Here is a 57,005-nt window from a genome sequence, read left to right on the forward strand (position 1 = left end):
CCTCCCCCCCCCCCGCCCCCCCCCGCCCCACCCCTCCCCACCCCCCCCTCCCCCCCCCCCCCCCCCCCCCCCCCCCCCCCCCCCCCCCCGCGCCGTTGACCAGGGGGAGGTAGGGGGCGACATGCCCGCACTCGACATCGGCGACGATCGGCACCCCGAGCGGACCGAGCGCGTCGAGCACGGCCTCGTGCTGGGTGAGGGTGGGGCTGTCGGGGGCGTGGGTACGGCCGACGAGGACGGCGGCGGCCCGGTCGAAGAAGCCGGCGAGACGCAGGCCGTGCAGGTGGCGGCAGATGGTGAACGCGTTGTCCTCGCAGGCCTCGACATAGACGAGCAGCGGCTCGTCCCCGGCGAACCGCGAGACGTCGAGGTACGGGGTGCCGGCGAGGTGACCGACGGTCTCGATGCAGCCGCCGATCAGCCGGCCCTCGACCTCCACGTCCCCGTCGCCGTCGAGCCGCGTCCAGGTGCCCTCCGCGTCCAGGGTGAGGTCGCGGATCTCCGGGTGCCCGACCCAGTCGTCCCAGCGGGCGGACCGGTACCGGCCGGGCGGCGTCTGCGCGAACGGCTCCCCCTGCGGTGCCGCCACGATGTCCAGCCAGGACCTGAGACCCTCGGGCGTCCGGTAGGGGGTGTCCATGAGGTTGTTGCCGTGCACGGTCGCGACCCCGGTGAGCAGGGTCAGCGGCGTGATGATCGTGGACATGTCCGAGTAGCCGACGACCCAGGTCGGCTCGGCCCGCCGGATCGCCTCGAAGTCGAGCAGCGGCAGCAGATCGATCGCCGTCTCCCCGCCCCAGGGAGGCACCACGGCCCGGATCGTCGGGTCGGTCAGCATCCCGGTCAGCTCGGCCGCGCGCTCGGCGGCCGGCGCGCTGAGGTGCGTCGAGCCGTCCATGCACCGGCCGACGACCACCTCGTATCCGCGCTCCTCCAGGTCCCGCACCGCGAGGTCGAGGCGCGCTCGCATCTTCCCGGCCACCCCGCTGGACGGGGAGGTCACCCCTATACGGTCACCGGGGCGCAGGGGGCGTGGATATCGAGTCGTCATGCGCCGGATTCTGACAGGGGGTCAGCGGGTTCCGGCAACGGATTTACGGCTCCTACGGCCGGTCCAGCCGCAGCCGCTCCGCCCGCGGCAGCCCGGCGACGACGAGGTCGTACGAGTCCTCGATCAGCTCTTTCACCAGGCGCGCGGGCAGCCCGCCGTCGACCGTCACGGTGTTCCAGTGCCGCTTGTTCATGTGATACCCGGGGACGATCAGCCCCTCGTGCTCGGTGCGCAGCCGGACCGCGTCCTCCGGGTCGCACTTGAGGTTGACCGTCAGGGGCCGCGCGTCCAGCCGCGTCAGGGCGAACAGCTTGCCCCGGACCTTGAAGACGGACGTCTCCGGACTGAACGGGAAGTCCTCCACCGCCGCGTTGAAGGACAGGCAGAAGGCGCGCAGCTCTTGCGGGGTCACTCGGCCTTCTCCTCCTGAGCGGGGGGTGCGGGCACGGGCTCCACCAGCACCGTCACGATCTTGTTCCGGCGACCGGACGCCGCCTCCGCCGTCAGCCGCAGGACGCGCGCGTCGGGCAGTTCGACCTCGGCGGACGCGCCCGCGATGGGCACCCGGCCGAGCGCCTTGGCGAGCAGCCCGCCGACGGTCTCCACGTCCTCGTCGTCGTACTCCTCCAGGCCGTACAGCTCGCCGAGGTCGGTGATGTCCAGGCGGGCCGTGACCCGGAAGCGGTCGTCGCCGAGGTCCTCGACCGGCGGGAGTTCCCGGTCGTACTCGTCGGTGATCTCGCCGACGATCTCCTCCAGGATGTCCTCGATGGTGACGATGCCGGCGGTGCCGCCGTACTCGTCGATGACGACGGCGACGTGGTTGCGTTCCTTCTGCATCTCGCGCAGCAGGTCACCGGCGTTCTTGGTGTCCGGCACGAAGGCGGCGGGCCGCATGGCGGTGGAGACCAGGTCGCCCTCCGCCTCCCGGTTGATGTGGGTCTTGCGGACCAGGTCCTTCAGATACACGATCCCGACGATGTCGTCCTCGCTCTCGCCGGTGACCGGGATCCGGGAGAACCCGGAGCGCAGGGCGAGGGTGAGGGCCTGCCGGATGGTCTTGAAGCGCTCGATGGTGACCAGGTCGGTGCGCGGCACCATGACCTCGCGGACGAGCGTGTCGCCGAGCTCGAAGACCGAGTGCACCATGCGGCGCTCCTCGTCCTCGATCAGCGACTCCTTCTCGGCGAGGTCGACCAGCGCCCGCAGCTCGGCCTCGGAGGCGAACGGCCCGCGCCGGAAGCCCTTGCCCGGGGTGAGGGCGTTGCCGATGAGGATGAGCAGCGACGGGATCGGCCCCATGATCCTGGCCAGCGGCAGCAGCACGTACGCCGCCGCCGTCGCGGTGTTCACGGGGTGCTGGCGGCCGATGGTGCGTGGCGACACCCCCACGGCCACGTACGACACCAGGACCATGACCCCGATGGCGACCAGCAGCGCCTGCCAGGTGGCGCTGAACGCCTCCAGGCAGGCGTAGGTGACCAGGGCCGCCGCCGCCATCTCGCAGGCGACGCGGACCAGCAGGGCCACGTTCAGATAGCGGGTGGGGTCGGCGGCGACCTGGGCGAGTTTCGCGCTGCCGCGGCGGCCGGACTTGACGGCCTCCTCGGCGCGGAAGCTGGAGATCCGGGCGAGGCCGGCCTCCGCGCAGGCGGCGAGCCAGGCGACGACGACCAGCGCGATGGCGCCGATCACGATCTGCGGACTCATGGATGTGCTTATGAGACGGTCGGCGCCGGGGAGGGCCCGGTCAGCCCGTGCTCGGCGCGCCATCCGTCCACGATGGCGGCCTGGAGCCCGAACATCTCGGCCTTCTCGTCCGGCTCCTCGTGGTCGTAGCCGAGCAGATGCAGCACGCCATGGACGGTGAGCAGCTGGAGCTCCTCGTCCATGGAGTGCTGCGTCTCGGCTTCCGCCCCCTGCTTGGCGGCGACCTCCGGGCACAGCACGATGTCGCCGAGCAGCCCCTGCGGCGGCTCTTCGTCGTCCTTGGACGGCGGGCGCAGCTCGTCCATCGGGAACGACATGACATCGGTGGGGCCCGGCAGGTCCATCCACTGGATGTGCAGCTGCTCCATGGCGTCGGCGTCCACGACGATCACCGAGAGCTCGGAGAGCGGGTGGATGCGCATCCGCGCGAGTGCGTAGCGGGCGATGTCGAGGATCGCCTGCTCGTCGACCTCGGTGCCGGACTCGTTGTTGACGTCGATCGACATGGTCGTGCTGGTCTACTTCCCCTTGGTGCCCTTGGCGCCGGGCTTGCCACGGCCGCCCTTGTGGGTGCCGTTCTCGGTGCCGTACTTGCTGTCGTATTGCTCGTACGCGTCGACGATACGGCCCACCAGCTTGTGCCGTACGACATCGTGGGAAGACAGTCGGGAGAAGTGGACGTCCTCGACGCCCTCCAGGATCTCCTGCACCTGCCGCAGACCGCTCTTGGTGCCGTTCGGCAGGTCGACCTGGGTCACGTCACCCGTGATCACGATCTTCGAGTCGAAGCCGAGGCGGGTGAGGAACATCTTCATCTGCTCGGGGCTCGTGTTCTGGGCCTCGTCCAGGATGATGAAGGCGTCGTTGAGGGTCCGGCCGCGCATGTACGCGAGCGGCGCGACCTCGATCGTCCCCGCTGCCATCAACCGCGGAATGGAGTCCGGGTCGATCATGTCGTGCAGCGCGTCGTACAGCGGGCGCAGGTAGGGGTCGATCTTCTCGTAGAGCGTGCCCGGCAGAAACCCGAGCCGCTCTCCCGCCTCCACCGCCGGCCGGGTGAGGATGATCCGGTTGACCTGCTTGGACTGCAGGGCCTGTACGGCCTTGGCCATGGCCAGGTAGGTCTTGCCGGTACCGGCGGGTCCGATGCCGAAGACGATCGTGTGCTTGTCGATCGCGTCGACGTACCGCTTCTGGTTGAGGGTCTTGGGGCGGATGGTGCGGCCCCGCGAGGACAGGATGTTCTGCGTCAGCACCTGAGCCGGGGTCTCGGGGCCGTCGCTCGTCCCGTTCTCGCTCGCCTTGAGCATGGCGATCGAGCGTTCCACTGCGTCCTCCGTCATCGGCTGCCCGGTGCGGAGCACCAGCATCATCTCGTCGAACACGCGCGAAATGAGAGCGACGTCGGCGGGATCGCCGACCGCGCTGATCTCATTGCCCCGGACATGTATGTCGGCCCCCGGGAAGGCCCTCTCGATCACACGCAGGAGGGAGTCGCCGGAACCCAGCACGGTCACCATGGGGTGCTGGGCGGGGACGGTGAACTGTGCTCTCGCCTGCTCCTGCGCGGGGGTGGTGTGAGCTGTGGGTGTCTGTGTCATGGGCCGGCGCTGAAGGCCTGCGCTTCCTCCTCGTCACGGCCGCGTAGCTGAGGGCGGCCTCGCGATTCCAGGGTACGACGGTGCACAGACAAGCCCGTAGGGCTTTTCGAACGGGGGGCCGCCCGGCAGCGGGGGCCGCGCTCAGCCGGACCGGCGGAACCCGATGGTCGGGACGGCGCGGCGCAACGGCCACGGGCGGTCCAGTTCCTCCGGGACGAGCGCGTCAAGGAAGCCGTACCTGCGCAGCGCCGCGGGATCCTGCCCCGGCACCGACTGGACCCGCCGCCACCACGCCCCGACCTCCGACCACCCCGGCGCCGACAGGGACCCCCCGAACTCCTGCACCGACAGGGCCGCCGTGAGCCCGGCGAAGGCCAGCCGGTCCGCCAGCGGCCACCCCGCCAGCGACCCCGTCACGAACCCGGCGACGAAGACGTCCCCCGCCCCGGTCGGATCCAGCGCCTCCACGGCGATCGCCGGCACCTCCGCCGCCTCCCCCGTCCGCCGGTCCACGGCGTAAGCCCCCTCCGACCCCAGCGTCACCACGGCCACCGGCACATACTCGGTCAGGGCGTGCGCGGCGACCCGCGGACAGTCGGAGCCGGTGTACCGCTTCGCCTCCTCCGCGTTCGGCAGGAACGCCTCGCAGTGCGCCAGATCGGCGAGCCCGGCGAGATCCCACGCCCCGGTGTCGTCCCAGCCGACGTCGGCGAAGATCCGGGTCCCCTCCCGCGCGGCCTCGGCGATCCACGGCGCACGCGCACCGGGGGTCAGTGAGGCCACGGCGGCACGCGCGCGGGGCGGGCGGTGCGCGGCACCCTCCTGGAGGAGCACGGCCTCCGGGGGCGGCTGGTGCCCGTGGGACACCATGGTCCGCTCGCCCTCGTACGCCATGGACACCGTCACCGGCGAGTGCCAGCCGGGCACGGTCCGTGACCCCGACAGATCGATGCCCTCGCCCTGTGCGAGCGCGTCCCAGCAGTACTCGCCGTAGTGGTCGTCCCCGAAGGCCGCCGCCAGGGAGGTCTTCAGACCGAGCCGGGCCAGGGCCGTGGCCATGTTGGCGACCCCGCCGGGGCTGGAGCCCATGCCCCGGGCCCAGGACTCGGTGCCGCGCACGGGCGCCGAGTCCAGGCCGGTGAAGATGATGTCGAGGAAGACGGTGCCCGTCAGATAGACGTCCCAGGGCGGATCGCCGGGCCGGCGCAGCGCGGCGAGCGGGTCGACCTGGGCCTGACAGCGCGCGGCTTGGGTGAGGTGTTCCGGTTCCTCTCCGGTGATCGTGTGCGACGGGGTCACGGTGCGCTCCCTGGCGTGGTGCGGATCTGGCCAGTGTGCACCAATCACCCCGCCGCACAGGGGGTTACCAGCGGGGCATCACCGGGTGCCGCCAGCCGGGTTCGGCCACCCGCATCGCGGCCGCGTCGTCGCGGTCGCGCAGCGAGCCGTCGTCCTCGGCCCAGCGCCGGTGCAGCCGGGCCAGCTCGTCCCGGTCGAGCTCGACCCCGAGGCCGGGGGCGTCGGAGACCTCGGCCTTCCCGGCCCGGAACGCCGGACGCTCGGTGAGGACGTCCTCGGACTGCCAGGGATAGTGGGAGTCGCACGCGTGGTGAAGCCCGGGGACCGTGGCCGCGACCTGGGTCATCGCCGCGAGGCTGATGCCGAGATGGGTGTTGGAGTGCATCGACACCCCGACCCCGAAGGCAGCGCAGATCGCGGCGAGCCGCTGGGTGTTGCGCAGCCCGCCCCAGTAGTGGTGGTCGGAGAGGACCACCTGCACGGCATCGCGCGTGAAGGCCTCCCTGATCTCCCCGAAGGTGGTCACGCACATGTTCGTGGCGAGCGGGACATCCGTCCCCGCCGACACCTCGGCCATCGCCGGAGTGCCCAGCGTCGGGTCCTCCAGGTACTCCAGGACGTCCCCGAGTTCCTTCGCCACCTTCAGCGAGGTCCCGACCGACCAGGCGCCGTTGGGGTCGAGGCGCAGCGGATGGCCGGGGAAGGCCTCGGCCAGGGCCCGTACCGCGGCGATCTCCTGGTCGGGCGGGAAGACGCCGCCCTTGAGCTTGAACGAGGTGAAGCCGTGCCGCTCCTCGAACAGCCGCGCCTGGGCCACGACTCCGGCCGGGTCGAGAGCGGCCCCCCAGTCGTCCTGCTCGCAGGACACGCCCTCCGGATGGCCGGCCCACTTGTAGAACAGGTAGGCGCTGTACTCGACGGCGTCCCGCACCTTGCCGCCGAGCAGTGCGTGCACGGGCAGCCCGAGCGCCTTGCCCTGGGCGTCCAGGCAGGCGACCTCGAAGGCGGACAGCACCGACAGCCGGAGCTTGTCGGCGCTCTGCACCCCGCGCAGCCCGCCGGCGTCGACCTGTCCCTCGACCCGGGACTCGTCCACGCCGAGGTCGATCTCGAACAGTCCGTTCACATCCATGACCGAACGGCCGGTGAGTCGCTGAGCCAGGGAGCGGGCCGGTTCCAGGTACTTGGTGTCGCCGTAGGTCTCGCCGAGCCCGGTGATCCCGTCGGCGGTGACGATCTCCACGATCAGCCGCGGGGTGTACGGCTGGTGCACGCCCTGGGTGTTGAGCAGCGGCGGGTCGGCGACCAGGATCGGCGTCAGCCGCACCTCGGCGATGGTCAGGTCACGGGTCACAGGGAGGCTCCTACGAGGTCGAGTCCGGCGGTGAGCAGGGCCTTGAGGTCGGTGAGGTCGGCGGGCGCGGGGTCGGTGAGCGGGGCGCGCACGGGTCCGACGCGCTGTCCGCGCAGCCGTGCCGCCGCCTTCACGAGGGACACGGCGTATCCGGGGGCGCGGTCGCGGAGTTCGACGAACGGCACGTAGAAGTCCCGCAGCAGCTTGTCGGCGGTCCCGTGGTCGGCGTCCCGCAGGGCCGCGAAGAAGGCGCCGGCGATCTCCGGGGCGAAGGCGTGCACGGCGGAGGAGTAGGCGGGGACGCCGACGGTGGCGTAGGCGCGGGCCTGGATCTCGGCGGTGGCGGCGCCGTTGAAGAAGAGGAAGCCGTCGGGGGCGGCGAGGGTGAGGCGCTGGAGCCGGTCTAGGTCGCTGCGACCGTCCTTGAGGCCGATGACGTTCGGGATGCGCGCGATGCGCCGCAAGGAGTCGGCCGTATAGGCGACTTGGCCGCGCTGGTAGGCGATCAGCGGCAGCCGGGTGCGTTCGGCGAGCCGCTCCAGCTGGGCGGCGAGGCCGTGCTGCGGGGCGTCGACCAGGTAGTGCGGCAGCACGAGCAGGGCGTCGGCGCCGGCCTCCTCGGCGATCCGTGCGAACCGGGCGGCCTGCGCCCAGCCGTACCCGGTCCCGGCCACGACCGGAACCCTTCCTGCCGCTTCCTCGACGGCGGTGGCGACGACGGTCCGGTACTCCTCCTCGTCCAGCGAGAAGAACTCCCCCGTGCCGCAGGCCGGGAAGACGGCGCCGGGCCCGGCGGCGAGCCGGTCGGCGACATGGGCGCGGAAGCCACCGGGATCGAGGGAGCCGTCGTCGTGGAACGCGGTGAGCGGGAAGGACAGCACCCCGCGCGCCATCCCCTCTCGCAGTCGCCGCGCCACACCCTCGGGACTCGGATCGCCGCCCACCCGGATCATCTCCCCTTATGAATAGCGTCTACATATGCGAACGCAGCTTAGCGCCTCTTACCCTGACGCCTACCGCACAAACCGAAAAGTGACGCAGATCGCACCCCCGGCCCTTCTTCCGGAAACCGCGTGCTTGGTACAACTTCCTCGGATGTTCCTGTCCGTCGACAGGCGTCGCCCTCCTCCCCCCTGCACGCCCCTCCTTTCGCCTGCCCTGGAACGCCCGTGCCCGCCCCCCGCTCCATGCCCTGGCCCCTCGTCGCCCTTTTCACGGCCGGGTATCTCGCGCCCTATCTGCTGCCGACCATCGTCGGCCGGCTCGATTCCGCGCTTCCGCTCAACCCCACCCAGGCCGGGGCGATCGGCAGTGCGCTGCTGCTGAGTTCGGCGGCGGCGGGCTTCCTGCTGGCCTCCCGGGTCGACCGGATCGGCCCCCGCACGCTCGCCCGGCTCGGCCTCGCGCTCGCCGTCCTCGGCTACGGCGGAGCCGCCCTCACGGCCTTCGTACCGGCCGTGGTCGCGGGCGCGGTCGTCGGCGGCTTCGGCTCCGGCACGGTCACGGCGGTCGCCGCGAGCGGCATCGCCGCGATGGGGGTCCCGCCGCGCGAGGACGTTCGAGCGTGGGGGAGCGATCCGCACCGGGTCACCACGCTCGGCCTGCTCGGCGTCTCCGCCCTCGCCGGCGCCCTGTATCTGACGATCCCCCACCTCGGCCCCGGCCATGGTCTGCCCCTCGCGGCCATCGCGCTCACCGCGCTCGCGGTCCTCCCGCTCACCGGCCGCCTGCCCGGTCGTACCGCACCGGCCCGTGGGACCGCCGGGTACGGCCGGCTCCCCCGCCCCCGCGCCGGGCTGCTGCTGGCCGCCGCCATGCCCTGCTGGTCCCTCGCCCAGAACTCCCTCTGGGGCGTCAGCGGCCGGATCGGGCTCGACCAGGCCCACCTCAGCGAGGTCACCGTCGGCGCGGTGTTCGCGATCGCGCTCGGCGCCGGACTCGTCGGGGTCCTCGGCGCGGGGGCGCTCGGCCCCCGGCTGGGCCGGGCGGTACCCGTCGGCGCCGGTACGGCACTGATCGCGGGCTGCATCGCGCTCAGCGCGTCCGCGACCGACCTCACGGCCTTCGCGGCGGGCGAGATCTCCTGGAACCTGGTCTACCCCGTCGTCCTGTCGTACGTCATCGGCCTCGCCGCCTCCCTCGACCCGCGGGGCCGCTGGGCGGTCCTGGTCGGCTCGGCGGCGTCACTGGGGACGGCGGCGGGACCGCTGGCCGGGAGTGCGCTGGCGGCAGGAGCGGGCTTCCCGGTGATGGGCAAGGTGCTCGGCGCCGGGCTGCTGCTGATCGCCGTACCGATGACGGCGGTGGCGCTGCGGGCGGGCAGGCGGCCCCTGCCGGTGGTGGAAGTGCCGGTGGAGTCGCCCGCCGTGCCCGCCCGGAGCGCCTACGACACGGCGTCGCCGAACTCGTACGCGTCGACCTCGGCGATGTAGCGGGCCCGCCGCTCCTCGTCGTCCTCCAGGAAGGAGGCGAGGAAGGAGTTGCGGGCCAGCTCGCGCAGCCGGCCCTCGGTCAGGCCCAGGGTCTGGTGGACGGCCGCGAAGTTGTCGCCGGCGTATCCGCCGAAGTACGCCGGGTCGTCGGAGTTGACCGTGCACAGCAGGCCGGCGTCGAGCATGGCCGGCAGCGGGTGGCCGGCCAGCGTGTCGACCGTGCGCAGGCGGACGTTGGACAGCGGGCACAGGGTGAGCGGGATCCGCTCCCGCACCAGCCGCTGGACCAGCGCCGGGTCCTCCATGCAGCGCAGCCCGTGGTCGACGCGCTCGACACCGAGCACGTCCAGGGCCTCGGTGATGTACTCCGGCGGCCCCTCCTCACCGGCGTGCGCGACGCGGCGCAGCCCGAGCGCGGCGGCGGCCTCGTACACCTCCCGGAACTTCACCGGCGGATGCCCGACCTCGGCGGAGTCCAGGCCGACACCGGTGATCCGGTCCAGGTACGGCTCGGCCATCTCCAGGGTCAGCAGGGCCGAGTCGGCGGACAGGTCGCGCAGGAAGCACATGATGAGCCTGGTGGAGACGCCGTGGTTCTGCTCAGAGCGGCCCAGCGCCCGCCACAGCCCCTCCACGACCGTGCCCATGGGTACGCCCCGCGCGAGGTGGGCCTGCGGGTCGAAGAAGATCTCCGCGTGCCGCACGCCCTGCGCGGCGGCGCGGGCCAGATAGGCGTCGGCCAGGTCGGCGAAGTCCTGCTCGGTGCGCAGGACGGCCATCAGCTCGTAGTACAGGTTCAGAAAGGACTGGAGGTCCTCGAACTGGTAGGCCTTGCGAAGCTCGTCCGTGTCCGCGTACGGCAGGGTCACGCCGTTGCGGGCGGCCAGCTCGAAGGCCAGCTCCGGCTCCAGGGTGCCTTCGATGTGGAGGTGCAGTTCTGCTTTCGGGAGGGGCATCAAAGCATCGTACGGATCTTCTACCGCCGTTTCGGAACCGCCACCCGCTGCAGGTCGTGCGCCACGGTCAGCTCGCCCTCGAAACCGGCCGCCCGCGCCTGCCGCTCGAACTCCTCCGGTTCCGTGTAGCGCTGGCTGAAGTGGGTGAGGACGAGGTGCCGTACCCCCGCCTGCCGGGCGACGGCGGCGGCCTGCCCGGCGGTCAGGTGACCGTGCTCCACGGCCAGTTCGATGTCCTCGTCCAGGAAGGTCGACTCGATGACGAGCAGGTCGCAGCCCTCCGCGAGCGCGTGCACGCCGTCGCACAGCCGGGTGTCCATGACGAACGCGAACCGCTGCCCGCGCCGCACCTCGCTGACGTCCTCCAGCGTGACCTCCCCCAGCCGGCCCTCGCGCTGCAGCCGGCCGACGTCCGGGCCCTTGATCCCGTGCGCGGCGAGCCGGTCGGGCAGCATACGGCGGCCGTCGGGCTCGATCAGCCGGTAGCCGTAGGACTCGACCGGGTGGGACAGCCTGCGGGCCTCCAGGGTGTACGACGGGGTCACCGCGAGGATGCCGTCGGCGGCGACCGGCGCCTCGGTGATGCCGACCGTCTCCCGGTAGGCCGTGGCGTACCGCAGGCGGTCGAAAAAGCGCTGCCCGGAGCGCGGATAGTGCGCGGTGACCTCGTGCGGCACCTGGTCGAGGTTGATCCGCTGGATGACACCGGCGAGGCCGAGGGAGTGGTCGCCGTGGAAGTGGGTGACGCAGATCCGGTTCAGGTCGTGGGCGGCGACCCCGGCGCGCACCATCTGGCGCTGCGTGCCCTCGCCGGGGTCGAACAGGATGCCCTCGCCGTCCCACCGCAGCAGATAGCCGTTGTGGTTGCGGTGCCGGGTGGGGACCTGGCTGGCGGTGCCGAGGGTCACCAATTCACGTACGGACACGGCTGGTTACCCGGGCGGCCACTGCAGGCCACGGCCGCCGAGGACGTGCGCGTGGGCGTGCCAGACGGTCTGGCCGGCGCCGGAGCCGGTGTTGAAGACGACGCGGTAGCTGTCGAGCTTCTCCTCGTCGGCCACGGCCTGGGTCTCGGCGAGGACGTCGGCGGCGAGTCGCGGTGCCTCGGCGCCGAGGACGGCGGCGTTCTTGTAGTGGGCCTTGGGGATCACCAGGATGTGGGTGGGGGCCTGGGGGTTTATGTCCCGGAAGGCGACGGTGGTGTCCGTCTCGCGGACGATCGTCGCCGGGATGGTGCCCGCGACGATCTTGCAAAACAGGCAGTCGTCCTGCGGTGCTCCGGCCATGCGTGTGCCTCCTCACGCTGGTGATCAATACCGGTGCATCGTAGTCGTATCAGGCCGGCATTCCCGGCGGAGTTTTCGCGGGCCGTTCCTCCAGCGCCGCCAGCGCGAGCCGGATCGCCTCGTCGAGCTGGGTGTCACGGCCCTCCGCCCAGTCCTGCGGCCGCTGTACGACCTCCACGTCCGGGTCCACGCCATGGTTCTCCACGTCCCACCCCACCCCCTCCAGCCACATCGCGTACTTCGGCTGGGTGATCAGGGTGCCGTCGACCAGGTGGTAGCGGCTGTCGATGCCGATGACGCCGCCCCAGGTGCGGGTGCCGACGACCGGGCCGATGCCGAGGGCCTTGATCGCCGCGTTGACGATGTCGCCGTCGGAGCCGGAGAACTCGTTGGCGACGGCGACGACCGGGCCGCGCGGGGCGTCGAGGGGATAGCTGGTGGGGCGCATGCCGCGCGGGAGGTCCCAGCCGATGATGCGGCGGGCCAGTTTCTCCACGACCAGCTGGGAGGTGTGGCCGCCGCGGTTCTCGCGGACGTCGACCACGAGCCCTTCGCGGCCCACCTCCACGCGCAGATCCCGGTGGATCTGGGCCCAGCCGGGTGCCTGCATGTCGGGGACGTGGAGGTAGCCGAGGCGGCCGTCGGAGGCGGCGTGCACGTGGGCGCGGCGGTCGGCGACCCAGGCGTGGTAGCGCAGGGGTTCCTCGTCGGCGATCGGGATGACAACCGTGTGCCGGGGTTCGCCGCCGCCCGCCGGGGAGACGGTCAGCTCCACCGGGTGGCCCGCGGTGCCGACGAGGAGCGGGCCGGGGCCCGTCACCGGGTCGACCGAGTGGCCGGCGACCGCGATGATCGCGTCTCCGGGGCGGACGGCGACGCCGGGCGCGGCGAGCGGGGAGCGGGCGTCCGGGTCGGAGGTCTCCGAGGGGAGGATCCGGTCGATGCGCCAACTGCCGTCCGGGTGGCGGGAGATGTCGGCGCCGAGCAGTCCGTGCCGGGGGCCGCCGCCCCGGCCGCCGGAGGGGATGACGTAGGCGTGCGAGGTGCCGAGTTCGCCGTGCAGCTCCCACAGCAGGTCGACGAGGTCGCTGTGGGTGGCGAGGCGGGCCAGCAAGGGGCGGTAGCGGGCGAGGACGCCGGTCCAGTCGACGCCACCGAGGTCGGGCCGCCAGAAGTGGTCGCGCATCAGCCGGCCGGTCTCGTCGTACATCTGCCGCCACTCGGCGGCCGGGTCGAGGGTCTGCCGGACACGGGCCAGGTCGACGGTGACGCTGGTGTCGCCGTCGTCGTCGGTGCCGGTACGGCGGTCGCTGGGGACCACCCGGAGCCGGTCGTCGGTCCACAGCAGCACACGTTTGCCGTCGCCGCTGACCTCGAAGTGGTCGGCGTCGGAGGCCAGGTGCTCCAGGCGCCGCTGGGCGAGGTCGTAGCGCTGCAGCTCGGTGTGCGGGTCGGGGTCCTCGGGGTGGGCGCGGGCGGTGCCGAGGACGCCCTGCACGGGGTGGCGCAGCCAGAGCACGCCGTCCTTGGCGGCGCGCAGGGTGGAGTAGCGGCCGGCCTCGACCGGGAAGGGGACGATCCGGTCGGCGAGGCCTTCGAGGTCGATGCGGGTGGCGGGGGTGCCCTCGCTGTCGGGGGTCTCGTCCTTGTCCGGGGTCTCGAAGGGGCGGCCGTGGCGCTGCGGGCCGAAGGGCGAGGGGGTGGTGGCGGCGAGGGTGATCAGGTGCGGTCGGGCCCCGACCACGAAGGCGAGGTCGAAGACGTGCTCGTCGTAGACGGGGTCGAAGGCGCGGTTGGAGAGGAAGGCGAGGTGTTTGCCGTCGAGGGTGAAGGCGGGGGCGTAGTCCTGGAAGCGGAGCGGGGTCGCCTCGGTGACCGAGAGGTCGGTGGTGTGGGCGATGCGCAGCTGGGAGAGCGGGCGGGGGCCGGGGTGGGCCCAGGCCAGCCACGCGGAGTCGGGGGAGAAGGCGAGGCCGGAGACCTCGCCGTCGTCGCTGCTGTCGACCTCGCGGACCTCTCCGGTCTCGCGCTCGACGAGCAGCAGCCGGCCGTCGTGCGCGGCCACGGCGGCCCGGCTGCCGTCGGGGGCCATGGCCAGTTCCAGGACCCGGCCGAGTTGTCCGGCGGCGAGCCGGCGCGGGGGCGCGCCGGGCACGGTGCCGGTCGCCGGGGCGAACTCCAGGGCGTCGTCGCCCTCCGCGTCCGTAACCCACACCACCCACTCCTCGCCCTCGGCGCGGAAGGCGCGCGGCATCCGGGCGCGGACCCCGGAGGTGGCGGCGAGGGCGCGGGCGGGCCCGGAGCGGTGGGTGACCCAGTGGATCCCGCCGCGCACGCACACGGCGCTGCCCCGCGCGGTGTGGTCCGGGGCCGCCTCGCCGAACCAGCGGGCGGCGTTCACCGGGCGGGGGCGCAGATCGATCCGGGGCCCGCCGAGGCGCACGTCGAGCCGGCGCGGCTCGGCGCCCTCCAGGTCGTCCAGCAGCCACAGTTCACCGGCGCTGCTGTAGACGACCCGGGTGCCGTCGCCGGAGGCGTGCCGGGCGTAGAAGCCGTCGAGAGGGGTGTGGCGCCGCAGGTCGGAGCCGTCGGCGAGGGAGGAGTAGAGCGCGCCGGTGCCCTCGTGGTCGGACAGGAAGGCGATCCTTTCCCCCACCCACACCGGGCACTCGATGTTCCCGTCGACATCCTCGTGCAGCCGGACGAACTCCCCGTCCCCCGCGCCGTCGATCCACAGCTTGCCCGCCGTACCGCCCCGGTAGCGCTTCCAGTGGGCGGCCTCGCGGCCCATCGGCGCGGACAGCAGCACGGTGGCCGGGCCGAGGGCCACATCGCCGACCGGGCCGTACGGCAGGGTCTCGGCCGGTCCGCCGTCCAGCGGGACGGCATGCGCCCAGCTGTGCCGGAAGCTGTGCCGGCCGTGTGCGCCGAGCGCGAGCACCCGCCCGTCGGCGGTCCAGCCGAGCACCTCGGTACGGCGGTTGCCCCAGTGGGTCAGCCGGTCGGCGGGGCCGCCGTCGACGGGGGCGACATGCACCTCGGGCGCGCCGTCCCGGGTGGAGCTCCAGGCGAGGAAACGTCCGTCGGGTGATATCCGGGGCTTGGTCACCGGCATGTTGTCGGCGCTGACCCGCCAGGCCCTGCCGCCGTCGAGGGGCGCGAGCCATACGTCGTCCTCGGCGACGAAGGTCACCAAGTCGCCGTGTACATGAGGAAATCGGAGATAGGCGGCACCCTGAGTCACCCCGTCACTGTACGCAGCGACGGCTGTGCCTCGCCGGGTATTCCGATCACTTCCCCTCGACGGGCCAGCAGGTGGGGTCGCCCTTGCACCAGATGGTGCGGGTGACGGTGACGGTCACGGTCGGCCTCCCGCCGCCCGGCCGGTAGGTGGGCGGCCGGTACGTCGGTCCGGACGTGGCGGCACAGTCGCCGAGCCCGCTGACGTGGAACACCTGTCTGCCCCCGACCTTGGCGGTCAGATCCCCCCGCACACAGGCGCCGTCGACGGCCTTGGTCACCTTCCCGGTGACCCTGATCTTCCGCCCGTTCTTGGTCTCACCCTGGCAGTCGACGGAGACGACGGTGGTCGCGGACGGCGAGGGCGTCGTCCCGTGCGCCGTCTTGCCGCCGTTGCCGTAGTCGCCGGTGCAGGTGAGCCAACTGACGTCGATGTGCTGCTGCTTGAGCCTGGCCGTCGCGGTGGTGTCGGTGGTGTAGGCGACGGACGCGACACTGAGGTCGTCCGGCTGACACGCCACCATGACCGCGCCGGCCACCACGACGAGCCCGGCCACGGCCACCGCCCTCGTCCCGCGTCTCCCGTACCGAATCCGCCTCAATGCCCGCATGCAGGGCAGAGTGCCACCGGCACGAACGGCACGGAAGGCCACATACGGCCACTCACCCGTTCGGGGAGCGGGTCTCGTAATCTGGCCGGGTGCGCAGTGAACGCAGGCTCAGGCGGCTCGTCCTGCCGGACGGAACCGTTTGCCGGTGGACCGTGCGGCACCGGCATCGGGACGACGGCCCCTGCGCGGAGGTGCTGACGCTGTACCGGGCCGGGCCCCGCACCCGGATCGTGTTCCCGGGTACCGGTGGCGCCTACGGGCACTCCGGCCTGGTCGGCGATGGCCGCGGTCACACCGTCAATCTCCACGAGCCCGGCGTCGTACGAGCCTTCGCGGAGGAGGTAATCCGGCGGCGCCGGGCCTCCGGTGACGTGGACGGGTGGGCCTTGCTGCCCGCGGTCGCCGTCAGCCGCGCAGCAGCAGCCACTCCTGGAGTTCGACCAGGTTGCCCTCCGGGTCCTTGAGGTGGGCGACTCGCATGCGGTCGGTCATGGGGGCCGGGCCGTGGAGGAGGGTGGCGCCGCGGGAGGTGATCTCGGCGCAGTAGGCGTCCAGGTCGTCCACGCGCAGGACGACCAGGGAGCGGTGACCGGTGGCCGTGTCCCCCAGCTCCGCCAGCACCTCGGCCATCATCGCCCGGTCCTGCAACGCGATCCCGGCAGAGCCGGCGTGCGGGCTGAACTTCTCGTACGGCCCCTCGGTCGCCCCGGACTGCGGCTTCAAGCCGAGAACGTCGGCGTAGAAGCGGTAGCAGGCGGCGAAGTCGGTGACCAGGAGCCGGACTTGGGCGCGTTCCACGGTGTCCCCCAGGTGTCAGGACCAGCGGCCGGTGCGGCCCAGCAGCAGGGCCACGGCGGCGGTGCCCGCGGTTGATGTACGCAACACGGTAGGACCGAGGACGTACGCCTTCGCACCCGCCTCCTGAAAGAGCGCCAACTCGTCGCGTGCGACGCCCCCTTCGGGGCCGACGACCAGCACAATCTCGCCCTCGGTGGGCAGTTCGGCGGTCGCCAGCCGCTCACTCGTGTGCTCGAAGTCGGAGTGGAGCACGGCGGCGAAGTCGGCCTTGGCCAGAAGTGCGGCAACCTGCTTGGTGCTTGCCGCGTCCGCGACCTCCGGGAAGCGCAGCCGACGGGACTGCTTGCCTGCCTCACGCGCGGTGGCCCGCCACTTGGCCAGCGCCTTCTGACCCCGGTCGCCCTTCCACTGGGTGATGCACCGGGCGGCCTGCCAGGGCACGATCGCGTCGACCCCGGTCTCCGTCATCGTCTCCACGGCGAGTTCGCCCCGGTCGCCCTTCGGGAGGGCCTGGACCACGGTGATCCGGGGGCTCGGCTCCGGCTCCACCGGGAACTCGAAGGGCTCGACCACCATGTGGTCCTTGCCCGACACGCTGACGACGACCCCGGCCGCGCCCCGCCCCTTGCCGTCCGTCAGCACCACGTTCTCGCCGGGCTGCAGCCGCCGTACCGAGACCGCGTGCCGCCCCTCGGGGCCGTCGACATCGACGACCGAACCGGGGCCCACACCCTCCAGCGAGTCCACGACGAACACCGGCGCGGTCATCGCAGTCCCCCCTTGGCCGACAACGCTGTCCGGGCCGCGTCGAGTTCGGCGGCCAGCACCTCCACCAGCTCCCCGGCGGGCAGCTCGCGGGCCAGCCGGTGCCCCTGCCCCGCCCACAGCGCCATGCCCTGCGCGTCCCCGGCCTTGGCGGCGGCCTTGCGCAGCGGCGAGGTGAGGTGGTGGATCTCCGGGTAGGCGGCGGGGGCGTACGGGCCGTGCTCGCGCAGGAAGCGGTTGACCAGGGCGCGCGCCGGGCGGCCGGAGAAGGCCCGGGTCAACTCGGTGCGCGCGAACAGGGGGTTGGTCAGCGCCTGCTTGTGCACGGCCTGGGCGCCGGACTCGGGGGTGGCGAGGAAGGCGGTGCCCAGCTGGGCCGCGCTCGCGCCGGCCGCGAGGACGGCGGCGATCTGGCTGCCGCGCATGATGCCGCCGGCGGCGACGACCGGGATGCTCACGGCCTCGCGGATCTGCGTGACCAGCGAGAGCAGCCCGATCCCGGCGCCGTCGTTCTCGGGGAGGTCCCGATGGGTGCCCTGGTGGCCGCCCGCCTCCACGCCCTGCGCGATCACCGCGTCCGCCCCGGCCCGCTCGACAGCGCGGGCCTCCTCGGCGGTGGTGGCGGTGACCAGGGTGAAGGTGCCGACGCGGCGCAGGCCGTCGAACACCTCCCGGCTCGGCACTCCGAAGTGGAAGGAGACCACCGGCACCGGGTTGTCGAGGAGTACGGCGAGCTTGGCGTCGTAGCCGTCGTCCCGGCCGCTGTCCGGGTCGCCCAGCTCGGTCTCGTACCAGGCGGCCTCGCCGGCCAACTGATGGGCGTAGACCTCGACGGCGCCGGAAGGGGGCGCGGCGTTGGCCGCTCCGGTGGAGCCGGTGCTCGCACCGGGGTACTCGGACTGGGGCATGAACACGTTCACACCGAAGGGGCGGTTCGTCAGCCCGCGCAGTTGCTTGATGTCCTGGTACATGCCATCGGCGGTCTTGTACCCGGCGGCGAGAAACCCGAGGCCACCGGCCTCGGAGACGGCGGCGGCGAGCTGCGGGACGGAGACACCGCCCGCCATGGGGGCCTGCACGATCGGCTGGGGGAAGAGATCGGTCAGCGCGGAGGACATGACCGCATGTTGTCACGTCCTTTGAACAAGTCCGAATCCGGGCGACCGATGGCATAAACCAATGGCATACGGGGTGCCGAAGCACCCCGTCACACCTCCACCGGCGACGGTTCAGCGCCCGTTGAACGCATCCTTCAGCCGTGAGAACAACCCCTGCTGTCCTGGCTGGAACTGCCCCTGGGGCCGTTCCTCGCCGCGCAGCTTGGCCAGCTCGCGCAGCAGGCGCTCCTGGTCCGGGTCCAGCTTGGTCGGGGTCTGCACCTCGACGTGCACGATCAGGTCACCCCGGCCGCCGCCGCGCAGATGCGTGACGCCCCGGTTGTGCAGCGGGATCGACTGGCCGGACTGGGTGCCGGGCCGGATGTCGACCTCCTCCATGCCGTCCAGCGTCTCCAGCGGCACCTTGGTGCCGAGCGCCGCCGCGGTCATCGGGATGGTGACCGTGCAGTGCAGGTCGTCGCCGCGGCGCTGGAAGGTCTGGTGCGGCAGCTCGTGGATCTCGACGTACAGGTCACCGGCCGGACCGCCGCCCGGCCCGACCTCGCCCTCACCGGCGAGCTGGATCCGCGTGCCGTTGTCGACGCCGGCCGGGATCTTGACGGTGAGCGTGCGGCGGGAGCGGACGCGGCCGTCGCCTGCGCACTCCGGGCACGGGGTCGGCACGACCGTGCCGAAGCCCTGGCACTGCGGGCACGGCCGGGAGGTCATGACCTGGCCCAGGAAGGACCGGGTGACCTGCGAGACCTCACCGCGGCCCCGGCACATGTCACACGTCTGAGCGGTCGTACCGGGCGCAGCGCCCTCACCGTTGCAGGTGTTGCAGACGACCGCGGTGTCGACCTGGATGTCCTTGGTCGTCCCGAAGGCCGCCTCGTGCAGCTCGACCTCGATCCGGATCATCGCGTCCTGGCCGCGCCGGGTGCGCGAGCGCGGGCCGCGCTGCGACGCCGTGCCGAAGAACGCGTCCATGATGTCGGAGAAGTTGCCGAAGCCACCGGCGCCGAAGCCGCCCGCGCCGGCGCCGCCGGACTGCGATAGCGGGTCGCCGCCGAGGTCGTAGACCTGCTTCTTCTGCGGGTCCGACAGCACCTCGTAAGCGGCGTTGATCTCCTTGAACCGCTCCTGCGTCTTCGGATCGGGGTTGACGTCCGGGTGCAGCTCGCGCGCGAGCCGGCGGAACGCCTTCTTGATCTCATCCTGCGACGCGTCGCGGCGCACGCCGAGAACGGCGTAATAGTCCGTGGCCACTTACGACTCCGCCAGGATCTGTCCGACGTACCGTGCCACTGCGCGTACCGCTCCCATCGTTCCCGGATAGTCCATGCGGGTCGGTCCGACCACGCCGAGCTTGGCAACCGCCTCGCCGCCCGAACCGTAGCCGACCGACACCACGGAGGTGGAGTTGAGTCCCTCGTGGGCGTTCTCGTGCCCGATACGCACCGTCACGCCCGGATCCTTCGCCTCGCCGAGGAGCTTGAGGAGCACGACCTGCTCCTCCAGGGCCTCCAGGACGGGCCGGATCGTGAGGGGGAAGTCATGTCCGAAGCGGGTGAGATTGGCGGTACCGCCGATCATCAGCCGCTCCTCGTTCTCCTCGACGAGTGTCTCCAGAAGAGTGGAGAGCACCGTCGAGACCGTACCGCGGTCCTCGGGGTCGAAGGCCTCCGGCAGGTCCTCGACCAGCGTCGGCACATCCGTGAACCGGCGGCCCGCGACCCGGCTGTTCAGCCGCGCGCGCAGATCGGCGAGGGAGGTCTCGCCGAAGGGCGCCGGGCAGTCGACCATCCGCTGCTCGACCCGTCCGGTGTCCGTGATCAGCACGAGCATCACCCGCGCGGGGGCGAGCGAGAGCAGCTCCACGTGCCGCACGGTGGACCGGGTCAGGGACGGGTACTGCACGACGGCGACCTGCCGGGTGAGCTGCGCGAGCAGCCGTACCGTCCGCGCCACGACGTCGTCGAGGTCGACGGCGCCCTCCAGGAAGTTCTGGATCGCCCGCCGCTCGGGCGCGGTCATCGGCTTGACGCCCGCCAGCTTGTCCACGAACAGCCGGTAGCCCTTGTCGGTGGGGATGCGCCCCGCGCTGGTGTGCGGCTGCGCGATGTACCCCTCGTCCTCCAGGGCCGCCATGTCGTTACGGACCGTCGCCGGGGACACGCCGAGGCTGTGCCGCTCGGTCAGGGCCTTCGACCCGACCGGCTCCTCGGTGCCGACGTAGTCCTGGACGATGGCGCGCAGTACCTGCAGCCTGCGTTCACTCAGCACCCGCGCGCACCTCCAGCACGTCGTCCCCTCGGTTCCACTCGGTCCTGCGGTTCGTCCGCCTGGCACTCTTCGCATGCGAGTGCCAGCGTTCCCCGGCCCAGTGTACGGCTGTCGGGTACACCCGGGGCAAGGTCGGTGCGGCGCCGGCGGCTCATGCGGCTAGCGTCACGGTATGACGGTGACTTGGGAAGAGCTGGGGTGGGAACGGCTGGCCGCGGGGGTCGGCCGGTGCCGGCTGCCCGGCTGGGACTGCACGGCCGGGCTGGTCCTCGGGGAGGGAACGGCGCTGATGGTGGACGCCGGCTCCGGCCTGGCCGAGGGCGCGCGGCTGCGGACACAGGCCGAGGAACTGGCCGGCGGCCGTGTGACCCATCTCGCGCTGACCCATCCCCACTTCGACCACGTCCTCGGGGCGGCGGCCTTCGCGGGGGCGGAGGTGTACGGGGCGGTGGGCGTCGACGCGGTGTTCGCCCACGAGCGCGAGGAGCTGCGCCTGGACGCCGTGCGCAACGGACTGCCGGTCGCCGACGCCGACGCGGCGGTGGACGCGCTGGTGTCGCCCCGGCATCCGGTCTCCGGCGAGTGGACGCTGGACCTCGGGGGCGGCCGGCAGGTCCTGCTGGCGAACGTGGGGCCGGGTCACACGGCGCACGATCTGGCCGTACTGATCCCCGGTTCACCGGAGGTCGTCTTCTGCGGCGACCTGGTCGAGGAGTCCGACGAGCCCCAGGCTGGCCCGGACGCGATCCCGTCCCGCTGGCCGGACGCCCTGGACCGGCTCCTGTCCCTGGGCGGCGAGGACGCGCTGTACGTGCCCGGTCACGGAGCGGTGGTGGACGCGGCGTTCGTACGCCGGCAACGCGAGGAGCTGGCGGCGCGTTTCGGCGTGTCGTGAGCGCGGGTCCGCGGCTTCTCCTATCGTCACTCGAATGCGCCAGTACTCCGCCGACCTGACCCCTCCGTGGAAGAAGCAGCAGCCGGTGCCGGAGGTACCGGCGGAGCCGGGCCTGGTGGTGGAGGAGCCCGGCACCGGGTTCTGCGGGGCGGTGATCCGCTGCGAGGCGGGCACGGTGACGCTGGAGGACCGCTTCGGCAAGCACCGGGTGTTCCCGCTGGAGCCGCGGGGCTTTCTGCTGGAGGGGCGTGTGGTGACGCTCGTACGGCCGTCCTCGGCCCCGGCTCCGGTACGGCCCACCCGTACGGCCTCCGGTTCGGTCGCCGTCCCCGGCGCCCGCGCCCGCGTGGCCCGCGCCGGCCGTATCTACGTCGAGGGCCGGCACGACGCCGAGCTGGTCGAGAAGGTGTGGGGCGACGACCTGCGCATCGAGGGCGTGGTCGTGGAGTACCTGGAGGGTGTGAACGACCTGCCGTCGATCGTGTCGTCCTTCGCCCCGGGCCCGGACGCCCGCCTGGGTGTCCTGGTGGACCACTTGGTGCCGGGCACGAAGGAGTGGCGGATCGCGGAGTCGGTGACGAGTGAACACGCGCTGGTGGTCGGCCACCCGTACATCGACATCTGGGAGGCCGTGAAGCCGTCGTCGCTGGGGATCGAGGCGTGGCCGACGGTGCCGAAGGGGCAGGACTGGAAGACGGGGGTGTGCCGGGCGCTGGGCTGGCCGTCGGAGAACACCGGCGCGGTGTGGCAGGCGATCCTGAAGCGGGTGGGGTCCTACAAGGACCTGGAGCCGGAGCTGCTGGGGCGGGTGGAGGAGCTGATCGACTTCGTCACGGGTAGCGGTGGGGCCTGACGTCGGGGTAGGTGCCGAACTCGCTGGTGTCCAGTTCGAGCTCCAGATCCTCCAGCGGCAGCGGCGTCCCGAACTTGGTGATCTGCTGCCTCTGGTAGTCGGCGTGCTCCCCCTTCCCGACGGGCCTCGTCAGCAGGACGCACTGCGCCATGATCGGGTCCAGGATGAGGTAGGCAGGCACCTCGCCGGCGGCGTAGATGGACCGCTTGACTTCGTAGTCCCGCTGGACGCTGGCCTTGGAGACCACCTCGACCACCATCGTGACCAACTGAGACGGCAGCAGACGGCCTGAGTCCGGCGCAACACCACGTTCCACCACCACTAGATCCGGAATGGGCTCGCTGGTCTCATCGGTGATGTCCACGTCCGTCACCTGAAGCCGTTCCCAACGCTTACGCGGGATCTGGTCCACCACGTCCGCCACGATCCGGTTGTGCACCAGATCAGACGTGGCCATCATCACGATTTCCCCCCGGAGAAGTTCGGCCTTGATGCCCTCGGGAGGTTCGAACTCCTCGAAGAACTTGGCAATCCCGCGCTCGTCCACAGCGGTCATCTCCGTGGCCTCCACATCCGCCGCGTCCTTTTGGCGGCAGCCTACGAACCAGGTTAGGGACCGAACCGGCGTTCCGGGGGGATTCACTCGCCAGGGTGATCAGTCCACCAGATCCCGCACCACCGCGTCCGCCAGCAACCGCCCCCGCAGCGTCAGCACGGCCCGCCCCTCCTCGTACGGCCCTTCCTGGAGGAGCCCCTCCGCCAGCGCGCGCCGGGACGCCGCGAGCCCCTCCGCCTTCAGCAAGGACAGCGGCACCCCTTCCCGCAGCCGCAGCTCCAGCAGGATCCGCTCCACGCGCCGGTCCTCGTCGGACAGCAGCTCCCGACCCGCCCCCGGGGAGCGGCCGGAGGCGAGCGCCGCCGCGTACGCCCCCGGATGCTTGACGTTCCACCAGCGCACCCCGCCCACGTGCGAGTGCGCCCCGGGACCCGCGCCCCACCAGTCGGCGCCGCGCCAGTACAACTCGTTGTGCAGGCAGCGGCCCGCCTCCGAGGTGGCCCAGTTGGAGACCTCGTACCAGTCGAAGCCCGCCTTGCTCAGGGTCTCCTCCGCGATCAGGTACCGGTCCGCGTGCACGTCGTCGTCCGTCATCGGGACCTCGCCCCGGCGGATCCGGCGGGCCAGCTGCGTGCCCTCCTCCACGATGAGCGCGTACGCGCTGATGTGGTCCGGTCCGGCCCCGATCGCCGCGTCCAGCGAGGCCCGCCAGTCGTCGTCGCTCTCGCCGGGGGTGCCGTAGATCAGGTCGAGGTTGACGTGCTCGAAGCCCGCCGCCCGGGCCTCCGCGACGCAGGCCTCGGGGCGGCCCGGCGTGTGCGTCCGGTCGAGCACGCGCAGTACGTGCTGCCTCGCGCTCTGCATGCCGAAGGAGATCCGGTTGAAGCCGCCATCCCGGAGCGTGGTCAGGTACGCCGGATCGACCGACTCCGGGTTCGCCTCCGTCGTGATCTCCGCGTCCGGCGCCAGGCCGAACTCGTCGCGGATGGCCCCCAGCATCCGTACGAGGTCGTCCGCGGCCAGCAGCGTGGGCGTACCGCCGCCGACGAACACCGTGCGGACCTGGCGCGGGTCGTCGCCGAGCACCTTCCGGGCGAGCCGGATCTCTTCCGTCAGGGTGTCCGCGTAGTTGTCGCGGGACGCCAGCACGCCTCCCGTGCCGCGCAGCTCGGTGGCGGTGTACGTGTTGAAGTCGCAGTAGCCGCAGCGGGTCGCGCAGTACGGGACGTGCAAGTAGAAGCCGAGCGGGCGGTCGGCCGCCCCGGCGAGCGCCCGCGCGGGCAGCGCGCCGTCGGCGGGGACGGGCTCGCCGTCGGGGAGTGCGGAAGGCATGTACTCCATTGTCCCGTACGGCGGCGGTCACTCCGCCTGGAGCACCAGCAGGGCGAGGTCGTCCTCGAGCGGGCCCCCGCCGAAGTCGTCCACCAGGCGGCGGATCCTTTCCGCGATCAGCTCGGCGCTGAGCCCGGCGCAGCCGGACAGGGCGCGGGCGAGGCCGTCGCCGTCGTCGAACTGGCGCGAGCCCGAGCGCCGCTCGGTCACCCCGTCGGTGACGCACAGCAGGCTGTCGCCGGGCCGCAGATCGAGGGTCTCGCTGGTGTACGTCTCGTCCTCGACCACGCCGAGCAGCGTCTGCGGGCCGGCGGCGGTGCGCACGGTGCCGTCGGGACTCAGGACGAGCGGGAGCGGGTGGCCGGCGGAGGCGAGGGTGCAGCGGACCCCGCCGTCGTAGGGGGTCAGCTCGCCGTAGAGCAGGGACAGGAAGCGGGTCTGCGGGCCGTCCCCGGTGGCCAGCCGGCCGCCGGCGGCGACGAGGGCACGGGCGGCGGCGTCGGCGGCCTCGGTGGCGTCGTCCAGGAGGAGCTGGTTGAGGCGGTCGAGGACGTCGGCGACCCGGTAGCCCTCGCGGGCGAGGAGGCGCAGCCAGGGGCGGGCGAGGCCGATCACGACCGCCGCCTCGGGCCCCTTGCCCTGGACGTCGCCGACGGCGAAGCACCACCGGCCGTCGCCGGCCGGGAACAGGTCGTAGAAGTCGCCGCTGGGGCCGCCCTTGTCGCACGGCTCGTGGACGAGCGCGCTGCTCACGCCGGGGATCTGGGCGACCGCGCCGGGCAGCAGGCCGCGCTGCAGGACGGCGCTGATGGTGGCTTGGCGGGCGTACTGGCGGGCGGCGCCGATCGCGAGGGCGACGCGGCGGCCGAGGTCCTCCACGAGCCCGGTGACCTCGTCGGGGAAGCGCGCGAGCCCTGTGCGGCCGATGACCAGCGTGCCGACCGGCCGGCCGCCCGCGATCAGCCGGTACGCCAGCGCCGTGCCGTCGGCGCCCTGCGGTCCGAGCGCATGGCCGGGCCACGGGTACGGCTCGGGACCGGAGCGCAGCCCCTCGCGCGGGCAGGGCGGCTCCTTCTCCAGGGCGCACCGCAGGTCCTCGATGCGGTTCTCGCTGGCGTGCCAGACCCGGTCGGGGCCGTCGGCGGCGCCGCCGCGCAGGGTCGCCTCGTCCTCCAGCCACACCGCGCACCAGTCGGCGAGCCGGGGCACGATGAGCTGGCCGGCGAGGGCGGTGACCAGGTTCTCGTCGAGCTGTCCGGCGAGCAGGTCGGAGGCCTCGGCGAGGAACGACAGCGCGCCCCGGCCCAGCCAGTCCCGGTCGCCGTGGGCGCGGTGCGGTTGCGGGGCCAGGTCCTCCGCGACCTCCAGGGGGGCGTCCGGGGCGGGGGCGTCCGGGTCCTCGACGCCGCCCGGGGGCAGCCGCGCCCAGACGGTCTTGGCGCCGGCGCGGTAGGTGACGCCCCAGGACTCGGCGAGCGTGGTGACCAGGCGCAGGCCGCGCCCGCACTCGGGGGTGTCGTACGGCGCCTCGCCGCCGAGCGGGTCGCGCGGGGCGCGGGAGGGATGCCGGTCGCCCACCTCCACCACGAACGCGCCGGTCTCCTCCAGCAGCCAGTCGACCTCCACGTCCGTGCCGGCGTGCACGACGGCGTTGGTGACCAGTTCGCTGACGACGGCCATGGCGTCGTCGACGAGCCGCGCCGGTATCCGGGACACCTCGGACGCCTCGGCCAGCGCGGCCCGCACCAGCGCACGGGCCGCCCCGGGCGCGAGAGGGCTTCCGGGCAGCGTGGCCCGCCCCCGCACCTCCCAGGCCCGGGGCTCGCCCTCCCGCTGCGTCGGTATGGCCGCCATGTCCATGCGGCCAGGGTGACAGACCGGGGGCGGCTATAAGCGCTGAGTCACCGAAGTGGACAGAAGACGGCCACTTTCGAACGCCCGCGGGCGCAACTTACCGAGGGGCGCGGGAACCGCGCGCGCGACCCCGGACAATCCGCAGCCGCCGGCAGTCCCCGGCCACCCCTGTGGGACCGACCTACTTCTCCCTGGTCCCGGCGTACATCTCATCGATGAGGTGCTTGTACTCCCGCTCGACAACGGGCCGCTTCAGCTTCAGGCTCGGCGTGATCTCCCCGTGCTCCACGTCGAGATCCCGCGGCAGCAGCCGGAACTTCTTGATCGTCTGCCACTTCTGCAGCCCGGCGTTGAGCTGCTGCACATAGCCGTCGACCATCTCCACGGTCTGCGGCGCGGCCACCACGTCGGCGTACGGCCTGCCGTCCAGCCCGTTCCCCTTCGCCCAGTCCAGGATGGCGATCTCGTCCAGGGCGATCAGGGCGGTGCAGTAGTTCCGGTCGGCGCCGTGCACCAGGATGTTGGAGACGTACGGGCACACCGCCTTGAACTGGCCCTCGACCTCGGCCGGGGCGACGTACTTGCCGCCGGAGGTCTTGATGAGGTCCTTCTTGCGGTCGGTGATGCGCAGATAGCCGTCGGGTGAGAGCTCGCCGATGTCACCGGTGTGGAACCAGCCGTCGGACTCCAGCACCTCTGCGGTCTTCTCGGGCAGCCCGTGGTAGCCCTCCATGATGCCGGGGCCGCGCAGCAGGATCTCGCCGTCGTCGGCGATGCGCACCTCCGTGCCGGGCAGCGGCTTGCCGACCGTGCCGGTGCGGTAGGCCTCGCCGGGGTTGACGAAGGAGGCCGCGGAGGACTCGGTGAGGCCGTAGCCCTCCAGGATGTGGATGCCGGCGCCGGCGAAGAAGTAGCCGATCTCGGGCGCGAGCGCGGAGGCGCCGGAGACACAGGCGCGCAGCCGGCCGCCGAAGGCCTCGCGGAGCTTGCCGTAGACGAGGGTGTCGGCGACCTTGTGCTTGGCGGCGAGACCGAAGGGCACGGCGTGGGTGCCGGTGCGCCGGAAGTTGTCCTGGCTGACCTTGGCGTACTCGCGGGCGACCTCTGCGGCCCACTGGAAGATCTTGTACTTGGCCGGGCCGCCCTCGCGGGCCTTGGCGGCGACGCCGTTGTAGACCTTCTCGAAGATGCGCGGCACGGCCGCCATGTACGTCGGCTGCACCACCGGAAGATTCTCGATGATCTTGTCGACGCGGCCGTCGACCGCGGTGACGTGCCCGACCTCGATCTGCCCGGAGGTGAGCACCTTGCCGAAGACGTGCGCGAGCGGCAGCCACAGGTACTGCACGTCCTCGCCGCTGATCAGGCCGGTCGCGGCGATCGCCTTCGCCATGTACGCCCAGTTGTCGTGCGGGAGCCTGACTCCCTTGGGGCGGCCGGTGGTGCCGGAGGTGTAGATGAGGGTGGCGAGCTGGTCCCGGGTGATCGCGCCGACCCGCTCCTTGATCAGCTCCGGGTGCTGGTCCAGGTAGGCGGCGCCGCGTCGCTCCAGCTCGGCGAGGGTGATGACCCAGTCGTCCGTCTCGACGTCGGCCGCATCGATGACGACGACCTTGGTCAGGTCGGGCAGTTCGGCGCGCTTCTCGACCGCCTTGGCGACCTGGGCCGCGTCCTCGGCGATCAGCACCCGGCTCTCGGAGTCGGAGAGGATGAAGGCCGACTCGTCGGCGTTGGTCTGCGGGTAGACCGTGGTCGTGGCGCCGCCGGCACACAGGATGCCGAGGTCGGCGAGGATCCACTCGACCCGGGTGGAGGAGGCGAGCGCCACCCGCTGCTCGGGCTGCACGCCCAGCTCGATGAGGCCGGCCGCGATCGCGAACACCCGCTCGGCCGCCTGCGCCCAGCTGAGCGACTTCCAGTCGTCGGGGCCCTGGCCGGACGCGGCGGCCACCGGGTAGCGGTAGGCCTCGGCGTCCGGTGTGGCCGCCACGCGCTCCAGGAAGAGGGCCGCCACGGACGGCGGACGGTTCTCGATCAGGGTCTGTGTGTCGCTCACGACATCCTCCGGGCCCGCGACGGTGCGGCTGTACTCGGTGCGGCTGGGTTAACTCACGGTGGGGGTTCGAGCTGTTGTATCGCTGTTGTTTAACTCGCGAGTAACTATTCGAGCAGGGATCAGAGTAAGGCGCGACCGCCCGCTGCGTAAGGGGCATCGGCCTGTCACTTTCCACGGAGAGCGACGCAACGCACGCGTAGGGGCCCGCCACGCTTTCGCATGACAGGCCCCTGTGTGTCCGGTTTACGGACGCAGCCCGATGTTACCGATGGTTACTTCTTGCTCTTGGCCGAACTCGCGCTGTCATCGCTGGACAGGACGGCGATGAAGGCTTCCTGCGGAACCTCCACGGAACCCACCATCTTCATCCGCTTCTTGCCTTCCTTCTGCTTCTCCAGCAGCTTCCGCTTACGGGAGATGTCACCGCCGTAGCACTTGGCGAGGACGTCCTTGCGGATGGCGCGGATGGTCTCGCGGGCGATGACCCGGGAGCCGATGGCGGCCTGCACCGGCACCTCGAAGTTCTGCCGCGGGATCAGCTCCCTGAGCTTGGCGACGAGCCGCACGCCGTACGCGTACGCCTGGTCCTTGTGGGTGATCGCCGAGAAGGCGTCGACCTTGTCGCCGTGCAGCAGGATGTCGACCTTGACCAGGGAGCTGCTCTGCTCGCCCGTGGGCTCGTAGTCGAGGGAGGCGTAACCGCGCGTCTTGGACTTCAGCTGGTCGAAGAAGTCGAAGACGATCTCCGCGAGCGGAAGGGTGTAGCGGATCTCGACGCGGTCCTCGGAGAGGTAGTCCATGCCGAGCAGGGTGCCGCGCCGGGTTTGGCACAGCTCCATGATCGCGCCGATGAACTCGGTCGGCGCGAGGATCGTCGCCCGTACGACCGGTTCGAAGACCTCGTCGATCTTGCCCTCGGGGAACTCGCTCGGGTTGGTGACCGTGACCTCGCTGCCGTCCTCCATGATCACGCGGTAGACCACGTTGGGGGCGGTGGCGATCAGGTCGAGACCGAACTCGCGCTCCAGCCGCTCCCGGATCACATCCAGGTGCAGCAGGCCGAGGAAGCCGACGCGGAAGCCGAAGCCGAGGGCGGCGGAGGTCTCCGGCTCGTAGACCAGGGCGGCGTCGTTGAGCTGAAGCTTGTCCAGGGCCTCGCGCAGCTCGGGGTAGTCGGAGCCGTCCAGCGGATACAGCCCCGAGAAGACCATCGGCTTCGGGTCCTTGTAGCCGCCGAGCGCCTCCGTCGCCCCCTTGCTCTGGCTGGTGACGGTGTCACCGACCTTGGACTGCCGGACGTCCTTCACACCGGTGATGAGATAGCCCACCTCACCGACACCGAGGCCGTCGGCCGGCAGCATCTCGGGCGAGTTGACGCCGATCTCCAGCAGCTCGTGCGTGGCACCGGTCGACATCATCCTGATGCGCTCACGCTTGTTGAGCTGGCCGTCGATGACACGGACGTACGTCACGACACCGCGGTAGGAGTCGTAGACCGAGTCGAAGATCATCGCGCGGGCGGGCGCGTCCGCGACCCCGACCGGCGCCGGGATCTCCTTGACGACCTTGTTCAGCAGCGCGTCGACGCCGAGACCGGTCTTGGCGGAGACCTTGAGGACGTCCTCCGGGTCGCAGCCGACCAGGTTCGCGAGCTCCTCGGCGAACTTCTCCGGCTGGGCGGCCGGCAGGTCGATCTTGTTCAGTACGGGGATGATCGTGAGGTCGTTCTCCATCGCCAGGTAGAGGTTGGCGAGGGTCTGCGCCTCGATGCCCTGGGCGGCGTCGACGAGGAGGACGGTCCCCTCACAGGCGGCGAGCGACCGCGAGACCTCGTAGGTGAAGTCGACGTGCCCCGGGGTGTCGATCATGTTGAGGATGTGAGTCGTGCCCTGATCGGGGCCCTCGGTGGGGGCCCAGGGCAGACGCACCGCCTGGGACTTGATCGTGATTCCGCGCTCACGCTCGATGTCCATCCGGTCGAGGTACTGAGCACGCATCTGCCGCTGCTCGACCACACCGGTCAGCTGGAGCATCCGGTCGGCGAGCGTGGACTTGCCGTGGTCGATGTGCGCGATGATGCAGAAATTGCGGATCAGAGCCGGGTCGGTACGGCTCGGCTCGGGCACATGGTTAGGGGTCGCGGGCACGCAGGGTCCTGTCTCTTGAGGCGCCTTATGCCTCGGGTCGGATCGATACGTAGTCTCCATGGTCCCACGCGGAGGGACCGGGCACCGTTTTGGGCCGCTCGCAGGGCCACTGGTACTGTAGATGGCTGTGCCTCGTGCCCTCTCAGCACGAGGCGCGTCAGAGAAATTTTGGATCACCGGTACGGGACCCGCGCGGCCCCGCACCAGAACCTGAAAAGGCTCCTTCGTGGCGAACATCAAGTCCCAGATCAAGCGGATCAAGACCAACGAGAAGGCTCGGCTGCGCAACAAGGCCGTCAAGTCCTCCCTGAAGACCGCGATCCGCAAGGCCCGCGAGGCCGCTGCCGCGGGTGACGTCGAGAAGGCCACCGAGCTGCAGCGCGCTGCCGCGCGTGCGCTCGACAAGGCCGTCTCGAAGGGCGTCATCCACAAGAACCAGGCCGCCAACAAGAAGTCGGCGCTTGCTTCCAAGGTCACGTCCCTCAAGGGCTGAACCTCCTTTTTGATCTGACCGCCGGAAGGACCCAGAGCGGGCCCTCTCTCATCCGCTCCCGCCCGGCACTCCCGGATTCGCACGCGGCCTGCGTTCGCCACGCGGGTGCGAGTCCACCAGCTTGATCCGAAGGCCCCGGCGCCCTCCCTTCCCCAGGGCGGACACCGGGGCCTTCGTCATGAACACCCACGATTAGCCATGGCTGTCGCTCGGGGACGATTGGATTTGCCCCGGTCGGTGCGGGGACGGCCCGAGTTGGTGCTGCGGCCGTTGGGCCGCCGCCCGATCCGGGTCGGCGCCCGATCCGGGTCGGCGCCCGATCCGGGTCGGCGCCCGATCCGGGTCGGCGCCCGATCCGGGTCGGCGCCCGATCCGGGTCGGCGCCCGATCAGCCCCAGGTCGCGGCTCGATCCGGCCCGGGTCGGCGCCAGGGGCGCCCGGATTGTCGGCGGGTCCGCCCGGGTCGGCAGTAGGTCAGCCCCAGGTCCGCGCCGGGGCGCGCCTTGGCGGGCGGCGGATCAGGCCCGGCCTCTCGATCGTGCCGCTCGGGCGATGGTCACGACCGCCTTCTCCAGGGCGTACTCGGGGTCGTCGCCCCCGCCCTTCACCCCGGCGTCGGCCTCGGCAACGGCGCGCATCGCCACCGCCACCCCGTCCGGTGTCCACCCCCGCATCTGCTGCCGCACCCGATCGATCTTCCACGGCGGCATCCCCAGCTCCCGCGCCAGATCGGCCGGCCGTCCCCCGCGCGCCGAGGACAGCTTCCCGATCGCCCGCACGCCCTGGGCCAGCGCACTGGTGATCAGCACCGGCGCCACGCCCGTCGCCAGCGACCATCTGAGCGCCTCCAGCGCCTCCGCTGTACGCCCCTCCACGGCCCGGTCGGCGACCGTGAAGCTGGAGGCCTCGGCCCGGCCGGTGTAGTACCGCCCGACGACCGCCTCGTCGATCGTCCCCTCGACGTCGGCGACCAGCTGGGAGACCGCCGAGGCCAGCTCCCGCAGATCGCTGCCGATGGCGTCGCAGAGCGCCTGGCATGCCTCGGGCGTGGCCGACCGCCCGAAGGAGCGGAACTCCCCCCGCACGAAGGCCAGCCGGTCCGCGGGCTTGGTCATCTTCGGGCAGGCCACCTCGCGCGCTCCCGCCTTGCGCGCGGCATCGAGCAGCCCCTTGCCCTTGACCCCGCCCGCGTGCAGCAGCACCAGCGTGATCTCCTCGGCGGGCGCCCCGAGATATGCCTTCACGTCCTTGACCGTGTCGGCGGACAGGTCCTGCGCATTGCGTACGACCACGACTTTCCGCTCGGCGAAGAGCGAAGGACTGGTGAGCTCGGCGAGCGTGCCGGGCTGCAACTGGTCCGGGGTGAGGTCGCGTACGTCCGTGTCGGCGTCGGCGGCCTTGGCGGCGGCCACCACCTCCCGCACGGCACGGTCGAGCAGGAGGTCCTCCTGGCCCACGGCGAGCGTCACCGGGGCGAGAGGGGCGTCATTTGCAGTCTTCCTGGCCATCACTGACAGCATCCCACGCGGCACTGACAACGAACCGGCCCCGGCACCCTGACCGGTCCCGGAGCGGACCCGGAGTCCGCCTCGGGGTCACGGCTCCTCGCGCCAGCCGTCCCACTCCGCGGCGAACTCGTCCAGCTCCGCCGGGTCCAGCCGCTCGTTCTCGTCCCGCAGGACCACCAGCCACTGTGCGTCCTCGGCGTCGTCCTCGCCGGCCAGCGCCTCCCGGACGAGCCGAGGCTCCTCGTCCAGCCCGAACCGCTGCCCGAGCACCTCGGCCACCTCCTCGGCGGCATCCCGGTCGGGCAGCACCAGCACATGTCTCACATCGCTCACGGGCCCATTCTCCGGCACCGTGCGGAGGCCCCGGGGCGGCACCCGTACGCCCAGGTCAGGCCTCCGGCGCGGCAGGCACGCATCGCGGGAATCCGACACAAGCGCCGAAACCGGCCCGGATCACGGTTTCTGGTTCCCGTTCCGGTTTCGCACCGTCGGCACACGGCCCAGCTCGATCCCGAACCGCTCCCGGTACGCGGTCAACACCTCCTCGTCCGTCTCCAACTCCCGTGTCCCACGCGTCCCGTCGCCCGCGGTCGTCTTCAGTTCCCGCCCGCTGAGCGTGACCCTCCCCCCGTCCTCGGTGACCCGTGAGCAGACGAGTGACCGGGTGAAGTGCGACAGCGGCGAGGTGCTGTGCCACCAGACCCCGGCCGCGAAGTCCCCGAGCACACGGGGCCGCGTCTCGAGCCGGTACTGCGGCCTGCCGTCCCGTATGACGTCCAGGTCCCCGGGACCGGCCGAGCCGCCGCCGCTCACCCCGGCCGCGTCCGGCCCGGCCGCCACCACCCGGAACACGCCGCCCGGGTCCACCTGCTCCTCGCGTTCCGCGTAACTCAGCGGGTAGTGACTGTGTGCGCCGAACCCGACGTCCGCGAGCCAGGTGTCCCCCTCCACCGTCCGCACCCGCAGGGCGAGATGGTCGTACGGGATGCCGAGCCGTCCCTCGTCGCCGTACACGCGTGCCGCGAGCAGTTCGACCTCGTAGCCGAGCGCGGCGAGCAATGCACCGAACGCGCCGTTCAATTCGTAGCAGAAGCCACCCCGCCCGCGTCCGATCACTTTGTCCAGCAGCCTCTCCTCCTCCAGCACGATCTCCTCGCCGAGGTGGATCGACAGGTTCTCGAAGGGGACGGTCAGCAGATGGCGCAGTTGCAGCTCGCGCAGCGCCCGGCCGGTGGGCTCCTGCGGGTGCTCGGCCCGGATCCGGCGGAGATAGGCCTCGACCTGGCTTGAGTTCATGGCCCCAGTCTGGGCGAACACCCGGTCCTCAGTCTCTGGCCACCCTCAGCTCCCCACCCTTCCCTCCCGTCCCGCCGACCGCGAGCTCCCCGTCCCGGTCGGTGCGCAGCACCAGCGCCCCGCCCTCCCGCAGCGCTGCCACGGTCGCCGGTGCCGGATGGCCATAGGGGTTGTCGGCGCCGCATGAAATGAGCGCCACCCGGGGAGCCGCGAGCCGTATCAGCTCCGGGTCCTGATAGGCCGAGCCATGATGGGCCACCTTCAGGACGTCCACACCGGCCAGCTCGGCCGCCGCCGGTGACCGCACCAACGCCTGTTGGGCCGGTGGTTCGAGGTCGCCCAGCAACAGCAGCCGCAGACCGCCCGAGCGCACCAGCATCGCCACGCTGGCGTCGTTCGGACCGTCCGGCTCGGGCACCGGGCCCGGCCAGGCCGGGGTCCGGGTGTCCCCGGGCGGCCGGGTGCTCGGTGGGGGCCACAGGACCCGCCAGGACAGCGCTCCGGCACGCCGTTCCTCTCCCGCTACGGCCCGTGTGACCGGGATGTGCCGCGCCGCCGCCTCCCTTCTGACGAACTCCGCCTCGTCGGCGGGCTCCTCGAAACCAGTGGTCTCGACAGCGGCCACCGAACGGCCCCGCAGCACCCCGGGCAGTCCCGCCACATGGTCGGCATGGAAGTGGGTCAGTACGAGAAGCGGGATGCGCGTGATGCCCAGGTGCCGCAGACAGCGGTCGACCAGCGCCGGATCGGGGCCGGCGTCCACGACCACCCCGGCGCCCTCGCCCGCCGCCAGTACGGTCGCGTCGCCCTGACCTACATCGCACATCGCGAACCGCCAGCCCGGCGGCGGCCAGCCCGTGATCACCCGGGTCAGCGGCGCCGGCCGGACCACCGCCAGCAGGAGCAGCACCCCGAGCAGCCCGCACCACCACGGATGCCGCGTGAGCCGCCGCCCGGCCAGGACGACGCCGACAGTGACCGCCGCGAGCAGCAGCGCTCCCGCCCAGCTCCCCGGCCAGTCCACTCCCGCGCCGGGCAGCGCCGCCCCCGTCCGGGCCACATGGGCGATCCACTCGGCGGGCCAACGCGCGCACCAAGCGAGCGCCTTGGCCGGTGCCATCGCCACCGGCGCCGTCATGAGCGCCGTGAAGCCCAGCACGGTGGCGGGTGCCACCGCCACCTCGGCCAGCAGGTTGCACGGCACCGCCACCAGGCTGACCCGCGCCGACAGCACCGCCGTGACCGGAGCACACACCGCCTGTGCCGCCGCGGCCGCCGCCAGCGCCTCCGCGAGCCTCGGCGGCACCCGGCGCCGCCGCAGCGCCTCGCACCAGCCCGGTGCCAGGACGAGCAGCGCGCCGGTGGCCAGCACGGAGAGCAGGAAGCCATAGCTTCGGGCCAGCCACGGGTCGTAGAGCACCAACAGCAGAACCGCCGTGGCCAGTGCCGGGATCAGGGATCTGCGGCGCCCGGTGGCCAGGGCGAGCAGCGCGACCGCGCCACAGGCGGCGGCCCGCAGCACACTGGGGTCGGGCCGGCACACGACCACGAATCCCGATGTGAGCGCTCCGGCGAGCAGTGCGGTCGCCCGCAGCGAGAGCCCGAGGCGCGGAGCGAGGCCACGGCGTTCGATCAGCCGGGCCATTCCGGGCGGCCCGATGAGCAGCGCGAGCAGGACGGTGAGGTTGCTGCCGGACACGGCGAGCGTGTGCGCCAGGTCCGTCTCCTTGAACGCCTCGTCCAGCTCGGGCGTGATCCGTGAGGTGTCCCCGACGACCAGCCCTGGAAGGAGCGCCCGCGCGTCCCCCGGCAGCGTGTCGGTCGCCTCCCGCAGTCCGGCCCGGAGCCGTCCCGCGAGTCGTTGCGCCCCGCTGGGCCCCGCTACGATCCGTGGCCCCGGCCGGCCACGCACCCGCAGCACGGCCGCGGTCCGCTCCCCACCGGTCAGCGCGGGCGCCAGCCCCCCGCTCACCCGCACCCGCGTGGACGGCAACAACCCGAGCCAGGCCTCACGAGCACCCTGCCCGCGCCGCACACCCCGCGCACCCTGAGCGCCTTGTACGCGGGCAGCTGTCCCTTGCGGTGCCGGAACGTGCGCATCGATGACCAGCAGCACCGGAGTCCGCGTCAGTACGCTCGTCCCGTCGCTCCGTTCGACGCGCCGCACCTCCGCCTGGGCCAGTACCGCCTGGGGCGCGGCGTGATCACCGCGCACCCTTGGTCGGCTCAGCCAGGGGTCGCCGGCCACCTCGACGTCGGCGGTCACGGTCGCGTACCGCCGGGCCAGCTCGGGCACCGGCCCGCACCGCAGGTCGGCCCCGTGCAGTCCGGCCGAGGCCGCCGCCGCGGCGACGCACAGCAGCACGGCGGCGATCGGGGCACGGGCCCACGCGAATCCGCCGATCGGCCTCTCGACCTGCCCTCTCCGCGTGACCCGCCCGTCCGCTACGGACTGTGCGGGCTGTGAGGACCTCCGCGTCGCCAGCAGAGCGATCCCGCCCACCAGGCAGGTGAGCGCGATCCCGGCCGTCCAGGCCGCCGGGGTGTCCAGCGTCAGGGCCGCCGTGCCCCAGGCCGCGAGCGCGGGCGGCACCAGACGCAGGTCCATGGGCCCCGCTCGGTCGCCGCGAGCAGCGGTCCCGTTCTCCGCGGTGTCGCGGACCACCGCGCCGTCGGGCCCCGGGTCTCCTGACCGCTCGCCTCTGCGCCGGGCGTGCGCGAATGCGCCGGTCCTCACACGGCCCTGCGACCCGTCGACGATCGCGCGGCTCATGGCCGCACCATGTGCCGCAGATCGCTGAAGCGACGGTCGCCGATGCCGTTGACCTCACGCAGTTCGTCCACCGAGCGAAAGCCGCCGTGCTGGGTGCGGTAGTCGATGATGTGCTGGGCGAGGACCGGGCCGACTCCCGGCAGCGCGTCGAGCTGGTCCGCCGTGGCCGTGTTGAGGGAGACGGGCGCCGCGGGGCCCGTGCCGGCCGGTCCGGGGGCGGCCCCGGCCGACGGGCCGGGTGGAGGCACCGCCCCGGCGGGCGCGCCGACGACGACCTGTTCGCCGTCGACGAGAAAGCGGGCCCGGTTGAGGCCCTCGGTGCTCACCCCCGGACGGACACCGCCGGCCGCCCGCAGCGCGTCGGCCACCCGGGAACCGGCCGGCAAGCGCTGGATCCCCGGGTGACGGACCTTGCCGCTGACATCCACGACGATCTGTCCGCCCGGCGTCGCCGAGGCGCTCGCACCCGCACCGGCCTTCGCGTCGTCTCCCTTCTTGGCGTAGGGCGTGTCCGCCTTGGCGTGAGGTACCTCCGCACGCACCGCTTGAGGAGCGCTCACGGATTCGGTCCGCCCGGCCCAGAAGTGCTGTAAGGCGAACACTGCGGCGGCCACGAGCACCACGGTGAGCGCCACGACTCCCCGCCGCTCCACCCCGCACCGCGCCTGCAACCACACCGGCAGCCGCTCCCGCAACGCCGGCCCGAACCGCTCCCGCCAGCCGGGGCCGACGGGTCCTGGCAAGTCCAACGGGTGCACGTACACAGCTGTTTCGGGGTCTCGGGGTGTGCTCAGTGCCGATGTGGTCGTCGGGGTGGGCGTCGGCCCGTCAGCCGGTGCGGCGTGCGGTGGCTCGGTGAAAACAGGCGCGACCGTGGTCGTCACCGCCTTCGCCGGGCTCAGCCCGGGCGCCCGGCCCGTGACCGATGCCGTAGCAGCCTCGGCCGCCACCCCGGTGGCCACCTCGGTTGCCATCGCGGTTGCCGGATTCACGGCACCCGCCCCGTCCGGCGGTCCGTTCCCCGACTCCCGCCATCGCACGGCTCGTTCGCCGAAGAGGAGTTCCGCTCGGCGGCGCAGTTCCTCGGCCGGTGCCGGCGGGCGGTGGCGGGCACGGCCGCCATCGATTCCACGGCGGTGACGGATGCGGCCGTCGGAGGTGGGGCCACGGCCGGGGCCGCTGGTCGGGGTGGCCGTGCGTGAACGTGATCGAAGTGCCATGCGACGAGGATGGGACATCCCGTCGATTCGCGATGATCTTGGTCAATTCCCGGGGATGACAGCCCAGTTGTGGATAACTCTGCCACCCGTACGAGTGACTGGGTCAGCGGGGCGAAACCACCACTCCGAGCAGCCCGGGGCCGGTGTGTGCGCCGATCACCGCCCCGACCTCGCTGACATGGAGGTCGGCCAGGCCCGGCAGCCGTTCCCGCAGCCGGTCGGCGAGTGCGGCGGCGCGGTCGGGGGCGGCGAGGTGATGGACGGCGATGTCGACCTCGGCATCGCCCGCCCGCTCGGCGGCGATCTCCTCCAGACGCGCGATGGCCTTGGACGCCGTACGGACCTTCTCGAGCAGTTCGATGCGTCCGCCGTCCAGCTGGAGCAGGGGTTTGACGGCTAGTGCGGAACCGAGCAGGGCCTGGGCGGCTCCGATGCGGCCGCCACGGCGCAGATAGTCGAGGGTGTCGACGTAGAAGTAGGCGGACGTGCCCGCGGCCCGCTTCTCGGCGGCCGTGACGGCCTCGTCCACCGTGCCGCCGGCTCCGGCCGCCTCAGCCGCGGCGAGCGCGCAGAAGCCGAGCGCCATCGCCACCATCCCGGTGTCCACCACCCGTACCGGCACCGGCGCCCCGCGGGCGGCGAGGACCGCCGCGTCGTAGGTGCCGGACAACTCGGCGGACAGATGCAGGGAGACGATGCCGCTCGCGCCGGACTCGGCGACCCTGCGGTAGGTTTCCGCGAACACCTCGGGGCTCGGGCGCGAGGTGGTGACGGGGCGCCGCTTCTGCAGCGCCTGGGCCAGGGAGCGGGTGGAGATCTCGGTGCCCTCTTCGAGTGCCTGGTCGCCGAGAACCACGGTCAGGGGCACCGCGGTGATGCCGTGACGCTCCATCGTCCGCGGCGGCAGGTAGGCCGTTGAATCGGTGACGATCGCGACATGGCGGGACATGAGCTGGAGGTTACCTGCCGTAGTGCTCGCGTGGCAGCCCGGCCCCCATGGTGCGGGTCCAAAGCGGCCAGGTCAGGTGGTGCTCTCGGGGCGCGGCTTCTTCTGCCAAGGGTGGGTGAGGCGTGGCGACGGCGGGGTGATCGCCTGGCGCGCCTGCTCCTCGTCGGGGTGGGAGGGCCGCGAGCGAGCGTGCTGGGCCGCCGGGCCGTCGGGGGTGGACGCGGCGGATGTGCCGGGCCGCTGTCCCTGCGCCGGTGGGGAACCGGCCGGGGTCCAGTGACGCAGGGCGTCGGCCTCGATGTCTATCTGGTCGCTGAGCGCGCCCAGATCGTCCTCGAAGAAGCGGCGCGCCCGGTCGCGGACCGCCCAGCGCAGCGAGTCCGCGGACTTGGTGATGCGCTCGGTGCGGCTGCGCAGCTCGGGCAGCCGCGCGGCGAGTTCGGCCCGGTCCGGCTCCGACTCCAGCCGCCTGAGGTCGGTGTCCAGCTCTTGCCCGTGTGCGCTGAGCCGTTCGAAGAGGCCGAGGGACTCCTTCAGCGACTCGTCCTCGGCCGCGCCCGCGCGCAGGGCGTCCTGGGTGGCGCGCATCGAGGTGCGCAGCGCGAGCCTCAGCTGCGCGATCTCCGCGGCCGGGCCGACCTGGACGAAGGACTTGGCGCGCAGGGTGTGGTCCTCGACGGTGCGGCGGGCCTGCTCGATCGTCCGGTCCACCCCGCGCTTGGCGGCGCCGACCGCCTTGACCGTGGCGTACGCGCCCAGGCCGATGAAGAGCAGGAAGAGCAGGGCGAACACGGCGATCACTGTTTCCATGACGCTCCTCCTCCGGCCGGTGCGGCACACGCCGCTGCGCTTTCCACGGTAAACGCAGCGGGCAGGCCCGGAGTTCCAGAAAAACCCCGAACCTGCCCGTAGGGGACTACCCCGATGCCGGCCGTGGCCGGTGTCCGGTCATCACGCCGGAACGATGTTCACCAGCTTCGGCGCCCGGACGATCACCTTGCGGATGCCCGCGCCGGCCAGCGCCGCCACGACCTTGTCATCGGCCAGCGCCACCTTCTCCAGCTCCTCCTCGGAGATGGCCGGCGGCACCTCCAGGCGGGCCTTGACCTTGCCCTTGATCTGCACGACGCAGGTCACGGTCTCGTCCACGACGTAGTCCGGGTCGGCGACCGGGAAGTCCTGGTGGACGACCGAGTCGGTGCGGCCCAGCTTGCGCCACAGCTCCTCGGCGATGTGCGGGGCCAGCGGGGCGACCATCAGCACCAGGGGCTCGGCCACCGAACGCGGCACCGCGGTGCCGGTCTTGGTCAGGTGGTTGTTCAGCTCGGTGACCTTGGCGATGGCGGTGTTGAAGCGCAGGCCCTCCAGGTCCTGGCGGACGCCGTCGATCGCCTTGTGCAGGGCGCGGAGGGTCTCCTCGTCGGGCTCGGCGTCGGTGACGGTGACCTCACCGGTCGCCTCGTCGACGATGTTGCGCCACAGTCGCTGCAGCAGCCGGAACTGGCCGACCACCGCGCGCGTGTCCCACGGCCGGGAGACGTCCAGCGGGCCCATGGCCATCTCGTACAGGCGCAGGGTGTCGGCGCCGTACTCGGCGCAGATCTCGTCCGGGGTCACCGCGTTCTTCAGGGACTTGCCCATCTTGCCCAGCAGGCGGGTGACCTTCTCGCCCTGGTAGTAGTAGGCGCCGTCGCGCTCCTCCACCTCGGCGGCCGGCACCGCGATGCCACGGCTGTCGCGGTAGACGTAGGCCTGGATCATGCCCTGGTTGAACAGCTTGTGGAACGGCTCGGCCGACGACACGTGGCCCAGGTCGTACAGCACCTTGGACCAGAAGCGCGCGTACAGCAGGTGCAGCACCGCGTGCTCGGCGCCGCCGACGTACAGGTCGACACCGCCGTGCGGCCGGCCCTCGCGCGGGCCCATCCAGTACTGCTCGATCTCGGGGTCGACCAGCTGCCGCTCGTTGTGCGGGTCCAGGTAACGGAACTCGTACCAGCAGGAACCCGCCCAGTTGGGCATGGTGTTGGTCTCGCGGCGGTACTTCTTCGGCCCGTCGCCCAGGTCCAGGGTGACGTTGACCCACTCCTCGTTGCGCGACAGCGGGGTCTCGGGCTGGGTGTCGGCGTCGTCCGGGTCGAAGGTGCGCGGGCTGTAGTCCTCGACCTCGGGCAGCTCCAGCGGCAGCATCGACTCGGGCAGCGAGTGGGCGACGCCGTCCTCGTCGTAGACGATCGGGAAGGGCTCGCCCCAGTAGCGCTGGCGGCTGAACAGCCAGTCGCGCAGACGGAAGTTGACGGTGCCCTCGCCGATGCCCTTGTCCTGCAGCCATTCGGTGATGCGGGCCTTGGCCTCGACGACGCCCAGGCCGTCCAGGGAGACCTCGTCGCTGGCGGAGTTGACCAGCGTCGCGTCGTACGACACGAAGGCGTCGTCCCAGGTCGCGGTGTCGGTGCCGCGCCCGTCGGTCGGCTCGACCACGCAGCGGATCGGCAGCTCGAAGGCGCGCGCGAAGGCAAAGTCACGGGTGTCGTGCGCCGGGACGGCCATGATCGCGCCGGTGCCGTAGCCCATCAGGACGTAGTCGGCGATGAAGACGGGGACCTGCTCGCCGTTGACCGGGTTGGTCGCGAACGCGCCGGTGAAGACGCCGGTCTTGTCCTTGGCCTCGGCCTGGCGCTCGACGTCGGACTTCGAGGCGGCCTGCGCGCGGTAGGCGGCGACGGCCTCGGCCGGGGTGGCGTGTCCGCCGGTCCACACCTCGTGCGTGCCCTCGGGCCAGGCCTCGGGGGTGAACTTCTCGACCAGCGGGTGCTCGGGCGCCAGCACCATGTAGGTCGCGCCGAACAGGGTGTCCTGGCGGGTGGTGAAGATCGTGATGTGCTCGCCGTCGATCGGGAAGTCGACGCGGGCGCCCTCGCTGCGGCCGATCCAGTTGCGCTGCTGCAGCTTGATGGCCTCGGGCCAGTCCAGCTCCTCCAGGTCCTCCAGCAGCCGGTCGGCGTAGGCGGTGATGCGCATGTTCCACTGCCGCAGCTTGGCCTTGAAGACCGGGTAGTTGCCGCGCTCGGAGCGGCCGTCGGCGGTGACCTCCTCGTTGGCCAGTACGGTGCCCAGGCCCGGGCACCAGTTGACGGGCGCGTGGGAGGCGTAGGCCAGGCGGTACTCGCCCAGGATGTCGGCGCGCTCGCGGGCGTTCAGCTCGCTCCACGCGCGCGTGGTGCCCGGAATCGGGCGCTCACCGGACTCGAACCGGGCGATCAGCTCGGAGATCGGGCGGGCCTTCTTCGCCTCGTCGTCGTACCACGAGTTGAAGATCTGCAGGAAGATCCACTGGGTCCACTTGTAGTAGTCCGGGTCGATCGTGGCGAAGGACCGGCGCTTGTCGTGGCCCAGGCCCAGCCGGCGCAGCTGGGTCTTCATGTTCTCGATGTTGGCCTCGGTGGACACGCGCGGGTGCGTGCCGGTCTGCACGGCGTACTGCTCTGCGGGCAGGCCGAAGGCGTCGAAGCCCAGGGTGTGCAGGACGTTGTGGCCGGTCATGCGCTGGAACCGGGCGAAGACGTCGGTGGCGATGTAGCCCAGCGGGTGGCCGACGTGCAGGCCCGCACCCGAGGGGTACGGGAACATGTCCATGATGAACTTCTTGGGCTTGGCGACCAGCTCGGGGTCGCCCGCCAGGTCGCCCTCGGGGTTCGGCGCCGCGTACGTGCCGTCCGCGTCCCAGAAGTCCTGCCAGCGTGCCTCGATCTCGGCCGCCATGGCGGCCGTGTAGCGGTGCGGCGCGGCCTCCGCCGACGTGGCGGCGGCAGCGGGGTTCGTCTCGCTCATGATCCTCAAAGCTCCATCGATCGTCTCTGCCTGCGGAAATGAAAAAACCCCTCGCACAGGAGGGGACGCCGCGCCGATGCCGACCTCACGGTTCGACCCGGGGTCGGTACTGATCAGCGCGGCCCGCTAAGCAGAAGGCGTACGGCACGCATGGCGCTAGGGTACCGCAGGCCTTCAGCGCGCGGGGACGGCCTTCGACGCGCCGCGACACGCTTGAGCAAGCGGCGGCACTCTTCCGTATCCCTTGTGGACATGCCAGAACCCTCGAGGAGGCTCAACCAAGGTCGACAATTACCCCGCGCACCGTCCGCCAAGGGACAACAGCCCAGTCGCATGGTCCGCTGATAACAACGCAATAACTCAAACCCCGTACTGATCGGTATGGCGCCATTTAGAGTTCGGCAGCGGGACCGCTTTCCCGAAACTGCTCGGAGTTGCCCCCATGAACCCTCGTCGTAGTACCAGCTCCCTCCCCAAGCCTGGCCGCTCGGCCTCCGGGGTGGCATCGGCTGTCGTCCTGCTGCTCATACCCGTGGTCGTGCTGGCCGGAGGCAACCAGTTCCGCGACTTCCTCAACTTCGGCGCGGGCGTGTTGTCCCTGGTCTCGCTCAGCTGCTCGGTGATCTGGGGCCTGTTCGCGCAGGACCGGATCTTCCTGAACATCCGGCAGCGGATCGTCGGCCAGGCGGTGCACCGCACGCTCGGGGTCGCCTCGATCGCGTTCCTCCTGCTGCACATCACCACGAAGGTCGCGCTCGGCCACACGAAGGCGATCGCCGCGATCATTCCTTTCGCGCTCGGTGTCACCGGAATCGGCGGCCTGATCGGCCTGGGTTCGCTGGCGGGCCTGCTGATGATCTTCGTGGGCGTCACCGGCGCCCTGCGCAGCAATTTCGCCACCCCGGCCCCGGTCGCCGCCCGCTGGCGCGCCATGCACATGCTCGCCTACCCGGCCTGGTGCGCCGCGCTGATCCACGGCCTGTACGCGGGTCGCGCGGCCAAGCCGTTCTTCGTGATCTCCTACGGCCTGTCGCTGCTGGGCGTGATGGCCGCCCTCGCCCTGCGCGCCGCCCCGCGCCCGGTCAAGCGCCGGGTCGCCGACCGGCTGGTGGCGCTGTTCGGCAGCTCGGAGCGGCCCGGACTCGAGGAGCTGGACGCGAGCCGTTCCCGGGCGGCCGAGCCGGCTCCGGCGGGCTTCGAGAGCCGGCGCGAGCCGAGGGGAGCCGCCGCTCCGTCGGCGCCGCTGTACCAGTCCCCCGCCGCCCCCGCCGCGGAACCCGCGTCGGGCTTCGCGGCCGCCTACCGCGCGGTCTCCACACCGGGCCGCTCCCGGCAGTCGTACCCGGCCGGTCAGACCTCCCGTATGGACCTGCCTCTGGACATGCAGGCCACGGAGGCCATGCCGCGCGTGGACGGCCTGTCCAGCACCTCGGGCAGCTGGCCGATCCCGTCCCCGCCGCCGGTCGGCGAGGCCCCGCCGTCCGCGTACGACCCGTTCCAGGACACCGGGCAGACCATTCCGGTCTACGGCAATTCGGGCACCGTCGGTTACGGCGGAAGTGACATGTACGACACCGGTGAGACAAACGGCCTCTACGGCACGTACAACGCCAGTGACACGTACAACAGCGGTCCCGCTACCGAAACGCTGCCCGGCGCGTCCTACGACACTCCGGGTTCGGGCGAATCTTGGAACACGCCGTCCGGAGGCTTTTAAGTGAACGAGGCCCTGCCCGACGTACCCGAAGTCCGCGTGGTCGGTCTTCCGCAGCTCACGTCGGGCTTCGACCTTGTGGAACGGCTCGATCTGCCCATGCACCTGAAGGTGCACGGACCGCTCGACCCGCTCGGCGGCGAGCAGCTCGCTCAGCTCGCCGAACGCATCAACCTCAGGGGCCGTGGCGGCGCGGGCTTCCCCTTCCACAAGAAGCTGCGCTCGGTCGCCGAATCGGCGATCAAGCGCGGGGTGCGGCCGGTCGTCGTGGTCAACGGCAGCGAGGACGAGCCTGCCTGCCGCAAGGACACGGTGCTGATCAACCGCGCCCCGCACCTGATCCTGGACGGCGCGCTGTTGTGCGCCGAGGCGCTCGGCGCGCGGACGCTGGTGATCGGTGTCACCCGCGAGTCGACGCAGCGCTCCATGGAGGCCGCGCTCGCCGAACGCGGGCTGAGCAACAGCCGTAGATCGGCGCTACGCGCGTGGGTGCAGCGCAATCCGGTGCGGATGGTCACCGGCGCCGCCGCCTCGCTGATCCGCTCGGTCGACGGCGGCCCGGCGATCCCGCCCGGCCGCAAGATCAGCGCCTCGCAGAGCGGCGTCGGCGGCGCGCCCACGCTGCTGTCCAACGCGGAGACGTTCGCGCAGCTGGCCATCGCCGCCCGCATCGGCCCCGAGCGCTACGGCAACACCGGCCTGTACGACGAGCCGGGCACCGTCATGCTCACCGTGTCCGGCGCGGTCGCCCGCCCGATGGTGATCGAGGTGCCCACGGGCGTGCCGCTGCGCTACGTGCTGCAGCTGGCGGGTGCCCCGCCGGTGCCGCAGGGCGTGCTGACCGGCGGCTATCACGGCAAGTGGATCGACGCGGCGACCGTCAACGAGGCGATCGTCTCGCGCAACTCGCTGGACGCGGTGGGCGGTTCGCTGGGCGCGGGCGCGATTCTGCCGATCAGCCAGGAGACCTGCCCGCTGGGCGAGTCGCTGCGGGTGGCGCAGTGGCTGGCCGAGGAAAGCGCGGGCCAGTGCGGGCCCTGCTACCTCGGGCTGCCGGCCGCCGCGCGCGGCATGGAGGACATCCTGAGCGGCGGCGGTCCGGCCGCGCTGGAAGCGCTGAAGCAGGTCGCGAAGAACGTCAAGCGCCGCGGCGCGTGTTCGCATCCGGACGGCTCGGCGATGTTCCTGGAGTCGACCATCAAGGCGTTCACCGACGACCTGGCCGCGCATGTCCTCGGAAACGGCTGTGGACGGCCCGTGGAGGGCGTTCTGCCGCTCTTCGAGGGCGGCAGGGCCCCTACGGGCATCCCGGGCGGCGGAGAGCCCGAGGAAACCGGCGCCAGCCGCCAGAAGATCTACGTCGACTGGACGCTGTGCCGGGGCCACGGGCTGTGCGCCGACATCCTCCCGGAGGTCTTCGAACTCGGCGCCGACGGTTTCCCGACCGTCGCCCAGGCGCAGGTGCCGCGGTACGCGGAGGCGAAGGCCCTGCGTGCGGTGCGCCGCTGCCCGGCGCTCGCCCTGCGCATCGAGGAGGACACCCGCGGGCAGGCACCGTCCCGCAACCTTCCGGTCGTCTCCCAGGGCCGCGGCCGGCGCGCTCTCGGCCGCTGAGCACACGAAGGGGCGGTCACCCGGTCCGGGTGACCGCCCCTTGGCTCGACCGCCGTCGTTCGGCTGCGGCTCGCGGTGACGCAACACGCCGAAGGCGGACCATCCGTCGGGATGATCCGCCTTCGACTTCTGTGGAGCTAAGGAGAATTGAACTCCTGACCTCTTGCATGCCATGCAAGCGCTCTACCAACTGAGCTATAGCCCCTTGTTTTGTTGTTTCGCCCGGTTCCCCTGGCGACGACGTAAACATTACAGGCCCGGGGGCGCAGCGCAAAATCGGTTTCGGCTTCACATCGATACGTCGCTAATGTCCGCTTTTGTGGCCCGGATCGAACTGACGCCCGCGCTGTTCCCGGTGTTCCTGATCGTGACGGGTGTGATGACCCACCTGCGAGGCGGGGGCGCGACGCCATGGCTGCGGCACGCGCGCGGGGCGGCCGTCGCGTTCGAGGATGCCCTTTGGGCTGCCTCGGCGGCTGTCATGGCCGCTGTGGGCCTCGCGGCCGCCGTGGCTGGGTGGGTCCGCTCGTACCGTTGCTGCGGGCCCACGGACCCCCGGTGGGGGCCGCACGGAACCGGGCGGCCCGAACCGCACCAGGAAGCCGGGGAATTGACGCATCCGGCGCTCTACGCGGCAGCCGGTGCGCCATTCCTCGTGCTGACCCGAACCTCGGCGCCGGAACACGACGACGGCACGAGGGGGATCAGGCGGTCACGAAGGAGTAGAACCGCTTGAGTGTGCAGTGCTCTTCGAGAAGGCGCCCGTAGATCGGCTCGCCCTCCAATTCCCGGTACGTCTCGATCGGGTCGCCTTTTATGATCAGCGCCCGCGCGCATTCCTCGCACCAGTACTGGTAGTCGGGATTGATCGGCTCCATGTCACGGACGATCGGCGTACCGCTCCCACACCAGTCGCACTTTCGCCTGTGTGCACCCATCGATCAGCTCCAGATGTGGCCGCAGGCCGTGCACACGTAGGAGATTCCGCCGTTGTCGCCGAGCACTTGAGCGACATGCGCGGAACCACAGGAAGGGCAGCTCAGCCGGGTGGTCGTGTCCCGTATCAACGCCGCACCGAGGAGGTGGCCGACCTCCTCAAGGATGCTCGCAGGCATCGCTACTCCCTCCCGTCGGGCCGTGCCCCCTTCCGGCCGTTTGATTCTGCCACGGCCGGAGCAATACGGTCAGCGACGCCTCAGTACCAGTCCGGACACGACGCCCACCACGGCCGCTGAGGCCAGCGCCCAGGCACACACCGAGAACGCCTCCGCAGAGGTATACGAGCGCAGAACCCCCGGTGACTCAACCCGGTTCAGGAACAGTGTGCCGAAAGACGCCACGCCGATCAGCTGACCGAGCTGGGTGACCGTCGCCAGCAGGCCACTGGCGTCCGCCGCGTCCTCGGGCCGCACAGTGGCGAGCGCACGGGTGAGGGTCGGGCTGAAGGCTAGCGCGAGCCCGGCGCCCACGCCCACGTACCCGGCGTACAGCACCGCTCCCCCGCCGCCGCCCCCGTGGAAGGCCAGCCCCACGACGGCCACGGAGACCGCGGTCAGCGCGAACCCGGCCGGGGTCAGCACCCGCTGCAGCCCGGCGGGCCACCTCCGCCACGTCAGGCTGACGGCGCCGAAGACGCCGGCGGTCGGGGCGAAGCTCAGGCCGGCCCGCAGCGCGCTGTAGCCGAGGCCGCCCTGGACATGCAGGGTCAGCGCGAAGAGGAAGCCCGCGTTGACCGACATCACGACGAGGATGCGGAAGACGGCCAGGCCGATGCCGGGGTGGCGCAGCACCCGGGGCGCGATCAGCGGGGCGCCGCCGCGCCGGGCCAGCCAGGTCTCGAACCCGCAGAACAGCGCGAACAGCACCACCGCACCGGCCAGTGACAGCCAGGACCACAGCGGCCAGTCCTCCTCCTGCCCGAGCGGCACCGTCAGCAGCGACACGGCCGCGCCCAGCAGCACCAGTCCGGGCAGGTCGAGCGCACGGGACCGCTCCCTGCCTCCCGCGCCGCCCAGCGGCAGGACCCGGCGGCCGATGACGAGCAGCACGACGCCGACCGGCACGTTGACAAGGAACACCGGCCGCCAGCCGGTCCCGAACAGATCGGCGCTGACCAGCACACCGCCCGCTGTCTGCCCGGCCGCCGCACCGACGGCGAGGACCGCCGAATAGGCGCCGAGTGCCCGAGCCCGGGCCGCGCCGGTGAAGGTTCGCTGGATCAGGCTGAGCACCTGCGGGATGGCCAGCGCCGCACCGGCGCCCTGCACCATCCGCAGGACGATCAGCTCGGTCGCCCCCTGCGCCAGCCCGCAGGCGAGTGAGGCCGTGGTGAACAGGGCGACCCCGGCGAGGTGGACCCGGGCATGGCCGAGCCGGTCGCCCAGCCGGGCGCCGGTGATCAGCAACACGGAGTAGGAGATGGCGTAGCCGGCGATGACCAGCTGCAGGTCGGCGCCCGAGGCATGGAGTCCGGAACCGATGGTGGGAGCGGCGACATTCACGATGAAGACGTCGAGGGCCGCCATGAACAGGGCGGCGAGCAGGACGGCGAGCAGCAGCCGCGGCCGGTTGTCAGTGCGGGGTGCTTCACTGTCCGTGACGGGTGATGCCGGGCCGCCGGCGGCGACTGCGGCGGTCGAGGAGTGACTGTCAGTGGCAGGTGCTTCACTGGTCGCAAGGTTCGCAGCGGGGCCGTTGCCCGGCCCGCTTCGGGATGTCGTCGTCATGGCGCCGAGCCTGACGGCGCTCCGGTACGGGTGCCGAGAGCCCGGCGATGCTGGTACTGCCAACACCTGGCAGGGCCGGGTCGGGGCGCCGACGATGAGGACGGGGACGACGGGGGACGCAGGGGGATGAGGGGGGGACGACGTGGGATGCAGGGGATGGCGAGGATGACGGGGACGCCGGGGGTCGCGCGATGACGCCGAGCACGACGAACACGACGCCGACGACACAGACAGCGCAAACAAGGCAGACGACACAGGCGACGCAGACGACAAGGACAGCGAACCGGGCGGGGACGGCGAAGACGGTTCGGCCGGCGAGCGCTCAGCGCCGCAGGCCGGAGCTGGCCGCCTTCCTGCGCAGCAGGCGGGCGCGGGTGACACCGGCCGACGTGGGGATGCCACCGGGCCTGCGGCGGCGCACACCCGGCCTGCGACGGGAGGAGGTCGCCCAGCTCTCCGGCGTGGGTGTGACCTGGTGCACATGGCTGGAGCAGGGTCGGCCGATCAACGCCTCGCCGCAGGTGCTGGACGCGGTCGCCCGCACGCTGCGGCTGGACGCGCCGGAGCGGGAGCATCTGTACCGGCTGGCGGAGGTGCCGTTCGAGGCAGAGCCGGGTGCCCTGCCCCGCCGGGTCGCCCCTGAGGTGCAGGGCATCATCGACACCCTCGATCCCCTGCTGGCGGTGGTGTACAACTCGCGTTACGACATCCTGGCCGCCAACCCGGCCTACCGTGACCTGTTCGCGGCTCGGAAGGCTCGCGGGATCGGCGTGCCGAACGCGCTGTGGACGCTGTTCACCGCGACGGACGAGGACTGCCCGGTGGTGGACCGGGAGCGCGAGCTGCCGGTGATGGTGGCGACGCTGCGTTCGGCGTACGGCAGACACGTGGGTGAGTCGGCCTGGGAGGAGTACATACGCGCGCTGTCGGCGGCGAGCCCCTGGTTCGCGCGGCTGTGGGCGGGTGGTGAGGTGATACCGCCGGGCCCTCGGGTCAAGACGTTCCGTCACGCGGCGGTGGGCGACATGCGGATGACCTCGCAGTCGCTGTCCATCGACGGGATGCCCGAGTGCCGGATCGTCGTCTACACCCCGGAGGACGAGGAGTCACGAGAGAAGATCGCGTTGCTGAGGGAGCGAAGGGAGCGGCTGTGGCCGCTGGCATACACAACAGAAAATCCCGCCCTCTGAGAGGACGGGACCTTCATCACCGATCTTTGACAACTCAACAGAGTGTCGATCAGTGGAGCTAAGGAGAATTGAACTCCTGACCTCCTGCATGCCATGCAGGCGCTCTACCAACTGAGCTATAGCCCCTGGCGCCACGCGGCGGAGCCGCATGGTGTCTCGCCCCGCTCGGCGGGGCGAACAAGAAGAACTTTAGCCTGTGACCTGCCAGAAAGTGAAATCCGGGGTCGCGAGCCCCCTGAGGCTCAGTCGTCGTCGCCGAGGACCGGCTCCGGGAGGGTGCCGGCGTTGTGCTCCAGCAGGCGCCAGCCGCGGGCGCCCTGACCGAGCACGGACCAGCAGCAGTTGGAGAGGCCGCCGAGGCTCTCCCAGTGCCTGGCTTCCAGGCCGAGCAGCCGGCCGATGGTGGTGCGGATGGTGCCACCGTGGCTGACGACGACGAGAGTGCCGTCCTCCGGCAGCTTCTCGAGGTGCCGCAGTACGACGGGAGCCGCACGGTCGGCGACCTCGGTCTCCAGTTCGCCGCCGCCGCGGCGGACCGCCTCGCCGCGCTTCCAGGCGGCGTACTCCTCGCCGTAGCGGGTGATGATCTCCTCGTGCGTCAGCCCCTGCCAGACGCCCGCGTAGGTCTCGCGCAGGCCTTCCTCGCGGGTGACGTCGAGGCCGGTCAGGGCGGCGAGCTCGGCAGCGGTGTTCGCCGCCCGCTGCAGGTCCGAGGAGACGATCGCGTCCGGTCCCAGGGAGGCGAGCAGCCGGGCGGCACGGCGGGCCTGGCCGATGCCGGTCTCGGTCAGCGCGACGTCCGTGCTGCCCTGGAAGCGGCGCTCGACGTTCCAGGCGGTCTGGCCGTGCCGCCACAGGATGATGCGGCGGCCGCCATTCTTGCGGTCGGTGACCTCGCCGGTGGCGCTCATCACCAGTCCCCGCCCGGCTGCTGCTCCGCCTCGGCGGCCTGCAGCTTCGCGTGCTCCTCCGCCTTGCCGCGGGTGGCCTTGGCGTCGGCGGGCAGCTCCAGCTCGGGGCAGTCCTTCCACAGCCGCTCCAGGGCGTAGAAGACGCGCTCCTCGCTGTGCTGGACATGCACGACGATGTCGACGTAGTCGAGCAGGATCCAGCGGGACTCGCGGTCGCCCTCGCGGCGGACCGGCTTGGCGCCGAGTTCCTTCAGCAGGCGCTCCTCGATCTCGTCGACGATGGCCCTGACCTGGCGGTCGTTCGGCGCGGAGGCCAGCAGGAAGGCGTCCGTGATCGACAGTACGTCGCTGACGTCGTAGGCGATGACGTCGTGGGCGAGCTTGTCGGCCGCCGCCTGGGCGGCGGTGTTGATGAGCTCAAGAGAACGGTCGGTGGCGGTCACTACGAAGCTTTCGGTCGGCGGTCACTGGACCTCAAGGGTCTCACGGACCGCCGGGCGCACCCCACGTGATTACGGTGGCACGTGGGGTGCGTGGGACCACCCGTCAGGAGCTGGTGGGCTTGTAGTCCTGGCCGAGGACGACCGAGACGTCGGCGCCGGAGGAGACGGTGCCCTTGGCCACGGAGCCGGCGGGCAGGCCGAGGGTCTTGGCGACCTCCGTGGCGTCCGACTTGTGGGAGGCGTCCGAGTAGACCACCTTCGAGGTGGCCTGCGCACCGGGGGCGGTGCCGCCCTCAAGGAAGGTGAAGCCGCCGTTGAGCAGCACCACACGGGCCCTCTCCGCGTCGTCCTTCACACCGGTGGCGTTCTGCACGGAGACCCGGACCGCGGAGCCGGCGTCGGGGCTCTTGGCGGTACCGCCGAGGATGTCCTTCACCACGCTGTCGCTGGTCCTCGCGCTCAGGGTGCCGTCGGCCTGGACCGGCAGCAGGGCGGTCTTGTAGGCGCCGCTCTTGGCGAGGTCGGCGAGCTTGGCGAGGAAGGTGCCGAGGTCCTTGTCGGTGAGCGGCGGGTCGAGGATCTGCGCGAGGGTCTGCACGGTGGTCGTGGCCGACGACGGGTCGGAGGACATCTTGCGCAGCACGCCCTGCATGACCTGGCCGAACCGCTCCAGCTGGGCGTTCTGGGACTCTCCGGCGGCGCGGTAGGTGGCGTAGGCGACGGCCATCTTGCCGCTGAGGGTCTGGTCGCTGCCTTTGTGGACGAGGGGTTCCGCGCCCTTCTTCTTGGTGTCCGGGTCGGGCACGTCGGTGTTGGTGTCGATGTCGATGTTGCCGACCAGGTCGACGAGGTTCTGCAGGTAGGGCGTGTCCAGGCGCCAGGTGCCCTGGATGTCGGTGCCGAGGACCGTGTCCAGCTGGTCGCGGGTGCCGGAGGCGCCGTCGTCGTCCACCGACTTGGCGAGAGTGGTGGTGGAGCCGTCGTCGGCGCTCAGGGCGAGGGAGTTGGGCAGTAGCACGGTGCTGCCCTGCTTGGTGGTCGTGTTGTCGACCAGCAGCGCCGTGGAGGTGCCGCCCTTGCCGGTGTTGTGCAGGTGGACGACGATCACGTCGCGTTTCTGGGCGGCGACCGGCGTCGCCGCGCCGGGCTTGGAGCCGGAGGAGGACAGACCGGGCAGTTTTCCGGCGTACCAGAGGTAGCCGACGCCGCCGACCGCGACCAGGGCGAGGACGACGAGGAGGGCGATGATCCGGCTGCGGGCGCGGCGGCGGGCCTCCTCGCGGCGCTCGGTGCGGTTCTCGGTGAACTTCAGCCAGTCGATGACGTCCTCGGAGTTGCCGTCCGGCTCCTCGACGAATGCGAACTGCTCGGTGTGGTAATCCCGTTCGCCCGCGTCCTGCGGCCCCTGGGACGGCGCCGGGGCTTGCGGGCGCTGCGCCGGGCCGGCCTGCTGCGGGATGTGGGCGGTCTGCTCGGCAACCCGGGGCTGCTGTCCGCTGTTCGCGGACTGCCCGTAGGGGTCGTGGCCGACGAGGTGCTGGGTGCCGGTGCCGTAGGGGTCGTACGGGGCCTGGGAGCCGTAGGCGTCGTACCCGGGTGCGGGCGCGCCGCGCTCGTAGGAGGTCACCGGTGGCTGCTGGCCGGTGGCGTAGGGGTCGTAGCCGTAGCCCTGCTGCTGGGCGTACGGGTCGTAGGTCGCCTGCGGTGCCTGCTGTGCCGGGACCTGCCGGTACATGGGCCGGCCGTACTCGTCATAGCCGACGATTTCGTACGGGCCGGCGCCATGGCCAACGTCACCCGCGTCGTATCGGTCGTTCACCGGTGCCCCTCTCGGCTCACTCGCCGCGGTACAGCTCGCGCTTGTCGATGTAGCGCACGACTCCGTCCGGCACCATGTACCAGATGGGTTCTCCCTTGGCGACTCTCGCACGGCAGTCCGTGGAGGAGATGGCCAGCGCCGGCACCTCGACGAGCGAGACGCCGCCTTCCGGCAGGCCGGGATCGGTCAGATGGTGGCCGGGCCGGGTGACGCCGATGAAGTGCGCGAGGGAGAACAGCTCCTCGCTGTCTCGCCAGGTCAGCAGCTGCGCGAGGGCGTCGGCGCCGGTGATGAAGAAGAGGTCCGTGTCGGGGTTGAGGGCGCGCAGGTCGCGCAGGGTGTCCACGGTGTAGGTGGGGCCGCCGCGGTCGATGTCGATGCGGCTGACGGAGAACTGCGGGTTCTCGGCGGTGGCGATGACCGTCATGAGATAGCGGTCCTCGGCCGGCGATACCCTGCGGTGGGACTTCTGCCACGGCTCGCCGGTGGGCACGAACACCACCTCGTCCAGCTGGAACTGCACGGCGACCTCGCTGGCCGCCACCAGGTGCCCGTGGTGGATCGGGTCGAAGGTCCCGCCCATGACGCCCAGGCGCCGCTTGCCCGTGTGGGCAGGGCCGTGGCCCGGCCGGTGCTGCCGGTACTGCGGGTGCTTGACCGTGTCGTCGGCGGTCTCGTCCACCGGACCGGTAGGCATGTCCTGCTCTCCCATGCGTGCAGACCCTACCGGCCCGGCCTTGGGCGTCCGGCCGGGGACGGGGGCCCCGCTCAGCGGTCGCGGTTGAAGCGGGTGGTGATCCACAGCAGGAGCAGCAGGATGGCGAGGGCGCTGCCTCCGGTGACCGCGGGGTTGAGGCTGTTGTGGTGGCCGCCCCCGGCTTCGGCGAGAGTGACCAAGTGGGCTGCGGTGCTGGGAAGGCTCATCTTCGGCAGGACCTAACGCGTGTGGGCGGGATAAAGATGTCGGCTCATCGTATGCGGGCCTCCTGGCGGCGATCACGCCGACTCCGCCGTTGGGCCCGCGGGGAACTTTCGCGAGCTGTCAGTCGTCTTTCCGCTTGTAGCCGCTCAGCAGGAACCAGGCGGTCAGTGCACAGCCCAGGACCATCACGATCAGGACGATTCGGAGCAGATTGCCCGACCCGTGCTGTTGGACGGCGCTTGCGGCGGCATCGGTCAGCCAGGCGGCTGTGGAGTGGTGCTCCATGAGTGGACTCCTTCGGCTGTACTGCCCGTCCACGGTATCTCCGCCTAGGCTGGGCTCCGCTTCGGGGGCACAGTGGGCACTCACACGCACATGGGGGAAGACATGTCCGACGACGGCCAGCAGGAGACCGGGCACGAGCGTGTGCCGAGCAGGCAGCGCAGGCGCTTCCCGGGGATCTCCTCGCGTGCCTACGAGCATCCGGCCGACCGCTCGGCCCTGGTCGCGCTGCGCAAGCTGAGCGGATTCGACACCGTTTTCAAGGCGCTCAGCGGGCTGCTGCCCGAGCGGAGCCTGAGACTGCTGTTCCTGTCTGACTCGGTGCGCGTCTCCGAGCGGCAGTTCCAGCATCTGCACGACATGCTGCTGGACGCCTGTTACATCCTGGACCTGGAGAAGGTCCCGCCGATGTACGTCAACCAGGACCCGCAGCCGAACGCGATGTGCATCGGCCTGGACGAGCCGATCATCGTGGTCACCACGGGGCTCGTGGAACTCCTCGACGAGGAGGAGATGCGGGCGGTCGTCGGGCACGAGGTGGGACACGCGCTGTCCGGTCACTCGGTGTACCGCACGATCCTGTTGTTCCTGACCAGCCTCGCGCTGAAGGTCGCCTGGATCCCGTTGGGCAACTTCGCGATCATGGCCATCATCACGGCGCTCAGGGAGTGGTTCCGCAAGTCGGAGCTGTCCGCGGACCGGGCGGGGCTGCTGGTGGGGCAGGATGTCCGGGCCTCGATGCGCGGCCTGATGAAGATCGCGGGCGGCAACCATCTGCACGAGATGAACGTGGACGCGTTCCTGGAGCAGGCGGAGGAGTACGACTCCGGGGGCGATCTGCGCGACTCCGTGCTGAAGATCCTGAACGTGCTGCCCCGCTCGCACCCCTTCGCCACGATCCGAGCGGCCGAGCTGAAGAAGTGGGCCGAGTCCCGGGACTTCCAGCGGATCATGGACGGCCACTACCCGCGGCGTGACGAGGACAAGGACACCTCGGTCAGCGACTCCTTCCGCGAGTCGGCGGCCAGCTACGCGAGCGACGTGAAGACCTCCAAGGACCCGCTGATGAAGCTGGTCACGGACCTCGCGGACGGCGCGGGCGACCTGAGCGGCCGGGTGCGCCGCGGCTTCGACGGCTTCCGCAGCCCGCCCCCGGCCAAGGGAGGCCCCGCGGACGCCCCTCAGGAGGGGTGACACCAGCCCGCCACACGGGCGCCGGCTCCCCTCGCCGCCGCAACGGCACTGGCTCCCCGCTGAGCCACAGCGGCACCGGCTCCCCGCTGAGCCACAGCGGCACCGGCTCCGCTGCGGACACCGGCTCCCCTCGCCCGCCGCAACGCACCGGCTCCCCGCTGAGCCACAGCGGCACCGGCTCCGCTCTGAGCCACAGCGGCACCGGCGGTCCGCTGAGCCGCAGCGGCCGGGTCCGGCGGTGCCGACCCCCCTCGGCCCGAAGTTGCCGAACCCGGCCGCCCTCGAAGACTCCCCCGCTCACACCTTCGGCTCAGCCCCGGCGGCCAGCGTCCCGCACAGGGCCGCGGGGCTGTCCGTCTCGTAGGGGTCGGTGCCCGCGGGGCCGCCGGTGTGGGCCGTCTGGCCGGCCAGGAGGGGGCGGAGGTAGGCCGTGGAGTCCTCGGCGCAGGCGAGCGGGCCCGCCTGGACGTAGGACGTGACCAGCTGGATCTGGTGGGTGCGCAGATCGTCGCGGGTGAAGCGGAAGGTCACCTCGCGGCGGACGGTGAACAGGGACGCGGGGGCGCCGGCCGCGGCACCGGTGGGGCGCAGGGCGTAGACGAAGGTGTGGTCGGCGGTGACCTCCAGCGTGCTCGCGTCGCTCTCGACGGCCTGGAGGTTGCCCTGGACGCGGGCCGGTCCGTCGGCGGCGAGCTGGACGCGGGAGGGGTCGAGACGGACCAGCCAGCCGGTGGGGGCGTGCCGGCCGTCCGCCGCCGGGTGATCGAAGCTCTGGTCGAACTGATCGAGCTGGTCGGCGTCGATGAGGGACCGGACAGGGCCGACCTGGCGGCCGGTCAGCACCTCGGGGTCGAGCGAGGAGCGGACTACGTAGTCCTTGGCGGTGGTGAGCGCGGTCACCACCTGGCTGTCGGAGAAGTGGGCGGTGCTGCGGGCGGCCGGCAGCGGTATGCCCTCGGCGCCGACGTCGTACGACGCGGCGGGGCTGTGCGCGTACAGGCTCTCGGCGTCGGCGGTGCCCGGCACCTTGCCCGTGGGGGCGAGCGGGATCACCGTCATCCGCAGGGGTTCGACGGGGCGCCGGGTCTCCGGGGTGCCGTAGGGGTGGCGGACGCCCATGTAGATCGCGGTGCCGAAGGCGACGGCGATCAGCAGGACGAGGATCAGGGCCTGCCGGGTGAGTCCGCGGTGCAGGGGCGGGCGGCGGCGTACGGCGGGCGCGTGGTCGGCCATCCGCTCCTCGGCGGAGTACTCCTGAAGGCGCGCAGCACGGACGAACGACTCGTCGAACACGACGGATCGGTATTCGTCCTCGCCACCTCCGAGCCCACCCTCGGGTGTGCCCTCCGGTGGGTCTCCAGGCCCGCTCATACTTTCAGAGTAGGTCGCGTAGGCCTCAGGTAAACGCCCTGCTACACGACAACTTCTGACAGGTGCTCACCAAGAACGGGGGCGGGCGTTCAGGGGGAGCGCGGGATGGCCGAGGCCGGCGGCTGGGCGGTGTCGGCGGAGACGGAGGGCGCGGCGGCGCTGCCCTGTTCCAGGCCGGTCGGGGCGGGCGCGGGAATCCCGTCACGGGTGCCCGCGGAGCCGCCGCGGTAGACGGCGGCGAAGGCCAGGGCAACCATGCCGATGCCCATCACGACGGCCAGCACCCAGGCCACGGGGCGGTGCCAGCGGACCTGCTTGCCGTATCCGCCGAAGCGGCGGTCGCCGAGGACGTAGGTGTCCTCCAGCTCGTCGTCCTCCGGATCTTGGCCGAATTCGGTCCCCTCGGGGCCGTAGGCGTCGTCGTAGCGCTCGCCTCGGGCGTGGGCGCGGCGGGCCTCCGCGTCGGAGGCCTCGGCTCTGGCCTGTGCGGCGGCAAGGAGGCGCTCGACGGCGGTCGGCTCATGGACCGTGGCCGCCTGTACGAAGGCCTCGTCGAAGACCACGGAGGCG

50 protein-coding genes and 2 tRNA genes (1 of these 52 running past the window's edge) are annotated in these 57,005 nt (G+C 71.7%); 8 read left to right on the plus strand and 44 right to left on the minus strand.

Features of this window, described 5'->3' with window-relative positions; all coding sequences use genetic code 11:
* From ACZ5NH_RS10255 to ACZ5NH_RS10290, 8 genes are all read right to left on the minus strand, one after another.
* Positions 1 to 1,051 (minus strand): S66 family peptidase (locus ACZ5NH_RS10255; protein WP_468774102.1); only part of this gene is annotated, 1,051 nt, incomplete at its 3' end.
* A 52-nt stretch (positions 1,052 to 1,103) separates the two neighbouring features.
* Positions 1,104 to 1,463 carry an MmcQ/YjbR family DNA-binding protein gene (locus ACZ5NH_RS10260; RefSeq protein WP_468774104.1) on the minus strand — a complete coding sequence of 120 codons (360 nt, stop codon included), beginning with the start codon at positions 1,461 to 1,463 and terminating at the stop codon, positions 1,104 to 1,106.
* Positions 1,460 to 2,761: a hemolysin family protein gene (locus tag ACZ5NH_RS10265; protein ID WP_468774106.1), complete on the minus strand. Its 1,302-nt coding sequence runs from the start codon at positions 2,759 to 2,761 to the stop codon at positions 1,460 to 1,462. Before ACZ5NH_RS10265 ends, ACZ5NH_RS10260 begins: the two co-directional genes overlap by 4 nt.
* Before the next feature lie 8 nt (positions 2,762 to 2,769).
* On the minus strand, positions 2,770 to 3,267 hold the full coding sequence (ybeY, locus tag ACZ5NH_RS10270) for an rRNA maturation RNase YbeY (protein ID WP_450984459.1): 498 nt from the start codon (positions 3,265 to 3,267) through the stop codon (positions 2,770 to 2,772).
* A 12-nt stretch (positions 3,268 to 3,279) separates the two neighbouring features.
* The gene (locus ACZ5NH_RS10275) at positions 3,280 to 4,362 is read right to left on the minus strand and encodes a PhoH family protein (RefSeq protein WP_388622194.1); all 1,083 of its coding nucleotides are present in this window, start codon (positions 4,360 to 4,362) and stop codon (positions 3,280 to 3,282) included.
* Positions 4,363 to 4,503: 141 nt separating this feature from the next.
* Positions 4,504 to 5,661, minus strand: a complete 1,158-nt coding sequence (locus ACZ5NH_RS10280) for a carbohydrate kinase family protein (RefSeq protein WP_468774109.1) — start codon at positions 5,659 to 5,661, stop codon at positions 4,504 to 4,506.
* Positions 5,662 to 5,725: 64 nt separating this feature from the next.
* On the minus strand, positions 5,726 to 7,015 hold the full coding sequence (locus tag ACZ5NH_RS10285) for a glucarate dehydratase family protein (RefSeq protein ID WP_468774111.1): 1,290 nt from the start codon (positions 7,013 to 7,015) through the stop codon (positions 5,726 to 5,728).
* A complete protein-coding gene (locus ACZ5NH_RS10290; RefSeq protein WP_468774112.1) occupies positions 7,012 to 7,968 on the minus strand; it encodes a 5-dehydro-4-deoxyglucarate dehydratase in 957 nt (318 codons plus the stop codon). Before ACZ5NH_RS10290 ends, ACZ5NH_RS10285 begins: the two co-directional genes overlap by 4 nt.
* 216 nt (positions 7,969 to 8,184) lie before the next feature.
* Between ACZ5NH_RS10290 and ACZ5NH_RS10295 the strand changes: the two genes are divergently transcribed.
* Positions 8,185 to 9,447, plus strand: a complete 1,263-nt coding sequence (locus ACZ5NH_RS10295; protein ID WP_468774114.1) for an MFS transporter — start codon at positions 8,185 to 8,187, stop codon at positions 9,445 to 9,447.
* Here the strand turns inward: ACZ5NH_RS10295 and ACZ5NH_RS10300 are convergent.
* From ACZ5NH_RS10300 to hrcA, 10 genes are all read right to left on the minus strand, one after another.
* Positions 9,399 to 10,403: an adenosine deaminase gene (locus tag ACZ5NH_RS10300; protein WP_468774116.1), complete on the minus strand. Its 1,005-nt coding sequence runs from the start codon at positions 10,401 to 10,403 to the stop codon at positions 9,399 to 9,401. The genes ACZ5NH_RS10295 and ACZ5NH_RS10300 overlap by 49 nt on opposite strands.
* Before the next feature lie 20 nt (positions 10,404 to 10,423).
* Entirely contained in the window at positions 10,424 to 11,329 is a 906-nt protein-coding gene (locus ACZ5NH_RS10305) for a ribonuclease Z (RefSeq protein ID WP_468774118.1), read from the minus strand.
* A 6-nt stretch (positions 11,330 to 11,335) separates the two neighbouring features.
* Complete coding sequence (locus tag ACZ5NH_RS10310; RefSeq protein WP_388622208.1) at positions 11,336 to 11,689, minus strand: histidine triad nucleotide-binding protein; 354 nt, start codon at positions 11,687 to 11,689, stop codon at positions 11,336 to 11,338.
* A gap of 49 nt (positions 11,690 to 11,738) precedes the next feature.
* Positions 11,739 to 14,933, minus strand: coding sequence for a S41 family peptidase (locus ACZ5NH_RS10315; RefSeq protein WP_468774121.1), 3,195 nt, complete (start codon positions 14,931 to 14,933; stop codon positions 11,739 to 11,741).
* Positions 14,934 to 14,979: 46 nt separating this feature from the next.
* Positions 14,980 to 15,486 carry a hypothetical protein gene (locus tag ACZ5NH_RS10320; protein ID WP_468774123.1) on the minus strand — a complete coding sequence of 169 codons (507 nt, stop codon included), beginning with the start codon at positions 15,484 to 15,486 and terminating at the stop codon, positions 14,980 to 14,982.
* 459 nt (positions 15,487 to 15,945) lie between these two features.
* Positions 15,946 to 16,338: a VOC family protein gene (locus ACZ5NH_RS10325; RefSeq protein WP_468774125.1), complete on the minus strand. Its 393-nt coding sequence runs from the start codon at positions 16,336 to 16,338 to the stop codon at positions 15,946 to 15,948.
* A gap of 15 nt (positions 16,339 to 16,353) precedes the next feature.
* A complete protein-coding gene (locus tag ACZ5NH_RS10330; protein ID WP_468774127.1) occupies positions 16,354 to 17,106 on the minus strand; it encodes a 16S rRNA (uracil(1498)-N(3))-methyltransferase in 753 nt (250 codons plus the stop codon).
* Entirely contained in the window at positions 17,103 to 18,221 is a 1,119-nt protein-coding gene (locus ACZ5NH_RS10335) for a nitronate monooxygenase (protein ID WP_468774129.1), read from the minus strand. The genes ACZ5NH_RS10330 and ACZ5NH_RS10335 overlap by 4 nt, the downstream gene beginning before the upstream one ends.
* 111 nt (positions 18,222 to 18,332) lie before the next feature.
* Positions 18,333 to 19,469 carry a molecular chaperone DnaJ gene (dnaJ, locus tag ACZ5NH_RS10340; protein ID WP_388622220.1) on the minus strand — a complete coding sequence of 379 codons (1,137 nt, stop codon included), beginning with the start codon at positions 19,467 to 19,469 and terminating at the stop codon, positions 18,333 to 18,335.
* Positions 19,470 to 20,486, minus strand: a complete 1,017-nt coding sequence (gene hrcA / locus ACZ5NH_RS10345) for a heat-inducible transcriptional repressor HrcA (RefSeq protein ID WP_450984474.1) — start codon at positions 20,484 to 20,486, stop codon at positions 19,470 to 19,472. It abuts the gene before it with no gap.
* Positions 20,487 to 20,658: 172 nt separating this feature from the next.
* Here hrcA and ACZ5NH_RS10350 point away from each other — a divergent pair, with 172 nt between their 5' ends.
* Positions 20,659 to 21,381: an MBL fold metallo-hydrolase gene (locus ACZ5NH_RS10350; protein WP_468774131.1), complete on the plus strand. Its 723-nt coding sequence runs from the start codon at positions 20,659 to 20,661 to the stop codon at positions 21,379 to 21,381.
* 34 nt (positions 21,382 to 21,415) lie between these two features.
* Positions 21,416 to 22,234, plus strand: coding sequence for a DUF3097 domain-containing protein (locus ACZ5NH_RS10355; RefSeq protein ID WP_451551282.1), 819 nt, complete (start codon positions 21,416 to 21,418; stop codon positions 22,232 to 22,234).
* Here the strand turns inward: ACZ5NH_RS10355 and ACZ5NH_RS10360 are convergent.
* The 5 genes from ACZ5NH_RS10360 to lepA form a co-directional block, all read right to left on the minus strand.
* Entirely contained in the window at positions 22,212 to 22,790 is a 579-nt protein-coding gene (locus tag ACZ5NH_RS10360) for a Uma2 family endonuclease (protein WP_468774237.1), read from the minus strand. The genes ACZ5NH_RS10355 and ACZ5NH_RS10360 overlap by 23 nt on opposite strands.
* Before the next feature lie 99 nt (positions 22,791 to 22,889).
* Complete coding sequence (gene hemW, locus ACZ5NH_RS10365) at positions 22,890 to 24,122, minus strand: radical SAM family heme chaperone HemW (RefSeq protein WP_468774133.1); 1,233 nt, start codon at positions 24,120 to 24,122, stop codon at positions 22,890 to 22,892.
* A 27-nt stretch (positions 24,123 to 24,149) separates the two neighbouring features.
* Positions 24,150 to 25,976, minus strand: coding sequence for a SpoIIE family protein phosphatase (locus ACZ5NH_RS10370; protein WP_468774239.1), 1,827 nt, complete (start codon positions 25,974 to 25,976; stop codon positions 24,150 to 24,152).
* A 181-nt stretch (positions 25,977 to 26,157) separates the two neighbouring features.
* Positions 26,158 to 28,032, minus strand: coding sequence for an AMP-dependent synthetase/ligase (locus tag ACZ5NH_RS10375; RefSeq protein ID WP_468774135.1), 1,875 nt, complete (start codon positions 28,030 to 28,032; stop codon positions 26,158 to 26,160).
* Between the two features lie 272 nt (positions 28,033 to 28,304).
* A complete protein-coding gene (lepA, locus tag ACZ5NH_RS10380; protein WP_388622234.1) occupies positions 28,305 to 30,179 on the minus strand; it encodes a translation elongation factor 4 in 1,875 nt (624 codons plus the stop codon).
* Between the two features lie 226 nt (positions 30,180 to 30,405).
* Here lepA and rpsT point away from each other — a divergent pair, with 226 nt between their 5' ends.
* A complete protein-coding gene (gene rpsT, locus ACZ5NH_RS10385) occupies positions 30,406 to 30,672 on the plus strand; it encodes a 30S ribosomal protein S20 (RefSeq protein ID WP_067006864.1) in 267 nt (88 codons plus the stop codon).
* Between the two features lie 518 nt (positions 30,673 to 31,190).
* On the opposite strand, the gene holA is transcribed toward rpsT, so the two are convergent.
* From holA to leuS, 8 genes are all read right to left on the minus strand, one after another.
* A complete protein-coding gene (holA, locus tag ACZ5NH_RS10390; protein WP_468774137.1) occupies positions 31,191 to 32,180 on the minus strand; it encodes a DNA polymerase III subunit delta in 990 nt (329 codons plus the stop codon).
* A gap of 87 nt (positions 32,181 to 32,267) precedes the next feature.
* A complete protein-coding gene (locus tag ACZ5NH_RS10395) occupies positions 32,268 to 32,513 on the minus strand; it encodes a hypothetical protein (RefSeq protein WP_468774139.1) in 246 nt (81 codons plus the stop codon).
* A gap of 120 nt (positions 32,514 to 32,633) precedes the next feature.
* A complete protein-coding gene (locus ACZ5NH_RS10400; protein WP_468774141.1) occupies positions 32,634 to 33,476 on the minus strand; it encodes an arylamine N-acetyltransferase family protein in 843 nt (280 codons plus the stop codon).
* A 28-nt stretch (positions 33,477 to 33,504) separates the two neighbouring features.
* A complete protein-coding gene (locus ACZ5NH_RS10405; protein ID WP_468774143.1) occupies positions 33,505 to 36,249 on the minus strand; it encodes a ComEC/Rec2 family competence protein in 2,745 nt (914 codons plus the stop codon).
* Complete coding sequence (locus tag ACZ5NH_RS10410; RefSeq protein WP_468774145.1) at positions 36,246 to 37,469, minus strand: ComEA family DNA-binding protein; 1,224 nt, start codon at positions 37,467 to 37,469, stop codon at positions 36,246 to 36,248. Before ACZ5NH_RS10410 ends, ACZ5NH_RS10405 begins: the two co-directional genes overlap by 4 nt.
* Positions 37,470 to 37,572: 103 nt before the next feature.
* The gene (locus tag ACZ5NH_RS10415; RefSeq protein ID WP_388622247.1) at positions 37,573 to 38,418 is read right to left on the minus strand and encodes a DegV family protein; all 846 of its coding nucleotides are present in this window, start codon (positions 38,416 to 38,418) and stop codon (positions 37,573 to 37,575) included.
* A 72-nt stretch (positions 38,419 to 38,490) separates the two neighbouring features.
* On the minus strand, positions 38,491 to 39,228 hold the full coding sequence (locus ACZ5NH_RS10420; protein ID WP_451551291.1) for a hypothetical protein: 738 nt from the start codon (positions 39,226 to 39,228) through the stop codon (positions 38,491 to 38,493).
* Between the two features lie 141 nt (positions 39,229 to 39,369).
* Positions 39,370 to 42,249 carry a leucine--tRNA ligase gene (leuS, locus tag ACZ5NH_RS10425; RefSeq protein ID WP_468774148.1) on the minus strand — a complete coding sequence of 960 codons (2,880 nt, stop codon included), beginning with the start codon at positions 42,247 to 42,249 and terminating at the stop codon, positions 39,370 to 39,372.
* 442 nt (positions 42,250 to 42,691) lie between these two features.
* On the opposite strand from leuS, the gene ACZ5NH_RS10430 reads away from it, so the two are divergent.
* The gene (locus tag ACZ5NH_RS10430) at positions 42,692 to 43,966 is read left to right on the plus strand and encodes a cytochrome b/b6 domain-containing protein (RefSeq protein ID WP_388622253.1); all 1,275 of its coding nucleotides are present in this window, start codon (positions 42,692 to 42,694) and stop codon (positions 43,964 to 43,966) included.
* Positions 43,967 to 45,577: an NADH-ubiquinone oxidoreductase-F iron-sulfur binding region domain-containing protein gene (locus tag ACZ5NH_RS10435; RefSeq protein ID WP_388622255.1), complete on the plus strand. Its 1,611-nt coding sequence runs from the start codon at positions 43,967 to 43,969 to the stop codon at positions 45,575 to 45,577.
* 132 nt (positions 45,578 to 45,709) lie between these two features.
* Here the strand turns inward: ACZ5NH_RS10435 and ACZ5NH_RS10440 are convergent.
* From ACZ5NH_RS10440 to ACZ5NH_RS10455, 4 genes are all read right to left on the minus strand, one after another.
* Positions 45,710 to 45,782 (minus strand) — tRNA-Ala (locus ACZ5NH_RS10440).
* Between the two features lie 499 nt (positions 45,783 to 46,281).
* Entirely contained in the window at positions 46,282 to 46,515 is a 234-nt protein-coding gene (locus ACZ5NH_RS10445; RefSeq protein WP_006136074.1) for a hypothetical protein, read from the minus strand.
* Positions 46,516 to 46,518: 3 nt separating this feature from the next.
* Positions 46,519 to 46,692 carry a hypothetical protein gene (locus tag ACZ5NH_RS10450; RefSeq protein ID WP_388622257.1) on the minus strand — a complete coding sequence of 58 codons (174 nt, stop codon included), beginning with the start codon at positions 46,690 to 46,692 and terminating at the stop codon, positions 46,519 to 46,521.
* Positions 46,693 to 46,761: 69 nt separating this feature from the next.
* Positions 46,762 to 48,120, minus strand: a complete 1,359-nt coding sequence (locus ACZ5NH_RS10455; protein ID WP_468774241.1) for an MFS transporter — start codon at positions 48,118 to 48,120, stop codon at positions 46,762 to 46,764.
* Between the two features lie 572 nt (positions 48,121 to 48,692).
* Here ACZ5NH_RS10455 and ACZ5NH_RS10460 point away from each other — a divergent pair.
* On the plus strand, positions 48,693 to 49,493 hold the full coding sequence (locus ACZ5NH_RS10460; protein ID WP_468774150.1) for a helix-turn-helix transcriptional regulator: 801 nt from the start codon (positions 48,693 to 48,695) through the stop codon (positions 49,491 to 49,493).
* A 53-nt stretch (positions 49,494 to 49,546) separates the two neighbouring features.
* Here ACZ5NH_RS10460 and ACZ5NH_RS10465 read toward each other — a convergent pair.
* The 7 genes from ACZ5NH_RS10465 to ACZ5NH_RS10495 all read right to left on the minus strand — a co-directional run bounded on the left by ACZ5NH_RS10465 (position 49,547) and on the right by ACZ5NH_RS10495 (position 53,873).
* Positions 49,547 to 49,619: transfer RNA gene (locus ACZ5NH_RS10465), tRNA-Ala, on the minus strand.
* 116 nt (positions 49,620 to 49,735) lie between these two features.
* Complete coding sequence (locus ACZ5NH_RS10470; RefSeq protein WP_468774152.1) at positions 49,736 to 50,404, minus strand: histidine phosphatase family protein; 669 nt, start codon at positions 50,402 to 50,404, stop codon at positions 49,736 to 49,738.
* Positions 50,404 to 50,847 (minus strand): ribosome silencing factor, encoded by a 444-nt coding sequence (gene rsfS, locus ACZ5NH_RS10475; protein ID WP_388622261.1) that lies wholly within the window; start codon positions 50,845 to 50,847, stop codon positions 50,404 to 50,406. Before rsfS ends, ACZ5NH_RS10470 begins: the two co-directional genes overlap by 1 nt.
* A 103-nt stretch (positions 50,848 to 50,950) precedes the next feature.
* Positions 50,951 to 52,666 (minus strand): LCP family protein, encoded by a 1,716-nt coding sequence (locus ACZ5NH_RS10480; protein WP_468774154.1) that lies wholly within the window; start codon positions 52,664 to 52,666, stop codon positions 50,951 to 50,953.
* 16 nt (positions 52,667 to 52,682) lie between these two features.
* Entirely contained in the window at positions 52,683 to 53,378 is a 696-nt protein-coding gene (nadD, locus tag ACZ5NH_RS10485) for a nicotinate-nucleotide adenylyltransferase (RefSeq protein ID WP_468774156.1), read from the minus strand.
* A 56-nt stretch (positions 53,379 to 53,434) separates the two neighbouring features.
* On the minus strand, positions 53,435 to 53,590 hold the full coding sequence (locus tag ACZ5NH_RS10490; RefSeq protein ID WP_388622267.1) for a hypothetical protein: 156 nt from the start codon (positions 53,588 to 53,590) through the stop codon (positions 53,435 to 53,437).
* A gap of 118 nt (positions 53,591 to 53,708) precedes the next feature.
* Positions 53,709 to 53,873: a hypothetical protein gene (locus ACZ5NH_RS10495; RefSeq protein ID WP_388622269.1), complete on the minus strand. Its 165-nt coding sequence runs from the start codon at positions 53,871 to 53,873 to the stop codon at positions 53,709 to 53,711.
* Positions 53,874 to 53,975: 102 nt separating this feature from the next.
* On the opposite strand from ACZ5NH_RS10495, the gene ACZ5NH_RS10500 reads away from it, so the two are divergent.
* On the plus strand, positions 53,976 to 55,064 hold the full coding sequence (locus ACZ5NH_RS10500; protein ID WP_388622271.1) for a M48 family metallopeptidase: 1,089 nt from the start codon (positions 53,976 to 53,978) through the stop codon (positions 55,062 to 55,064).
* Between the two features lie 297 nt (positions 55,065 to 55,361).
* On the opposite strand, the gene ACZ5NH_RS10505 is transcribed toward ACZ5NH_RS10500, so the two are convergent.
* Together ACZ5NH_RS10505 and ACZ5NH_RS10510 are read right to left on the minus strand one after the other, a co-directional pair.
* Positions 55,362 to 56,435: an SCO2583 family membrane protein gene (locus ACZ5NH_RS10505; RefSeq protein ID WP_468774159.1), complete on the minus strand. Its 1,074-nt coding sequence runs from the start codon at positions 56,433 to 56,435 to the stop codon at positions 55,362 to 55,364.
* Positions 56,436 to 56,524: 89 nt separating this feature from the next.
* Positions 56,525 to 57,005, minus strand: partial view of an SCO2584 family spore wall biosynthesis protein gene (locus ACZ5NH_RS10510; protein ID WP_468774161.1) — the 3' portion only. It continues 86 nt past the right edge of the window; only the last 481 of its 567 coding nucleotides appear in the window; the start codon falls outside the window, past its right edge; it ends in the stop codon at positions 56,525 to 56,527.

The organism is Streptomyces sp. NPDC031426 (assembly GCF_055581585.1).

What these genes read in the sequence shown, in the direction of transcription:
- ACZ5NH_RS10265 (WP_468774106.1), bottom strand. Translation starts at nt 2,761, where the DNA reads ATGAGTCCGCAGATCGTGATCGGCGCCATCGCGCTGGTCGTCGTCGCC.
- ybeY (WP_450984459.1), bottom strand. Translation starts at nt 3,267, where the DNA reads ATGTCGATCGACGTCAACAACGAGTCCGGCACCGAGGTCGACGAGCAG.
- ACZ5NH_RS10275 (WP_388622194.1), bottom strand. Translation starts at nt 4,362, where the DNA reads ATGACACAGACACCCACAGCTCACACCACCCCCGCGCAGGAGCAGGCG.
- ACZ5NH_RS10290 (WP_468774112.1), bottom strand. Translation starts at nt 7,968, where the DNA reads ATGATCCGGGTGGGCGGCGATCCGAGTCCCGAGGGTGTGGCGCGGCGA.
- ACZ5NH_RS10300 (WP_468774116.1), bottom strand. Translation starts at nt 10,403, where the DNA reads ATGCCCCTCCCGAAAGCAGAACTGCACCTCCACATCGAAGGCACCCTG.
- ACZ5NH_RS10310 (WP_388622208.1), bottom strand. Translation starts at nt 11,689, where the DNA reads ATGGCCGGAGCACCGCAGGACGACTGCCTGTTTTGCAAGATCGTCGCG.
- ACZ5NH_RS10330 (WP_468774127.1), bottom strand. Translation starts at nt 17,106, where the DNA reads ATGACCGCGCCGGTGTTCGTCGTGGACTCGCTGGAGGGTGTGGGCCCC.
- ACZ5NH_RS10335 (WP_468774129.1), bottom strand. Translation starts at nt 18,221, where the DNA reads ATGTCCTCCGCGCTGACCGATCTCTTCCCCCAGCCGATCGTGCAGGCC.
- ACZ5NH_RS10350 (WP_468774131.1), top strand. Translation starts at nt 20,659, where the DNA reads ATGACGGTGACTTGGGAAGAGCTGGGGTGGGAACGGCTGGCCGCGGGG.
- ACZ5NH_RS10355 (WP_451551282.1), top strand. Translation starts at nt 21,416, where the DNA reads ATGCGCCAGTACTCCGCCGACCTGACCCCTCCGTGGAAGAAGCAGCAG.
- ACZ5NH_RS10360 (WP_468774237.1), bottom strand. Translation starts at nt 22,790, where the DNA reads ATGACCGCTGTGGACGAGCGCGGGATTGCCAAGTTCTTCGAGGAGTTC.
- hemW (WP_468774133.1), bottom strand. Translation starts at nt 24,122, where the DNA reads ATGCCTTCCGCACTCCCCGACGGCGAGCCCGTCCCCGCCGACGGCGCG.
- ACZ5NH_RS10370 (WP_468774239.1), bottom strand. Translation starts at nt 25,976, where the DNA reads ATGGCGGCCATACCGACGCAGCGGGAGGGCGAGCCCCGGGCCTGGGAG.
- holA (WP_468774137.1), bottom strand. Translation starts at nt 32,180, where the DNA reads ATGGCCAGGAAGACTGCAAATGACGCCCCTCTCGCCCCGGTGACGCTC.
- ACZ5NH_RS10400 (WP_468774141.1), bottom strand. Translation starts at nt 33,476, where the DNA reads ATGAACTCAAGCCAGGTCGAGGCCTATCTCCGCCGGATCCGGGCCGAG.
- ACZ5NH_RS10405 (WP_468774143.1), bottom strand. Translation starts at nt 36,249, where the DNA reads ATGAGCCGCGCGATCGTCGACGGGTCGCAGGGCCGTGTGAGGACCGGC.
- ACZ5NH_RS10410 (WP_468774145.1), bottom strand. Translation starts at nt 37,469, where the DNA reads ATGGCACTTCGATCACGTTCACGCACGGCCACCCCGACCAGCGGCCCC.
- ACZ5NH_RS10415 (WP_388622247.1), bottom strand. Translation starts at nt 38,418, where the DNA reads ATGTCCCGCCATGTCGCGATCGTCACCGATTCAACGGCCTACCTGCCG.
- ACZ5NH_RS10420 (WP_451551291.1), bottom strand. Translation starts at nt 39,228, where the DNA reads ATGGAAACAGTGATCGCCGTGTTCGCCCTGCTCTTCCTGCTCTTCATC.
- leuS (WP_468774148.1), bottom strand. Translation starts at nt 42,249, where the DNA reads ATGAGCGAGACGAACCCCGCTGCCGCCGCCACGTCGGCGGAGGCCGCG.
- ACZ5NH_RS10430 (WP_388622253.1), top strand. Translation starts at nt 42,692, where the DNA reads ATGAACCCTCGTCGTAGTACCAGCTCCCTCCCCAAGCCTGGCCGCTCG.
- ACZ5NH_RS10445 (WP_006136074.1), bottom strand. Translation starts at nt 46,515, where the DNA reads ATGGGTGCACACAGGCGAAAGTGCGACTGGTGTGGGAGCGGTACGCCG.
- ACZ5NH_RS10450 (WP_388622257.1), bottom strand. Translation starts at nt 46,692, where the DNA reads ATGCCTGCGAGCATCCTTGAGGAGGTCGGCCACCTCCTCGGTGCGGCG.
- ACZ5NH_RS10470 (WP_468774152.1), bottom strand. Translation starts at nt 50,404, where the DNA reads ATGAGCGCCACCGGCGAGGTCACCGACCGCAAGAATGGCGGCCGCCGC.
- nadD (WP_468774156.1), bottom strand. Translation starts at nt 53,378, where the DNA reads ATGGGAGAGCAGGACATGCCTACCGGTCCGGTGGACGAGACCGCCGAC.
- ACZ5NH_RS10490 (WP_388622267.1), bottom strand. Translation starts at nt 53,590, where the DNA reads ATGAGCCTTCCCAGCACCGCAGCCCACTTGGTCACTCTCGCCGAAGCC.
- ACZ5NH_RS10495 (WP_388622269.1), bottom strand. Translation starts at nt 53,873, where the DNA reads ATGGAGCACCACTCCACAGCCGCCTGGCTGACCGATGCCGCCGCAAGC.
- ACZ5NH_RS10500 (WP_388622271.1), top strand. Translation starts at nt 53,976, where the DNA reads ATGTCCGACGACGGCCAGCAGGAGACCGGGCACGAGCGTGTGCCGAGC.
- ACZ5NH_RS10505 (WP_468774159.1), bottom strand. Translation starts at nt 56,435, where the DNA reads ATGAGCGGGCCTGGAGACCCACCGGAGGGCACACCCGAGGGTGGGCTC.